Genomic DNA, 57,157 nt, shown 5'->3' on the forward strand with positions numbered 1-57,157 from the left:
TGCAGCGAGGTTTCCAGGGATGCGGAGGTGTAATGCATCACCACGAACTGAATACGATTGTCGTAATTGGCTGAACGGTGGCTGGTATCGATTCGGGGGCCGCTGGCACAACCGGCCAATAGAAGCAGCGAGGCAATAAGAGCAAGACATTTCATGGTGGGAGGCAGTACACGCAAGACAATAATGCAACAGTGTAACGGTATTGCCTTGCGCGCAGATGGCAAAAAATGCTGTTTTAAACAAAATGGAACAATTAGCTATCAGCCCGCTTCTACTCGATTCCGGCCATTGTTTTTCGCCCGATACAGCGCCTGATCGGCTCTTTTAAGTACCACATCGCTGTGTTCGCCCGGTCTGAAGGCGGTCAATCCCATGGAAATGGTGATGGTGACTCGCTCGCCCTTGAAGTGGAATGGGCAGGCTTCGATCGATGCACGCAAGGTTTCCAGCAGTTTCGCGCCGGCCATAGGCAGTGTGGCAGGCATCAATAGCACAAACTCCTCACCGCCAAATCGGGCAATGAAATCAGTGCCACGCAGACGCTTGCGCAGTACGTTGGCGATGATTTTCAGCACCTTGTCGCCCGCCAGATGGCCATAGTTATCGTTGATGCGTTTGAAGTGGTCGAGGTCGAGCATTGCCAGCAACAGGGTATTGCCCTGTTGTTGCCATTGACCGATTTCATGCTCCAGGCGTTCGCTCCAGGCTGCTCGATTCGGTAGACCCGTCAGTGGATCGATCAGCGCCTTCTGGCGCTGTTCTTCGAGATGCTCACGGTAGCCCAGGGCTTCCTGCTCCATGTGGGCAACCCTTTCAGCCAGGCTTTGCAGGCGGGCCGCTACTTCCTGCTCACGCTCATCGCGCTGCTTCTGGTGTTGGTCCATGGTACCGAGCAGGCCTTCGAGATGGTTTTCCAGCACGCGCTTGAGATCATCAAGGTCGGCCGCTTCCTGCATGCTGCTTTGCAAACCGTCGACTTGCTCGCGAATCTGCGTGTCCATATCCCGCGCGGCCGAGCGGTTGTCGGCGTGGCCTTCGCTCGCGGCTTGCAGGTTGCTCTGGAATGACTCGAGGCGTTCGTTGAGTTGCTTCAAATAGGCTTCGAATTCGTGCTGGCCGCTGTCGGTGATTGCCAGCATCAATGTGGCGAGGTCATCGAGGATGGGCAGCAGTTCGTACCAGTTCAAGCCATTTTGAAGACGATCGCGCATCGCTTCGGCTTGCGGACGATGACGCTCAGGCAGCGCCAGGTCATCGAGCAGGCCCAGCAGAGTGTCTTCGATATGCTTGGCGACAGAGCTATAGGACGGCTCCGGCGAGTCCGGCAGGGCGTACAGAATATCGTGCCCGGACGGCTCTGGATCGATGGCCACCGCACAGAGCTCATCGGGATTGATTGCCGACATAATCTGAATGGCCGGTAGGGCGGTCGCCGGAACCGGCTCCAGTGGTTGCTCGATATCGGGTCGGGTTTGTAGCTCCGGGACTTGGCTGCTCGTGGTTTCCGGCTCAAGGACGGGCGGCTCGAAGGCCACGACTTCAGCCACAGGTGCCATTGTGCCTGGCGCCTGAAGTTGCGCTGGCTCGGGGGGCACAGCGGCGGGTATCGTGGCTTCGACGGTGGGCAACACCCCTTGTGGTTTATCGGCGGCTGGTGCGGGATGGACCGTCGCTTGTGGGGGCTTGGCCGGCAAGGCCGCAACCGGTTCGACAGGTTTCGGTGCAAGTATGTGCGATGTGGAGGCGGCGAGCTGTGTCACGCTCTCTTCCGTTTCCCGACTGAATAACCGTTGCAGAAAACCCGGGCGATCAGGTTCGGCAGGGTTCTCCAGCAGGTTCAAGGCTTTGCCTTGCAAGCCGCTCAGCTCACTAAGCAATAACGGAATTTCGCGAGCCTGGCTTACGCGTCCATCCAGCTGCTTGGCGAAATGCTTCAGTGGCCGGCTCACTTCCCGGGGCAGCGGCAACGCTTGCAACTGCGAGACCAGCGCTGTCAGGGCAGCACCGACTTGATTGACCCGGGTTTCCCGACGCTGCTCGGAATCGAGCACGGCTTTTTCCAGGCGCGGCAGCAAGGCCGCCAGGCCGGCGTCCATGTCATCGGTGCGTACGACTTCACGCATTTCCTTCATGCATTGATCAACGGCGCGATCGGTTCCTTCTGCGGCAAGGGTGCTGCGCACCAGCCCGCGACGCAACAGATCAAGCCGGGCGTCCCATCGACGTTCCAGTTTTTCTTGTTGTTCGATGCTTTTGAGGTATTTCTCTTTCCAGCGCTGTGCTTCGTCGCTCATTCAGGCAGGACTCAACGCGGGCAATGCATCGGCCGTGAGCGAACCCGGCAGACGAATCTCTACCGCGACCGGCAGGTGATCGGAAATGGGCTGTGCCAGCACTTCGACCTTTTCAAGGGTCAGGGTGGGGCTGAGCAGAATATGGTCCAGGCAACGCTGCGGGCGCCAGCTGGGAAAGGTCGCTTCCAGTTGCGGCGCGAGCAGGCCCAGATCACGCAACGGGGAGTTTTGCAGCAAGTCACTGGCATGGGTATTCATGTCGCCCATCAGCACCTGGTGTTTATAACCGCCAATCAACTCGCGGATGTAGGCCAGTTGCAGGCTACGGGCTCGAGCGCCCAACGCCAGGTGCATCATCACCACCACGAGCGCCTCCGGACCTTCGCCGAAGCGCACCAGAATGGCCCCGCGACCCTTGGGGCCCGGCAGCGGATGATCTTCAATCGCCCACGGGCGCAATCGGCTGAGCACACCATTGCTGTGCTGACCGAGATGACCGAGGTTGCGATTGAGTTGTTGATACCAGTAGGGAAACGCGCCGAGCTGCGCCAGGTGTTCGACCTGATTGACGTAACCTGATCGCAGGCTGCCGCCATCGGCTTCCTGCAAGGCGACCAGATCGAAGTCGCCCAGCAGATTGCCGATTTTTTGCAGATTGTCGGCCCGCCCATTGTGCGGCAACAGATGCTGCCAGCCGCGGGTCAGATAGTGGTGATAGCGCTCGGTACTGATACCGACCTGGATATTGAAACTGAGCAAACGCAGACGGCTGTCCACGGGCAACCCCGTCGATTCCAGGTGATGCTCGTTGACCCGCGGATGATGCAGGCCAACGATGCGTTCAGTTCCCCAGCGGCGCATGGCAGGTGCCGCGCTTAGTTGGCGACGGCCTTGGTTGCCGCTCGCTCTTTGGCGACCAGTTGGTCGGCCAGTTTCAGCGCTTGTTCGGCACCGCCGGCAGAGCCTATGTCAAAGCGATACTTGCCGTTGACGACCATGGTTGGCACGCCGGAGATTTCATATTTCTTTGCAAGCTCTTTGGCTTTGTTGATCTGGCCCTTGATGGCGAAGGAGTCGAAGGTGGCCAGGAACTTGTCCTTGTCTACACCTTGGGTCGCCAGGAAGTCGGCCATGTCTTCTTTGTCGGTCAGTTTCTTGTGTTCTTTCTGAATCGCTTCGAAAACTGCCGCGTGTACCTTGCTTTCGACGCCCATGGCTTCAAGAGTCAGGAACATCTGGCCGTGTGCGTCCCAAGGACCGCCAAACATGGCCGGAATGCGTACGAAGTTCACGTCAGAAGGCAGTTTTTCAACCCACGGGTTAACAACGGGTTCGAAGGCATAGCAATGCGGGCAGCCGTACCAGAACAGCTCCACGACTTCGATCTTGCCAGGCACGGCCACCGGGACCGGGTTGCTCAGCTCGACATAGGGCGCTGCAGGTTTTTCGGCGGCTTGGGCAGTCATGCCGAACAGGCTGGCAGCGACGAGCGCGGCGCTGATGATCAGATTACGCATGCTTTACTCCTGGACAATTGGGTCGCCTCGCGCGACCTGTTTTCAGACAGATCCTGGCGGGCTTGAGTTTGTAGTGTAACGGCAGCGGCCACAAAAAAGGGCAGCCAAAGCCACCCTTTTTATGTTTGCATCGACGGATTAATCGAGTGTTAACGTTGCAAGAGGCATGCACCTCTCACAACGCTCGATCACAGGCCTTAGTGCAAGCCTTGAATATAGCTGGAGACTGCCGCGATTTCTTCGTCGCTCAGCTTTTTAGCGATGCTCTGCATCGGCTTGGTATCGCCGTCGTTGGTGCGGCCGCCTTCTTCCTTGCGAAAATCAGTCAGTTGCTTGGCAACGTACTGAGCATGCTGCCCGCCCAGATGCGGGAAGCCCGCAGCCGCGTTGCCCTTGCCGTCCGGAGAATGGCAACCGGTGCAGGCTGGCAGACCCTTGTCCAGGTTGCCACCTCGGAACAACGCTTCACCGCGCGCCACGACTTTCGGATCGGCGGCACCAACGCTGCCTTTCTGGCTGGCGAAGTAGGCGGAGATATCAGCCAGGTCCTGATCGCTCAGGTTGGTCAGCAGGCCGGTCATTTCCAGCACCGTGCGCTTGCCGGACTTGATGTCGTGTAGCTGTTTGTTCAGATAACGCTCGCCCTGGCCTGCCAGTTTCGGAAAGTTAGGCGCCATGCTATTGCCATCCGGGCCATGGCAGGCACCGCATACGGCGGCTTTCGCCTGGCCGGCGGCTGCATCACCTGCAGCATGGGCAATGCCGGAGATCCCCACGGTCAACAGCAGACTCACGATCAGTTTGTTCATCAGCTAATCCAACTACGGCTAAGGGTTAAAGAGTTATGGGCCGGGCTTACTCGCTCATCCAGTGGATGATGGCTCGGTAATCCTCGGCACTGCAGTCCATGCACAAACCACGCGGCGGCATCGCCTTGAAACCCTGGGTCACGTGTTGCACCAGCGTCTCCATACCTTTCGCCAACCTCGGCGTCCAAGCTTCCTGATCGCCCTTGCGGGGCGCCATGGGTAATTGGCCGGAATGACAGGCACCACAAACACGGTTGTACACAGCTTCCGGATCCTGTGTAGCCTGAGCGCTGTAAAGCGGCATCAAGACACCGGCAGCTAGCAGCCATTTCGTCATAAAACGACCTTTTCAGGGTTGAGAGCGTGCTGCGTTCTAATGCGCAATCAAGGTTAATCGCTCTCGTGAACTTCATCCTACGCTGGGACAAAGCGCACACAAAATCTGCGGCATTATATACTGGCGTCACTGAAACGGAAACGACACTGCTTGCCGCGTCCATTCCCGGCGCCGCCCACATCGGAAATCCCATGCAACTCAAGAACCCCATCCTCGGCCTGTGCCAACAGTCCACCTTCATGCTCAGCGCCGCCAAAGTCGATCAATGCCCCGACGATGAAGGCTTTGAAGTGGCCTTCGCCGGGCGTTCCAACGCCGGCAAGTCCAGCGCATTGAACACCCTGACACACGCCAGCCTGGCGCGGACCTCGAAAACTCCGGGCCGCACGCAGCTGTTGAACTTCTTCAAGCTAGACGATGAACGCCGTCTGGTCGACCTGCCGGGTTACGGTTACGCGAAAGTGCCGATCCCGTTGAAGTTGCACTGGCAGCGTCACCTGGAAGCCTATCTGGGCGGTCGCGAGAGTTTGAAAGGTTTGATTCTGATGATGGACATCCGTCATCCAATGACCGATTTCGACCTGCTGATGCTCGATTGGGCCGTCGCCAGCGGCATGCCGATGCATATTTTGCTGACCAAGGCAGACAAGCTGACCTATGGCGCGGCGAAAAATGCGTTGCTCAAGGTTCAGGCGCAAATCCGTAAGGGCTGGGGCGATACAATCACAATCCAGCTGTTTTCGGCACCCAAACGCATGGGGCTGGAAGACGCCTACACTGTACTGGCGGGCTGGATGGAATTGGCGGACAAGGGCAGCGAGGCTGCCGAGTAAGACTTAGAGGTGAAAAGCCAGGCAAAAAAAACCCCGGACTTCATATGGGGAGGGAGAAGTTCCGGGGTTCAAGTTCCGGACCGCTAGGGCGGGGTCCAGATATCTGCCAACACTTAACACAACATAGGAGCATCGAAGGGCTTCACCAGCCATTCAGTATCTCTGAGTGGCGGTTAACGGATTTAGTTCAGACTATTTTCAAAAACCATTGGAAATAATCGATGTCATTTTCCGCACTATAGCCCTTCGTTATTTTGTGCTGCGGCATAAGGCCGCAGCACAGGCGTCGTTCAGGCCGATCAGTGCGCTTCATCCCAGTTGTTGCCTACGCCCACCTCCACCAGAAGCGGTACATCCAATTGGGCGGCACTGCTCATGTGCACGCGAATCTCCTCACGCACCTGGTCGATCAGGTCCTCACGCACTTCAAGCACCAATTCATCGTGTACCTGCAAGATGACTTTGGCATCCAGGCCTGACGATGTCAGCCAGTTGTCCACCGCTACCATGGCTTTCTTGATGATGTCCGCCGCGGTGCCTTGCATCGGGGCGTTGATTGCCGTGCGCTCGGCCGCCTTGCGCAGGGCCTGGTTTTTCGAATTGATTTCCGGCAGGTACAGACGACGACCGAAAATGGTTTCGACGAAACCTTGCTCGGCGGCCTGAGCGCGCGTGCGCTCCATGTATCCCAGTACGCCGGGATAACGGGTGAAGTAGCGGTCGATGTAGGCCTGGGACTGTTTGCGGTCCACGCCGATCTGCTTGGCCAGGCCGAACGCGCTCATGCCGTAGATCAGACCGAAGTTAATGGCTTTCGCGCTACGACGCTGATCGTTGGTGACCGCGTCCAGTTCGACGCCAAACACCTCTGCAGCCGTGGCGCGGTGTACATCGAGGTTGTTGCGGAAGGCATGCAGCAAGCCTTCGTCCTTGGCCAGATGCGCCATGATCCGCAGTTCGATTTGCGAATAGTCCGCAGCCAGCAGCTTGTAGCCTTTCGGGGCGACGAATGCCTGACGAATGCGGCGACCTTCGGCGGTACGGATCGGAATGTTCTGCAAGTTCGGATCGATCGACGACAAGCGTCCGGTAGCGGCAACGGCTTGCTGGTAAGACGTATGGATGCGCCCGGTGCGAGTGTTGATCTGCTCTGGCAAACGGTCGGTGTAGGTGCTTTTGAGCTTACTCAGCGAGCGGTACTGCATCAGCACCTTGGGCAGCGGGTAGTCCTGTTCGGCCAGTTCGGCCAGCACCGCTTCGGCAGTCGAGGCCTGGCCTTTGGCGGTTTTGCTGATTACCGGCAAACCGAGCTTTTCGTAGAGGATCACGCCCAGTTGCTTGGGCGAACCCAGGTTGAATTCTTCACCGGCAATGGCGAACGCCTCACGCTCAAGGGCGATCAGTTTCTCGCCCAGCTCCACGCTCTGAACGCCCAGCAGGTTGGCATCCACGAGCGCGCCCTGGCGTTCGATTCGGGCCAGAACCGGCATCAACGGCATTTCAATCTCGTTGAGCACTTTGCCCAGGCTTGGCGTTGCTGCCAGTTTTTCCTGCAATGCCAGGTGCAAACGGAAGGTGACATCGGCATCTTCGGCAGCATAGGGGCCTGCCAGCTCAAGAGCGATCTGGTCGAAAGTCAGCTGTTTGACGCCTTTGCCCGCGATCCCTTGAATGTCGGTCTTGCTTTGGCCCAGGTACTTCAGCGCCAGGCTGTCCATGTCGTGGCGAGTGGCCGTCGAGTCCAGGATGTAAGACTCGAGCATGGTGTCGTAGGCAATGCCCTGGACGATAATCCCGTTGCTCTGATCGCCACCGATGGCGCAGTTGGCGAGAATGTTGGTTTCGAACTTGGCGTGTTGGCCGACTTTCAGCTTATTCGGGTTTTCCAGTAGCGGCTTCAACGCCAACAGTACGGTGTCGCGGTCCAGTTGCTCCGGCACGCCCATGTAGGAATGGGTCAGGGGAATGTAGGCCGCTTCGTTGGCCGCGACGGAAAACGACAGGCCCACCAATTGTGCATGTTGGGCATCGCTGCCATTGGTTTCGGTGACGAAGGCAATCAACGGCGCCTTGTCGAGCTTGTCCAGCCAGGCCTCGAAGTGCTTCTGGTCGAGGATGGTTTCGTACTTCGCTTCGACGGCCCCCGGCTGTTCCTGGACGACCTCGACAATGTCCTGGCCTGCGCGCTTGGCATCGCGCTGGTTCTCTTCGAACCAGCTCTTGAACTCCAGCAGGGAATACAGTTCGGCGAGTTTGTCGTGATCCGGTGGCCCCATATGCAGGTCATCGAGGCCGAAGTCCAGCGGTACGTCGATCTTGATGGTTGCCAGGCGATAAGACAGAAAGGCCATTTCCTTATGTTCTTCAAGCTTGGCCGGCAGGGTCTTGGCGCCACGAATCGGCAGGGTCGGGACAATGTCCAGTTGCGCATAGAGCTCGGCCAGGCCGCCGTTCACGCCGACCAGCAGGCCGGACGCGGTTTTTGGGCCAATACCCGGAACGCCCGGAATGTTGTCGGAAGAATCGCCCATCAGCGCCAGATAATCGATGATCTGCTCGGGAGCGACGCCGAATTTCTCCTTCACGCCCTCAACGTCCAACGTGCTACCGGTCATCGTATTGACCAAGGTAATGTGCCCGTCGACCAATTGCGCCATGTCCTTGTCGCCGGTGGAGATAATCACCGGACGGTCGGCGGCTGCACTGCTGCGGGCCAAGGTGCCGATCACATCATCCGCTTCGACGTTGTCCACGCACAGCAATGGAAAGCCCAAAGCCTTGACGCTGGCGTGCAATGGCTCGATCTGGACCCGCATGTCGTCGGGCATGCTTGGGCGATTGGCTTTGTATTCGGCGAACATTGCGTCGCGGAATGTTCCGCCCTTGGCGTCGAACACCACGGCGAACGGGCTGTCCGGGTACTGCTTGCGCAGACTCTTGAGCATGTTCAAGACGCCTTTGACCGCACCGGTCGGCAGGCCTTTGGACGTAGTCAGCGGTGGCAGCGCGTGAAAGGCACGGTACAGATAAGAAGAACCGTCCACCAGGACGAGGGGGGCTTGGCTCATGAGCAGGATCAACCTTTTCGGCGGGTCCGGCGCTAGAATAGCGGGACCGTTGACGACAAAGGGACAAGGTTATCATGCGCACACTAAATCGCTTGTTGCTGGCTGGCTTGTTTGCAATCACTCCATTGGCTGTCATGGCGGCGGACGACGCGCCTTCGGCAGACCCGGATGTAACAATCCGCACGGAAGGCGATAAAACCATTCAGGAGTATCGGCAAAATGGTTTTTTGTATGCCATCAAGGTGACCCCGAAAGTCGGCAAACCGTATTTCCTGGTGCGCGCTGATGGCTCCGACGGTAACTTCATCCGCTCGGACCAGCCGGATATGCTGATTCCGTCGTGGAAAATATTCGAGTGGTAAACCGCTCCTAACTTAAATCGGCGCCGGCAGTCGCGGCGCCCGTACTGGCAGTTTTAACCATGTCTGTATTCACCCCCCTGGCTCGGCCCGAGCTGGAAACTTTTCTCGCCCCTTACGGGCTCGGCCGCCTGCTTGATTTCCAGGGGATTGCCGCCGGTAGCGAAAACACCAATTTCTTTATCAGCCTGGAGCAGGGCGAGTTTGTTCTGACCCTGGTCGAGCGCGGTCCGGTGCAGGAGATGCCGTTCTTCATCGAACTGCTCGACGTGCTGCACGATGCCAACCTGCCGGTGCCTTATGCCCTGCGCACCACCGACGGCGTCGCGTTGCGCGAGCTGGCCGGCAAACCTGCGCTGTTGCAGCCACGTCTGGCGGGCAAGCACATCAAGGACGCCAACGCGCAGCATTGCGCTCAGGTCGGCGAGCTGCTGGCGCATCTGCACCTGGCGACCCAGGCCAACATGATCAAACGCAAAACCGATCGGGGCCTGGACTGGATGCTGGAAGAGGGCACGCAGTTGCTTTCGCACCTGAATGCCGAGCAAAGCGATTTGCTGCAACGGGCGCTGGATGAAATCACACAACAGAAGACGAAAATTCTGGCGCTGCCTCGGGCCAACATCCACGCCGACCTGTTCCGCGATAACGCGATGTTCGAAGGCACCCATCTGACTGGGTTGATCGACTTCTACAACGCCTGTTCCGGGCCGATGCTCTATGACGTGGCGATTGCCTTGAACGATTGGTGTTCGGACGAGCAAGGACAGCTCGATGGCGCTCGGGCGCGGGCATTGCTGGGCGCTTATGCTGCGCTAAGACCGTTTACCGCCGCCGAAGCGGAGCTATGGCCGACCATGCTGCGCGTGGCGTGCGTGCGGTTCTGGTTGTCGCGGTTGATCGCCGCCGAATCTTTCGCCGGGCAGGACGTGTTGATTCACGACCCGATGGAATTTCAGTTGCGGCTTTTGCAGCGGCAAAAGGTCAGCACACCGCTGCCTTTCGCGCTTTAAAGTCAGAAGCTCGCAGCCTTCAGCGCCTACATGGAAACGCATTCCTATGTAGGCGCTGCTGAAGGCTGCGATCTTTTTGCTGCTGGGACTTTACCGGCACTCCACCAACGTTTTCACCTGCCCCGACCCCGTCTGGTTTTCATCAGACAGCCACCGCTCGAACCCCGCGCCAATCGCCGGCCATTCCGAATCCAGAATCGAATACCACGCGGTGTCACGGTTCTGCCCCTTGACTACCATGTGCTGGCGGAACACCCCTTCAAAAGTGAACCCCAACCGCTGCGCCGCATACTTGGAGCGGGCATTGCCGTTGTTGCATTTCCATTCCAGACGCCGGTAACCCAAGGCAAAGGATTCCCTGGCCAGCAGGTAAACCGCCTCGGTACTTTTCGGTGAACGCTGCATCGCTGCGCCGAAGGTCACATGGCCGATCTCGATGCGGCCCTGAGCAGGGACAATGGACATCAGGCTGAGAATACCTTGCACGTCGCCGCTGGCGCGGTCGATCACCGTGAAGAAATACGGGTCGCTGTTGGCTGCGTGATTGTTCAGCCAATCGTTGAAAGCGCTGCGCTCCGGGAAAGGACCGTAAGGCAAATAATCCCAGAGCTTCGGATCCGCGCCCGGGCCTTCCAGGGCTTCCCACAAACCGTCTGCGTGACGCGCCGGGTCAAGTTTTTCCAGGCGGATGAAACGCCCTTCGATCAGTTGAACGGAGGGTGGTGGTACACCTTTCCAGTCGGCGAGTGAAATCGACATGCTGCTCTCCTTGAACCTTAAAGGGCTTTGCGAAACTGGATGAAGCCAGGGCGTTCGGCGATGCGCTCATAGAGCTGGATCGCGGTGGCGTTGGTTTCGTGGGTCAGCCAATGAACCTTGCAGCAGCCATCCGCCTTGGCCGTGGTGTAGACGAATTCGATCAGTTGCCGACCGACTCCGGTGCCGCGGGTTTCTGGCGTTACCAGCAAGTCTTGCAGGTAGCAGGAGTTTTCGATGCTCCAGTTCGAGCGGTGATAGATGAAATGCACCATGCCCACCGCTTTGCCATCAGCCCAGGCCAGCGCCCCATGGGTCGGCTCACTCGGATCGAGCAGGCGCTGCCAGGTGCTTTGGGTGACTGCGTCGGGCAATTCGGTGTTGTAGAAGCGCAAGTAGGCTTGCCACAGCGGCAGCCAGGCGGCGTGATCGTCGGCGGTAACCTGGCGGATGTCGATCTGACTCATGTTCGTTCCTTATCGCATCAAATGGGCGAGGGCCTGGTCGTGAGCATCAGGGTTGGCGGCCAGCCCCTCGCGCACACCGGCGATGTCTGCGGCACTACGGTTCTGGCTGAGCTTGCGTTTGCCCTCCAGCCGCTGGATCGGCAAGGCAAAACCGACGATGGCCTTGAGCATGCCGTCGATATAGTCGGCGGGAGCATCGGCGACCTTCCACGGCTGGGCGCGACCGGCTTCATGGCGCTCGGTCAATGCGCTGACCAGATCGCGCAGGCGATCGGTATCGGTGAACACTTCGCCAGTGCCATAAGCGTGTACGGCCACGTAGTTCCAGGTCGGTACCACTTTGCCGTGTTCGGCTTTGGTCGGATAAAACCCTGGGCTCACATAAGCGTCGGCGGCGGCAAATATCACCAGCGCTTCAGCGCCGTTCTGCAGTTCCTTCCATTGCGCATTGGCTTTGGCGAAGTGGCCGTAGAGGGTTCCATTCGGGCCTTGGTCGGCATTCAGCAGCAGAGGCAAATGACTGGCTTGCAGGCCTTGCTCACCGTGGGTGACCAAAACGCCAAGACGGGTGCCGAGGATGTGCTGATGCAGCTCATTCAAATCATTGATGGCGAAATTGCTGGGCGTATACATGGAAATATTCCTTGGCGAATGCCTGCATCCTAGGCAGGCTATTGGTCTGTTGTAAGAGCCATTAATGACCAATTTCATAGGTCCATTATCATGTCGAACACGCCGCTTCCCTCGTCGTTCAATCCGGCGGGTATCGAACTCGACCGCCGCCAGGGCCTGAGTCGTCAGCTTTATCAAGCGCTGCGGGTGCGAGTGCTCGACGGACGACTGGCCAGCGGCACACGACTGCCAGCCAGTCGCGATCTGGCGGCGGCGTTATCGATTTCCCGTAACAGCGTGGTCCGTGCCTACGATCAGCTTTACGCTGAGGGCTTCATCGAGGGGCGTGTTGGCGACGGGACTTATGTCGCGCAATTGCCTCGAGCCGCGGTGTCGGTGAAAAAATTATCCACAAAAGTATCCACAGGGTTTTCAACAGGGTTATCCACAGCCTTATCCACAAATTGGCTGGATCTACCTGTGGTTTCATCCAGTAAAGTTATCCACAGCGGTGCTTTGGGTCGGGTTGAAAAGAACCATTTGGCCTTGCCTCCCAGTGGTCCACCTCGGGCATTTCGGGTCGGCATTCCGGCCTTCGATCTGTTTCCTTTCGAGGTCTGGGCCAAGCTGAACGCGGCTTTCTGGCGTAAACCGGATTTACAGCAGCTGTGTTATGGCGATCCGGCAGGAGACGCGCGGTTGCGTGGCCTGATTGCCGCCTATTTGCGCAGTTCACGGGGTATGCAGTGCTCGGCTGAGCAAATTGTGATCACCAGTGGCGCACAACAGGGGATTAGCCTTTGTGCACAGCTGCTGGTAGAGCCTGGCGATGGGGTGGGTATTGAAAATCCGGGGTATCGAGCTGCGGGTCATGCGTTCGCGGTAGCCGGCGCGCGATTGCACGGAGTAGCGGTGGACAGTGAGGGCATCGACTGCACCGAATTGGCGAGACTCAGCGACTGTCGCCTGGCTTATGTCACTCCCTCGCATCAGTACCCGACCGGTGTGGTCATGAGTCTGGCGCGGCGACTTGAATTGTTGGCATGGGCCGAACGTACCCAAGGGTGGATCGTCGAGGATGACTACGATGGCGAATACCGTTACAGCGGCGCACCACTGGCGCCGTTGGCTGCACTGGATCGACAAGGGCGAGTGCTGTATGTCGGAACCTTCGGCAAGGTCGCATTCCCGGCATTAAGACTGGGTTACCTGGTGTTGCCGCCCGGATTGGTTGAGGCGTTTGCTCAGCGTCGAGCGGTGGATGTGCGGCATTCTGAGGTGAGCACCCAAGCGGTGATGGCAGAGTTCATGGCCGCCGGGCATTTCCAGCGGCATATCCGTCGCATGCGCCGCGCTGCCCTGAGTCGGCGCAATTGTCTTTTAGCCCATTGGCCGACGAATATCGAGGGTGTTGGACGTGTGCCAAGTGTGGCAGCGGGGCTGCATTTGACTGTTTCCGTGAGCAGCGTGGTCCGTGAACGGGAGTTGATCGAACAAGCCGAAAACGTCGGGATCGAGGTCAATGGGTTGAGCAGTTACTGGTTGCCCGACTCGCAGACGCCGCTGGATCAGCGAGCCGGGTTGGTGTTGGGTTTTGCAGCCGTACCAGAGCCGGCGATCGAAGCGGCTCTAGCCCGTTTGCGCAATGTCTGGTGCGGTTGACTACTCCTTCAGGTTCTCAGCCCCTGCCGGAGCTTGCGGTTCAAGTTTCAGAAACAGATCCAGAACCTGCGGTTTACCGATCCGGCGTAGCGCATTGTCCAACGCATCGAAGGTGTTCAGTTCCTGACGTGTCTTGGCTGGCAGCTCTTGCAGGTACCCTTCGGCGAATTTGAGATGAGCGGCGGTGAACTGATCATCCGGATCGGTCAGGTTGTCGTAATGAAAGTGCGCGACCCATAACGCTTTGTTCTGATGTGTCTTGTCGAGTATTCGGTATTCCTGGAAGTAGTCCTTGCGCTGCCTGGTTTTGATGCGGCCGCGTTCGTCTTTGACGATCGCTACCTGACCGTGTTCGTTCATCCATTCCAGATAGGTCTCCCGGGGTTTGCGTCCCATGAGAATGGCGCTGTAGACCTGGATGCCTTCACGTCGCAACCTTGCGGCCCCCGTGCGCAATTCTGTGCTCAAGCGGCCGACCGGGAAATCGGCCCTTCTGCGAGCCAATACCGCATCAACGTCATTGGCGGCTTGATCAAGTCGTGTTGCCTGTTGATCGAACAGGTCTTGCATGTCCGCCGGAATGCGCGAGGGACGCTGAGCGTCGGTGCGCAGACGCTTGATGAACCCATCGAGTTCCACGGATTGAGCGATCGCGTTGGCGATGATGTCTTCATCGTCCTGTACTGCCGGTTGTACCGGGCGTCTGGTCGCCGCCTTGATGATAGGGACTTCTTCGACAGACTCGGGTTTTTCGGTAGAAGGTGTCTTTTGCGTTTCACTCCCTCGTGGCCGGGATTTGTTCGCCTTGCCGATGGCTCGTGACGTGGAAGGTACCGGTTCGAGTCGGCTCATCGCCGCAATCGGTACTTCTTCAGACTCTGGAAGCGACTCGAGCAGACGGTCACGCGCCAGTTTATGTAACTGTGCGACCAACGTTTGAATGCGCTTGAATCGGACCGGTTCCAAATGATCGGGCCAAGTGACGGATAGCTCTTGCAGGCGCCGTTCGGCGTCTGCCAGGTGATCGACGAGGGTCGTGAGCTGATCGACATTCAGCGCGCCGGCTTCAGTAGAGCGCAAGGTATGACCTGCGTCAGCCGCGCTTTCGAAAATCTGCACGATAAGCTGACGTACCTGACTCATGTCGCTGTCGGGGACTTCATGCAGGCAAAGCTCGGTGGACAAGCCGATTTCATTGGCTTGAAGGTCGTAACGGGAGAAAGAAGGCAGCAATTTTTTCAGATCGCCGGCGATCTTGCGGGCAGTGCCGGTGTTGGTCATCAACCTGTCCAATGAGGTGTGCAGGCGATCGAGGCGATCGATTATTTCATCACTGATAACTATGGCTTTTTGCGCGGCCTCCATCTGCGTGGCGCGGGGCAGGGTGGTCGCAAGTTCCGACTGGCTGATCAGGGGCACGACGACTTTCGCGTACTCGCGCATCTTCATTCTCAGCCAGCTGCTGAGGCAACGATGCTGTTCAATGGTGAAGCGCATCAGCTGAGACTGATAAAACACGCCTGCGCCTCCTGCTTCTCGCCATTTTTCGAGGTTTTCCAGCGCCTGGGCGTATCCACTGGCCAGCTCATTGGCAGTTGTGGTGTAAGTGGTTATGGCTGCATCGGACTCCGTCGCTGATACGTCGTTGTTCTCCAGGTGTTGCAAGGCCTCGTCCAAACGGGCTTTGCCAGCAGCTTCCTGAGTAATGAACAAATGCAGGGCGGCCCATGCTTCGTCTTTTTTCCGGGCTTTTTCGCGCCGCAGGGCTTCGATCCGACCAGTCGGGCCGCCGCCACGCAACCGTAGCTTCAGGTCCCAGTGCCATCGATCTGTAGCTTCGTCAAATTTCACACTGAGACCGGATCGCTCGGGATCGTTCGGATCAACGATGAACACCGGTTCGTCCGTTTCGGCACTGACCTGAAACCAGCGTTCACCGACCTTGGCATACAGCTTTCCCATGAGTTCATGCAGATGGTTGGCATTGGCCTGTGCACCGTCTGGAAGATTCGGCGCCGGGACCTGGAATCGATTGATCTGCTGTAAAAATCGCGCTCCTGCATTGATACGGCCAAGCGTGGCGGGCGCGAGGGTGGAGAGGTGCGTTTCGGGCAGTTCGGCACTGAGCGGGGTCGCGTCATGTGTGACCGTCGGGGGCTGGGTGACGGTAGGGACCGTGAGTAGCTCGTCCATGTATGGCCGTTTCTGCGAGGCATTTTCGTTGAGGGGACTTGAGAAGCGAATGCGCCGCGTCGCGACCCGTTGCGTGAGCAGAATGCCCAGCGTCAACAGAACATCGCCAATTGAAGACCACTCGACGATCGTGTCGCCGCGCTCATGGGCATCCAGCGCCTGCTGGATCTGGGTGATGCTTTGCCAGACCCAGACCGCGGTGCCCGCCGAACCGCTGAGAAAATTGGCGGCCACGCTGAACATCGCCCAACCGCTGTCACCCAGCAGCGCCCAGCGACGTTCGGCGTTGGAGGTCGATTGGCGGTCGGCGAGCTCGGCCATGGCCTGGCTATTGCGGGTGAACAGGGTCGTCAGAATATCGCCGCTCAGCGGCGTGTTTGTCAGGTTGACGGAAGCGGTCAGGTCGAGGTGGATAAACGGTTCGAAAGCCAGTTCGGTAATGGTCCAGGGCGAGGGTATACCGCTGGAAAACACATACTGGGCGTATTCGAAACTCAACGTGCTGGTGGGCAGCCAGGCCAGAATCGAGTCGCGCAGTTCGCCCGGCTGATAAAACGCATACAGCATGTTCTGTTCGGAAGGGAACTGGCGCAACGGATGATCCAGCAACGGTTGATAAAGCAGGCAAGGGCCCCTCGAGCCCGCGCGCGGGGCGATGATGTACATGTTCGCGACGGTGTCTGGCGTGTTGCCAAGACGATAGTGGGGCATGAATGCCAACGGGCGAATCTGCACCGGCCACTCGGCGAGTGGCGCGTTGGTTTCGATCGACTCCATCAGTTGGCAGATCTGACGGTAACCCTGATCATCGACCCCGCCCTGTTGCTTGAGCTTGCATTCCAGGGCCAGCAACGACAGCAGCAATGGCCACTGATGACGGTAACGGGCCTTGTGGCGCCGAGCCTGCACCGGATCGTCGATGAGTGTGCGCTTGATCAGCTGAGGGTAGGTTTCGCCGATGTTGATCTCGTTGGCCATGCGCAACAGGAACGTCACTGTCATCCAGACGGGTGCGGCTGTGCCATCGGCATAGGCGACCGTTGCGCTGTACGGTCGAACATTTTGCAGCGCGAATTCACCCAGGGTTTCGACGCTACGGGTACGCGGGTCGGGGAGGGTGAAACCGCCGGCTTCAAAGCTGTGGGTGACGATGATCCGAATGTCATTCAGGCGCAGGTCCGCTGTATCTTCGTCGGTTTTGTCGGCGAGGATGGCATCGCACATTTTTTGCTGGGCGTAGGTATCGATGAGGGGTATGTCTTCGACATTGAAGACATCGCTGTCGGACTCGCCTCTGAGAGATCCCAGATTGGTCAGGTAGCCGCTGTAGGCCTGGATATCGTCGAGTGAGCCTGCCAATAGCCATTCGGGGATCGCGTTTTCCAGCTGTTCGACGCGCGCGTTGTCTCTGGCGTTGATCGTAGTGCTTTCATCCCGCAAGGAAGTAAATCTGGCCAATGGCGAACGACTGGCCGGATCGAGCGCCTCAATGGAATCAATCTGAGTGCCTATCAGCGCCCAGACCATGGCATCGAAGATGTTTTCCTCGGGTTCATAGAGTCGCCACTTCAGGCTCTGGCCGCTCAGATCGATGTCGATTCGCTGCGGAAGGACAATGCCCAGTTGCTCCAGGGAATCGAACGATTCGTAGCCATTGCTGATGGTATACATCACGATCAGTTCACGGGTGCCAATGGTTGCGCTCAGCACCAGCGCGCCCGGCAGCATCAAGTGCCGGGCGCTGTTGCCCTCTGCCATTTCGAAGCCGATGTCGAGATCGAGCAGGCAGGCGCGGACATTGGACAGTCCGCTGCCGGTGGTCGGACGCAGCGCCTTGTCAGGGTATTGTGAAACGAGTCGTCCGAGGCGGCATTCATCCGCGTCCCAGCCGGTGACAGACTGAACGTCGAGTGCCTCTTGCAAGGTGTTGGAAAGCGTTTGCCAGCGCGGCAGCTGGTCGACGGTTTCATTCCAGTAGTCCAGTTGACGCTGTTCGAAGGCCAGGAACAGCGATGGCGCGTGTTCATTCAGCAGGCTGGTGATTGCGTCCATACTGACCGGTAAGTGAATGGGGTCGCTGGCATGGGGCGTCAGGGTCAGGAAATGTTCGCCCTCGATGTAGTTGGCTGTGGTTTTTGTATAGGCCAAACGTGCCAGCGCATAAGTCAGTGATTCAAAGTGGTTGCCGTGGCTAACCAGATCTCCTCCATGCGAGCGCCATATCGGCGAGCCCAGCATGGCTTTGTCGGGGTCGATGTTTTGTTCGGGAAAGCGTTTCTTCAAGGCGCTTTGCAAAAATTGCGCAGCAGCATCATGAAGTGACGGACCGCCGCTGGTTTGATCCACCAGGCGGCTTTTATTCAACATGGGTGGCGAAGCGGTTGTTCGGGTGTTTTCAGTCATGGTCAGGAACCGGTTGGCGAATGGAGGCAGGTACTGCCGTTTCGAACCGACAGTACCCAGGCGCAAACCGGGGCAGGTGGTAGATAAATACCGCAGACAAAAAAAAAGACCCGCGATGGCGCGTCATGCTGTTCATTTAGGCGCGCTCTTGGATCGTGCGTCCCTTTGTGGCGAGCGAGCTTGCTCGCGCTGGGCTGCGTAGCGGCCCCAAAAATCTGACAATCATCGCCCATTTTTGTGAGTGCTACGCACTCAAGCGGGAGCAAGCTCCCTCGCCACAGGTTTCTCTGATTCAAGATTCCCTTAAATGAACAGCATTACGCGATGGCGCGGGTCTTGGTTTTCATAGTGCTTCAAGTACCAGACTTGATCTTGGTCCAGGCGCGGGTGCGTGCACGCTCGGCATCACGCGGCAGCGGTTGCAGGGTGTAGAGCGTGCTCATTGCCGCTTCGGTCGGGTACAGGTTCGGGTTTTTGCGGATCGCCGGGTCGACCATTTCCGTGGCGTCCTTGTTCGGGTTCGGGTAGCCGACAAAGTCGCTGACCGGTGCAATGACCTGGGGTTGCAGCAGGTAGTTGATGAAGGTGAAGGCGTCTTCCGGGTTCTTCGCGCCCTTGGGGATCGCCAGCATGTCGAACCAGATCGGTGCGCCTTCTTTAGGCAGGCGCATGTCGACGATCACACCATTCTTGGCTTCCTTGGCGCGGTTGGCGGCCTGGGAGAAACTGCCGGAGTAACCGACCGCGACGCAGATGTCACCATTGGCGATGTCGGCCATGTACTTGGATGAATGGAAGTAGGTGATGTAGGGGCGAATCTTCATCAGCAGCGCTTCAGCCTTGGCGTAGTCCGCCGGCTTCTTGCTGTTGGGGTCCAGCCCCAGGTGTTGCAGGGCCAGCGGCAGAATCTCCGACGGTGAATCGAGCAGGGCCACGCCGCACTGCTTGAGCTTGCTGATGTTCTCTTCCTTGAAGATCAGGTCCCAGCTGTCCACCGGTGCGTTGTCGCCCAAAGCCGCCTTGACCTTGTCCGGGTTGAAGCCGATCAAAATGGTCCCGTACATGTACGGCACGGCAAATTTATTGCCCGGGTCGTTGGCTTCGATCAGCTTCATCAGCTTGGGGTCGAGGTCGTTCCAGTTCGGCAGTTTGCTGCGGTCCAGCGGCTGGAATACGCCGGCCTCGATCTGCTTGGCGAGGAATACGTTGGACGGCACCACCACATCGTAGCCGGAGTTGCCGGTCAGCAACTTGGCCTCCAGTGCTTCGTTGGTATCGAAGATGTCGTAGACCAGTTTGGTCTGAGGGTTCTGGGTCTTGAAATCTTCCAGCGCTTTGGGAGTGATGTAGTCGAACCAGTTGTAAACCCGCAACGTGCGCTCTTCGGCGTGAACGGCACCACTGAATACGGTGGCGCATAGCACTGGAGCGATAAAACGCTTGAGTCGATTCATTTGTTCTGATTCCTCATTTGGGCGCTTTCAAAACCTTCGAGAACGTTCACGGCATTGATGCCGATTTCTTCCACTGCATAACCGCCTTCCATCACGAACAGCGTCGGCTTGCCGAGGCCCGCGATGCGCGCGCCCATCGCCAGGTAATCCGGGCTGTCGAGTTTGAATTGGGAAATCGGGTCGTCCTTGAACGTATCGACGCCCAGGGACACGACGACGATGTCGGCGCCGTACTTTTCAATCTCTTTGCAGGCCTGCTCCAGCGCCGCGCTCCAACGGTCCCAGCCTGAACCGGCGGGCAATGGGTAGTTGAAGTTGAACCCTTCGCCCGGGCCTTCACCGTGTTCGTCTTCGTAACCGAGGAAGAATGGAAACTCGGCTTCCGGATGACCGTGGATCGAGGTAAACAGCACGTCACTGCGCTCATAGAAAATCGATTGGGTGCCGTTGCCGTGGTGGTAATCGACGTCGAGGATCGCGACCTTTTTGTGGCCTTGATCAAGGAATGCCTGAGCGGCGATGGCGGCGTTGTTGAGGTAGCAATAACCGCCCATCAAATCGCTGGCGGCATGGTGTCCCGGTGGACGGCACAAGGCGAAGGCACTGCGGGCACCGCGCTGGATTTCTGCCTGCGCGGTCAACGCCACTTGCGCCGCGCTATACGCCGCTTGCCAGGTGCCGGCGGTAATCGGTGCGCCGCCGTCGAAGCTGTAATAGCCGAGCTGACCGTGCAGGCTGGTGGGCATGATCCGGCGCAGGGTGCGGGCGGGCCAAGTGTAGGGCAGCAAGTCACCGTCGGTATTGAACTCGGTCCAGCGCGCCCAGGCCCCTTTGAAGAAATCGAGGTAGTCGCGGCTGTGGATGCGCGCGATCGGCCCCAGACCGAAATCCTGCGGTGCCTCGACCGGGCCCAGATGGCGGGACTGTACGCGTGCCAGCACATGGTCGGCCCGCGAGGGCATTTCGAAGCAGGGCATCAATTGCCCGTCCATCAATTCACAACGGCCGTGGTGCAGGTGGTGATCGTGCGAGTAGATCGTCAGCATTCTTGTTCTCCGCAGGCTGATTCGGTTGCACACAGTCTTGCGGCGGGCGGCGTTTGGGAGAATGGCAGGAAAGGCCAAAAGGGGATCGATATGGCCAAAAGATTTGACCGAAATTCGCCCCTTAAAGGAACACAGGCGCCCTCGAATGACGCACCTGACCCCTGTAGGAGCGAGGCTTGCCCGCGAAGCTTTTGGCGTATTTGAAGACGCCTTCGCGAGCAAGCCCGCTCCCACAGTGGATTTGCGTCGTGCGTCGATACAGTGTTCGCTGAAGGTCAAATGTGGGAGCGGGCTTGCTCGCGAAGACGGCCTGAAGAACGCCGCCATTCCTCAAGGCCTGAACTGGCTGGGCGCCACGCCACTCCAGCGCACAAACGCATGGCGGAAGCTTGCGGTCTCGCTGAACCCCAGCGCCTCGGCTATCCGATAGATTGGCAGTTGATCTTCGCAGAGCATTCGCTTGGCCTGCTCGAAGCGCAATTCATCGAGCAGTTCCTGATAGCTGCAGCCCAGGTCTTTCAGATGTCGGCGCAGAGTGCGCGCCGAACAGTTCAGCTGTTCGGCCAGCCCATCCAGGCCCGGCGCCGCGTTGAGCTGCGAAGCGAGGAGTTGGCGGATGCGCCCGAGCCAGGCCTGACGCCCGGTGAACTCAGTGTTTTGTTTGCGACAACGCTCGGCCATGGCCTGATGGGTAATGGCGTCGGCCAGGGGCAGGGGTTGTTCGAGCCAGCGTTTGTCGAAGGCAAAGCCATTGGACACAGCATCGAACTGCAAAGGGCAGTCGAAACGCTCGGCGTAGCGCGCCTGATAATCCGGCGCCGGATATTCGAAGCGGGCGCCGAGCAGCGGCAGAGGGTAGCCGAGCAAATCTTCGCAAGTGACTTTCATCGAGACCAGGCAAAACTCGACATTGAACGGCGCCAGCGCCGGATTTTCCCGATAGTCGCCGGCGGTGAGCCAGATGCGCTCGTCATCTTCCACCAAGCTCAACTCGAACAGTGTTCCCAATAGCGCCGGATAGTGCAGCGCCAACCGCAAGGCGTCACCTAAAGTGGCGCTGGTGAGTAAGGCATACCCGAGCATGCCGTAGGACGAAACATGCATCCGCCGGCCCAGTTCCAGGCCGATATCGCGGCGTAACGCGACGGCGTTGGCGCAAACCAGCATCTCCTGGTTGGTGGTGATGCGCGTGTCCGCCCGGCTCAGATCCGTCGCGCTGATACCGCTGCCGGCCAGTAATGCTTCGCTGGGCAGGCCTTCGGCCTTGAAGGTGTTGAGCACCAGAGAGACGGCATTGAGGGTAGTGAGATGGGAGTGGAGCATGGGGTGTTCCAGCCGTTAAGTAGCTGGAAGCGAGCAAGTTATATGCCCAACGACGATCCTGTGGGAGCGGGCTTGCCCGCGAAGAGGCCAGTACATTCGACGCATTTCCATTGACTGGACCACCGCATTCGCGGGCAAGCCCGCTCCCACAAGGTTTTGTGTTGTGTCAGCTCAGTTCGCCGCACAGGTCGAGCTCGACCAGCCGTCGAACTTCAGCGGATTCAAGCCCTGCACCCAGCAGCCCATGCAATTTGCCGAATGCCGCCTCGCGGGTCATGCCGCCACCGGACAACACACCGGCGTCACGCAAGCGGCTGCCCGCCTCGTACACGTCGAGCTGCACGCCGCCTTCATGACATTGCGTCACCGCGACCACCACCACACCTTTATCCCGCGCCCGTTCCAGGCTGGCGAGAAACTCCGGGTTGTCGCTTGACCCGGTACCGCTGCCATAACATTCCAGCACCAGACCCTGAATACCGCTGTTGAGCAAGCCATCCAGTTGATCGGCGCCGATGCCGGGGAACAGCGGCAGCACCGCGACCTTCGCCAGCTGTTTAGGCTGGTTGTAGTTCAGCTGCGCCGGTACGCAAGTCGCTTTCACGCCGCCGCCCTGACGCTCCAGCCGTTTGAACGGATGACGGCCGAAACTGCGAACCTTGGCGCAACGGGTCGGGTCGAGCAGTTCGCCGTGGAAGTACAGATGAACGCCCGGCGCCAGGCCTTGGCCAAGAGCAACCAGCGCGCCGCTGAGGTTTTCCCAGGCATCGCTGTCGGTCACGCCGGCCGGCAACATGGAGCCGGTGAACACTACGCGGGCATGCAGGCCGAGCAGCTGGAAGCTCATGGCTGCGGCGCTGTAGGCCAGGGTGTCGGTACCGTGCAGGATCAACACACTGTCGCAGCCCTGGACATCAACAGCATCGACCACCGCTTCTCGCAGTTGCTGCCAGTAAGCGGGCGTCATGTTGGCGCTGTCGATCAGCGGCGCCATCTCGCGAAAGCGCCACTGCGGCACCACCAGTTCAGGCTGGCTGTGCAGATACTCGCGCATCCGCGCTTCGAAACCGGACGCCGGGGCCAGGCCGTGGGCACTGGCTTGCATGCCGATGGTGCCGCCGGTGTAGAGCACCATGACGTGCTGGGCCGCAGGGAAAGTCGAGGCATTCATGGAGGTTCTCCGAAAACGATGAGCCCTTGTGGGAGCGGGCTTGCTCGCGAATGCGGTTGATCATTCAACATTGATGTCAACTGACACACCGCTTTCGCGAGCAAGCCCGCTCCCACATGGGATGGCGCACTTTAACCGATCAGCGTTGCGCTGCGGTCACGCCTTGCGGCTGGGTTGTGGCCGAAGGCGCGGCGGCTGTCGGATTGGCCGGCCAGGCTTTCAGGTCCAGGTCCAGATCCGGGAATTTGCTCGAATCGAACACCGGGGTCTTGATGCCGGCAGCGCGCTGGTCATCGTAGTCACGCAGGATGCGCATGCCGACCTTGAACAGCAGGAACAGCGCGATCAGGTTCACGAACGCCAGCATCGTCATGGTGATGTCGGCGAAGGCGAACACGGTGCCCAGGTTTTCGATGGCACCCCAGAAGATCAATACCAGTACCAGTGCGCGGTAGCCGATCAGCGCCTTGCGGTTTTCACCCATCATGAAGCGCAGGTTGTTCTCGCCCAGGTAGTAGTTGTAGAGGATCGAGGTGAACACGAACAACGACAGGGCCACCGAAATGAAGACCCGGCCCCAGTCACCGACCACGGCGGCCAGGGAGTTCTGGGTCAGGGCAATGCCGTCGCCTTCGAAGCCTGGGGTGTAGAAGCCCGACAGCAGGATCAGCAACGCGGTGCAGGTGCAGATCACGAAGGTGTCGAGGAACACGCTGAACGCCTGAACCACGCCTTGGGACACCGGGTGCTCGACCGAGGCCACAGCGGCCACGTTCGGCGCACTGCCCAGGCCCGCTTCGTTGGCGAACACGCCGCGCTTCACGCCCATGACGATGGCGCTGCCGATCAGGCCGCCGAACGCCTGGTCCAGACCGAAGGCGCTTTTGACGATGGTCATCAACATGCCCGGCACGTGGTCGAACTGCAGCACGATCACGTAGAGGGTTACGCCGATGTACGCCAGGGTTTTCACCGGTACCAGCAGGTCAGCGACCTTGGCGATCCGCTTGATACCGCCGATGAACACCAGACCCAGCAACACCGCCAGTGCCAGCCCGGTGTAAGTAGTGTTGAAGCCGAACGCGTTATTCAGCGAGTGGGTCACGGCATGGGCTTGCAGGCCGTTGAAGGCAAAGCCGAAGGTGATCAGCAGCAGGAACGCCATGATCATGCCCAGCCAGCGTTTCTGCAGGCCGTGCTGGATGTAAAAGGACGGGCCGCCACGATACTGGCCTTCGGAGTCGCAGCGCTTGTAGAGCTGGCCGAGGGAGCATTCGAAGAAGCTGCTGGACATGCCGACCAGCGCGGTCACCCACATCCAGAACACTGCACCGGGGCCACCAAGGGTCACGGCGATACCGACACCGGCGATGTTGCCCGCACCGACACGGCCGGCGAGGCTGAGCATCAGGGCCTGGAAGGAACTGAGCTGGCCAGCGCTGCTTTTGAGGCTGTCGCGGAACACCGCGAACATGTGGAAGAAATGGCGGAACTGAACGAAACGCGAGCGGATCGTGAAGTAGCTACCGAGCCCGACAATGAGCACGATCAGTACTTTCCCTGAGAGGAAGTCGTTGATGACTTCGAGCATGGATTATTCCTCGCTATTTTTTGTGTGTGCGATTACTGGATGGTCCGACACATCGAGTTACACCGGCTTTCGCGTGGCATAACAGGTGGATCGAGGCTCGTTCCGGTTCCATATCGCGGGTTGTTATTAGTTCGGGTTTCGCATGGGTTTGGGCCTCGTTACCGACGACCGCTCACGCGAAGAGGGCCGGCACTATACCTAGGAGTGTGCCGTCCGTCTGCACGATTGTGGTGCAAGCGACGAAACGAAGCTTTGAAACACCCGACGTTACCGGCGTCGGGCTTATGTAGAAGCTGCTTTTTTGTGAGAGCGGGCTTGCTCGCGAATGCGCTCTGATATCCACCATTCAGGGTGACTGACACACCGCCTTCGCGAGCAAGCCCGCTCCCACATTTTTCAGCTTCCAGACATTCTGTTGTGGCTGCCAAAGAGTTAAAAAAAAGGGCTTGAGGGAGTAAATCCCCAAGCCCTCAAAAGGTGAGAGGTGTCTAGTCCCTCGACCTGGTGAGCGTGCTCTTCAAAAGAGCCTGCGTTCGGTTAAGCCTTCAAAGGCACCAGACGCGGAGCAATCATGTTTTCCGGGCGCAGAATGTCGGCGAGCATTTCTTCGTCGAGCAAACCTTCTTCGCGGACCAGTTCCAGCACGCCGCGGCCGCTTTCAAGGGCGATACGGGCAATGCGAGTGGCGTTTTCATAGCCGATGTACGGGTTCAGTGCGGTGACCAGGCCGATCGAGTGTTCGACCAGTTCACGGCAGCGCTCTTCGTTGGCGGTGATGCCGACGATGCAGTGCTCGCGCAGCATGTCCATGGCGCGTTGCAGCAGGCGGATCGAGTCGAAGATCTTGAAGGCGATCAGCGGCTCCATCACGTTCAGTTGCAGCTGGCCGCCTTCGGCCGCGATGGTCAGGGCCAGGTCGTTGCCGATGATCTGGAACGCCACCTGGTTCACGGCTTCCGGGATAACCGGGTTGACCTTGCCTGGCATGATCGAGCTGCCTGGCTGACGCGCTGGCAGGTTGATTTCGTTGATGCCGGTGCGTGGGCCGCTGGACAGCAGGCGCAGGTCGTTGCAGATCTTCGACAGCTTGACTGCGGTGCGCTTGAGCATGCCGGAGAACAGCACGAAGGCGCCCATGTCGGAAGTGGCTTCGATCAGGTCGGCGGCTGGCACCAGTGGGTGACCGCTGATGGTCGCCAGGCGTTGCACGGCCAGGTGCTGGTAGCGCGGGTCGGCGTTGATGCCGGTGCCGATCGCGGTGCCGCCCAGGTTCACTTCAGTCAGCAGCTCTGGCGCCAGTGTCTTCAGGCGTGCCAGGTCTTCACCCAATGTGGTGGCGAAGGCACGGAATTCCTGGCCCAGGGTCATCGGCACGGCGTCTTGCAGCTGGGTACGACCCATTTTCAGAACGTGGCTGAATTCTTCACCTTTGGCGGCGAACGACTGGATCAGGCTGTCGAGGCTGGCCAGCAGCGCGTCGTGACCCAGCAGCAGACCCAGGCGGATTGCGGTCGGGTAAGCGTCGTTGGTCGATTGCGCCATGTTGACGTCGTTGTTCGGGTGCAGGTACTGGTATTCGCCCTTGCTGTGGCCCATGGCCTCCAGCGCGATGTTGGCGATGACTTCGTTGGCATTCATGTTGGTCGAAGTGCCAGCGCCGCCTTGAATCATGTCCACCACGAACTCTTCGTGGAAGTCGCCGCGGATCAATCGGGCACAGGCTTCGCTGATGGCAGCGTGCTTGGCTTCGCTCAGGTGACCCAGCTCGCGGTTGGCGTCAGCGGCGGCCTGCTTGACCATTGCCAGACCGACAACCAATTTCGGGTAATGCGAAATCGGAACACCGGAGAGGCGGAAGTTGTTCACCGCTCGCAGGGTCTGGATGCCGTAATACGCTTGAGCAGGTACTTCGAGTACGCCAAGCAGGTCTTTTTCTGTGCGGAAAGATGCAGCGGAGGACATGATAGAAATCATCTCGATATGGACCCGGTCTGTGCCGGAACACTGCAAATGCTAGGCTTGTGAAGAATTTTGGGCCAATGCTGTTAAACACTAGCCTATGCACATTCGGCATAATGCCCGTGTGACGCCGCGTGCACGGCGAGCGTGTGACCTAATTTGGTGCGTGTCCGGGAGGGCGTGATGAATCTGGAAAGTAAATGGCTCGAGGACTTCAGTGCTCTGGCCGCCACCCGCAGCTTCTCCCAAGCAGCTGAACGACGCTTCGTGACTCAGCCGGCATTCAGCCGACGGATCCGCAGCCTCGAAGCTGCGCTGGGGCTGACCCTGGTGAATCGCTCCCGCACGCCGGTCGAGCTGACAGCGGCGGGGCAGCTGTTTCTCGTTACCGCGCGAACCGTGGTCGAACAGCTGGGTGAAGTGCTGCGCCACCTGCATCACCTGGAAGGCGGGCAAGGCGAGGTGATGCAGGTTGCTGCCGCTCACTCTCTGGCACTGGGTTTCTTTCCGCGCTGGATCGCGCAGTTGCGCAACGAAGGGCTGAACATCGCCACGCGACTGGTGGCCACTAACGTTGGCGATGCGGTGCATGCCTTGCGCGAAGGCGGCTGCGATTTGATGCTGGCGTTCTATGACCCGGACTCCGCGATGCAAATGGACCCGGAGATTTTCCCGTCGCTGCATCTGGGAGACACCGAAATGCTCCCGGTCTGCGCCGCCGATGCCGACGGCAAGCCGCTGTTCGACCTGGAAGGCGAAACCAGCGTGCCGCTGCTCGCCTATAGCGCCGGTGCGTTTCTCGGGCGCTCGGTCAACATGCTGTTACGCCAGCGCGCCCTCAGGTTTACCACCATCTACGAAACAGCCATGGCCGACAGCCTGAAAAGCATGGCGCTGGAAGGCCTTGGCATCGCTTGGGTACCGCAGTTGAGCGTGCGCGCCGAACTGGCTCGCGGTGAGTTAGTCGTCTGTGGTGGCCCGCAATGGCATGTGCCACTGGAGATCCGTCTGTACCGCTGCGCATTAGTGCGCAAGGCCAATGTGCGGTTGTTGTGGCGCAAGCTTGAAGGTGGCGCGGCCCAAACCACAACGGGGTCCTGAGACCAATGAAGATCCAATGTGGGAGCGGGCTTGCTCGCGAATGCGGTGTGTCAGTCGAGATCAATGTTGCCTGACCCAGCGCTTTCGCGAGCAAGCCCGCTCCCACAGGGGATTTGTGTCGATCTTTCGCTGACCTTTGAGTCAATAAAACCGGCACCTTGCGCCGTATGACAGATGGTCGTATCGGGGGCTGTTTATCTGCTTCATTGAGGTATACTGCGCGGCCTTCGGCCGGTTCGTCCGGCCATTTTTCGTACAATCAAGCCACGCATTTCTGCGTGGCTTGTTGTTTTTTGACGCGCCTGCGGGCGCCCAGAGAGAAGAGGCACGACGATGAGTGCACTGGTTGGCGTGATCATGGGCTCCAAGTCCGATTGGTCCACCCTTAGCCACACCGCCGATATGCTGGAAAAGCTCGGCATTCCTTACGAGGTGAAAGTGGTCTCTGCCCACCGCACCCCGGACCTGCTGTTCCAGTATGCCGAAGAGGCCGAGGCCCGTGGCATCGAGGTGATCATCGCCGGTGCCGGTGGCGCGGCCCACCTGCCAGGCATGTGTGCGGCCAAGACCCACCTGCCGGTGCTGGGCGTACCCGTACAATCGTCGATGCTCTCGGGCGTCGATTCGCTGCTGTCTATCGTGCAAATGCCAGCAGGTATTCCGGTTGCCACCCTGGCCATCGGCAAAGCCGGCGCGATCAACGCAGCACTGCTCTCGGCGAGCATCCTGGGCGCCAAGCATCCGCAATTTCATACTGTGTTGAAGAAATTCCGCGCTGAGCAGACAGACAGCGTCCTGGACAATCCAGACCCACGCATCGCCTGAGGTTGTTGACGATGAAAATCGGTGTAATCGGTGGCGGCCAGTTAGGCCGCATGTTGGCGCTGGCGGGCACTCCGCTGGGCATGAATTTCGCTTTCCTCGACCCGGCGCCAGATGCTTGCGCAGCCGCGTTGGGCGAACACCTGCGGGCCGATTACGGCGATCAGGATCACCTGCGTCAACTGGCCGATGAAGTCGACCTGGTGACCTTCGAGTTCGAAAGCGTCCCGGCTGAAACCGTGGCATTCCTGTCGCAATTCGTTCCGGTGTACCCAAGCGCCGAAGCCCTGCGCATCGCACGTGACCGCTGGTTCGAAAAGAGCATGTTCAAGGACCTGGGGATTCCGACCCCTGCGTTCGCCGATATCCAGTCGCAAGCCGATCTGGATGCCGCCGTGGCTTCGATCGGTCTGCCGGCCGTGCTGAAAACCCGCACCCTGGGTTACGACGGCAAGGGCCAGAAAGTCCTGCGCAAGCCTGAAGACGTGGTCGGCACTTTCGCTGAGCTGGGTAGCGTTGCCTGCCTGCTGGAAGGCTTCGTGCCGTTCACTGGCGAAGTCTCGCTGATCGCCGTGCGCGCTCGCGATGGCGAAACCAGGTTCTATCCACTGGTTCACAACACCCACGACAGCGGCATTCTCAAGCTGTCCGTGGCCAGCACCGATCACCCGCTGCAAGCGTTGGCTGAAGATTACTCCAGCCGGGTGCTCAAGCAGCTGGAGTACGTCGGCGTGATGGCGTTCGAGTTCTTCGAAGTCGACGGTGGCCTCAAAGCCAACGAAATCGCCCCGCGCGTACACAACTCCGGGCACTGGACCACCGAAGGCGCCGAGTGCAGCCAGTTCGAAAACCACCTGCGGGCCGTTGCCGGTCTGCCGCTGGGTTCGACGGCCAAGGTGGGTGAGAGCGCGATGCTCAACTTCATCGGTGTCGTGCCGCCAATAGAAAAAGTGATCGCGATCGACGACTGCCATTTGCATCACTATGGCAAGGCTTTCAAGGTCGGTCGCAAGGTCGGTCATGCCAGTCTGCGCTGTGCAGACCGTGAGACATTGGCTGCGCAGATCCTCAAGGTCGAAGCGCTGATCGCCGAATAGTTTCATGTGGCAACGGCGGAACCTTCAGGGGCCGCCGTTCTCTGATGGCAGGATGCCAAAGTCTGTCTAGGCTATAGCCAATTAATCAGAGGGAAATGCCATGGGAATTATCGGAACCATCTTTATTGGCTTGATCGTCGGTCTGCTGGCTCGGTTTTTGAAACCGGGCGATGACAGCATGGGCTGGATCATGACCATCCTGCTCGGTATCGGCGGTTCGCTGGCAGCCACTTACGGCGGCCAGGCCCTGGGCATTTACCGCGCTGGCGAAGGCGCAGGTTTCATCGGTGCGCTGGTGGGCGCGGTGGTATTGCTGGTGATCTACGGCCTGATCAAAAAAAGAACTGATTGAAGTGACAAAGCCCTCTCCGCGCCATCGCCGGAGAGGGCTAGAATGTTCGGCGTTAAACCGTCCTTTCTTTTGCCGAGCACTTTCATGCGTCGTCTTCTGTTGACTCTTCTCTTCCTGGGCAGTGGTTTGGCCCATGCCGGCGAGCTGCCGGAAACCGACTGGCTTGATCTGATGCCTAAGTCGGACCAGAAGGCCCTCGAGGCCATGCCCGAAATCGACCACGACTCACCGGAAGCCAACGGCACCTTTACCCAAAAGGGTGGCATGAAGCAGAGCAAGGGCTTGCCGGCGGTGATGTACTCGACCAAAACTGTGCCATCGATGAACGACAAGCACATCCGCATTGGCGGTTATCCGGTGCCGCTGGAATCCGACGCCAAGGGCCACAGCACGCTGTTCTTCCTTGTGCCGTATCCGGGCGCTTGCATCCACGTGCCACCACCGCCGCCTAACCAACTGGTGCTGGTGCGTTATCCCAAAGGCTTGAAGCTGAACGATATCTACACACCGCTATGGGTGACCGGCACGCTGAAAATCGAAACGGTCAACAACGACTTGGCGGATGCGGCGTATGCACTGGATGCGGCGCAGGTGCGGGTGGTCAAAGAGTCGGATTTGTAAAAACGCCAGTCAATCTGGCGCAGATCAAAATGTGGGAGCGGGCTTGCTCGCGAAGACGGTGTGTCAGGCAACGTTAATGTCGACTGATACGCCGCCTTCGCGAGCAAGCCCGCTCCCACATTTGTTTTGTGGTGTTAAAGGGATTTGCTGCCGATGCTGACGCCCAGGGTATGACTTGCCCCCGATGCCAGCGTCACCACATCACCCATCACATTCGCCGTTTCAATGCACAGCATACGCTGCCAGCCATCGTCGGCCATGTCGCTGAATGCTGCCGCGCGGTCGATCCAGGGGTTCCAGATCACTGCAGAGCGCGAACCGTTGCTGGTCAGTTCGATGCGTCGTTCCCAGTGCGGGTCAACGATGCTCAGCGTCGGCGGGGTATTGAGATAAATGCGGTCGGTCTCGCCGGTAAAACGCAGATCGCCGGTCTGGGTGACGGTTTTCCAGTCGTCCAGGGTTTCGATATAGCTCAAGCCATCCAGCCCTTCAACGTGTACGTTGCGCACATCGCTGACCGCGAAATAGCTATGCAATGCCTGGCTGATGGTGACGTGTTCAGCGCCCTTGTTCTCGCTCGTCAGGCTGATATGCAACTGCTCATCCAGACGAATGCTCAGCTTCAAGTCCACCTGATGCGGCCACCCAGGCAGGCCGCCTTCGGGGTAGGGCAGATTGAATTCCACCTTCAGGCTTTCGCCCTCGGTTTCGATGCCGAGCAACTCCCAGTCCATCGCCCGCACCAGGCCATGGGCCGGCGGCGGTTCATTGCCGACGCGCATCGCCTGGACACTCTGCGGATTGCGTGCCAGGTTACCGAACCACGGCCAGCACACCGGCACGCCGGCGCGGATGCTTTTGCCGGTCTTGAACACCGCTTCGTCGTTGAGCCAGATCAACGGCGGCTCGCCCGCCAGTTGATAACTGAGGATGTGCGCACCTTGTTGGGCCACCAGTAATTCGGCCTGACCGTGGCGGATGCGCCAGCAGTTCAGTTCATCCAGTTTCACGGCTTCAACGTTGGGCGTGCTCATGGGACAACTCTCAATCAGGAACAATGACTCAATGGACCGCAAAACGGTCGCGGGGTTTAACGCGCCGTTTTTACAAGCTCCGGTTTAACGAGCCCGAGGTGGAACCGAGCGAGTGCGGCCGCTGCCGTCGATGGCGACGAACACGAAGACGGCTTCGGTCACTTTACGCCATTCGCTGGACAGTGGATCGTCGCTCCAGACTTCAACCATCATCTGAATCGAGCTACGGCCGATTTCCAGGGCCTGGGTATAAAAGGACAGTTGCGCGCCCACCGCTACCGGCACCAGAAACGCCATGCGATCGATTGCCACGGTGGCCACGCGACCACCCGCCACCTTGCTGGCCATTGCAGTGCCAGCCAAGTCCATCTGCGCCACCAGCCAGCCGCCGAAAATATCGCCAAAGCCGTTGGTTTCACGCGGGAGCGCGGTGATTTGCAGGGCCAGGTCGCCTTGCGGGATTGGATCTTCTTGTTCGAGCTCTATCATGCCGGGGGTGCCTCTGACCCGTGACTCTTCATGTGTGTAGCGGGTGAATAGCCGTCTTACGGCTCCGCGCGCAAAGTGCCTGCGCTCGGTCATGCTGCGTTAAAAACAGGCTCGGACGCTCATTTACAGCAGCAAACTCCGCGTCCTCGCCTGTTTTTGCCTTGCCTGACCTTCGCTCGGCGACTTTGCGCACCGGAGCCTTGGAAAAACGATTCAGCCCCGAACATACTACGTTCGTCACGTTTTTCGTAAGGCGCCTAAAGGGAAACTCTGCGAAATCGGCTGACAGGTGCCAACGACGGTTTCGCACAGCAACCCCTTACAAGCCGTTGCAATGTTGTGAGTATATCGATCGGTAGACTCCGAGACGACCGTCCGGTTCTCATTTTGACCGTCAAATACGCGCCTCTATGTGCTTTTTCGAACTATTTGCTATCGTGCCGAACCTGCCCAAGCCTCCGCCAGCGTTGTTGAGGTTGCAGATCCAACTATAAGAGAAGCCCTTGCCATGACCTCAGCGCCCTCGAGCATCGCGCAGCCCAGCCAATCCGCACGCCCGTTGACCCGCAACGACTATAAGACGTTATCGCTGTCTGCCCTGGGCGGCGCGTTGGAATTTTACGACTTCATCATCTTTGTGTTCTTTGCCACGGTGGTCGGCAAACTGTTCTTTCCCGCCGACATGCCCGAGTGGCTGCGCCTGATGCAGACGTTCGGCATCTTCGCCGCCGGCTACCTGGCACGGCCATTGGGCGGCATCGTCATGGCGCACTTCGGTGATCTGCTGGGGCGCAAGAAAATGTTCACCTTGAGCATTTTCATGATGGCAGTCCCGACCCTGATCATGGGTCTGCTGCCGACTTACGCGCAGATAGGTATGTGGGCGCCGATCCTGTTGCTGCTGATGCGGGTCATCCAGGGCGCGGCGATTGGCGGGGAAGTGCCGGGAGCCTGGGTATTCGTTTCCGAACACGTGCCGCAGCGTCACATTGGTTATGCCTGCGGCACGCTGACCAGCGGTCTGACGGCCGGCATTCTTTTGGGCTCGTTGGTCGCGACCGCAATCAACAGCATTTACACGCCGGTGGAAGTGTCGGATTACGCCTGGCGAATCCCGTTCCTGCTGGGCGGCGTGTTTGGCCTGTTCTCGGTCTACCTGCGCCGTTGGCTCCACGAAACGCCGGTGTTCGCCGAGCTGCAATTGCGCAAGGCCCTGGCCGAAGAAGTGCCGCTGCGCGCCGTGTTGCGCGACCATCGCGGCGCGATTCTGATTTCAATGCTGCTGACCTGGTTGCTGTCCGCCGGCATCATCGTGGTCATCCTCATGACTCCGACCGTGCTGCAGACCGTCTACCATTTCCCGCCGACTACCGCATTGCAGGCCAACAGCCTGGCCATCGTATTCCTGAGCCTGGGCTGTGTGGCCTCCGGCGCATTGGCTGACCGCTTCGGCGCCGGTCGGGTGTTCGTACTCGGTAGCGCCGCGCTGCTGATCAGTTCGTGGACGTTCTATCACAGCTTGTTCAACCATCCCGACTGGCTGTTCCCGATGTATGCCCTGACCGGTCTGCTGGTCGGGACCATCGGTGCGGTGCCGTATGTGATGGTCAAAGCCTTCCCGGCTGTGGTGCGGTTTAGCGGGTTGTCGTTTTCCTATAACCTGGCCTACGCCATTTTCGGCGGCCTGACCCCGATGGTCGTCACCCTGCTGCTCAAGGAAAGCCCGATGGGGCCGGCCTATTACGTAGCGATTATTTGTGGGGTCGGGATTCTGGTGGGTGGGTATCTCTGGAAGAAAGGACGGTAACAACGGTTGGATGTTAAGGCTTACGCCAGTGCGAAAGCCTTGCATCACATTCTCCAGGCGGTAAACGTGCTCCATGTTCGAGCATGTTATCCAAAGCATCCGCAGCGTGTGCTGGTGGAACAACTTGGTGCTCGACCATTAGGTCGAGTAGCCAGAGCGCCCCATGGACCTGCAAGCCATCTCGTTGAGCCTGGCGTCTGAGCTTGCCGTCTCCGGTCAGTAACGGTCGGCCTGTCTCCTGCGCGAGCAAATAACAGGAGACATCCGCCAGTGAGCTGTTGTTGTGCTCTACCTTGAGGCTGAAAAGTCGAGCCACTCCGGGGCCATCGAAAGATTCGACAATCAACCCATGGGTGAGCAATTCGTCATGGGGAAAGTCCTCCAGTTCATTCATCACGAAATCGGTGCAGCAAAGTGTGAACGGAAGTCTGAACATCTGTTCCAGCAATCCAGCGTTTCTAAAATCGATCCAGATATTTGTATCGCTGATATAGATCAGACTCATGCACTCTCCAATGAGCCTAGGAAGTTTGGGTCAAGGGCGCTCACTGGCTTACGTAAAAGTTCGGCTGCGCGGGATTTGGTTATCAGCCCCTCTGCCAATCCCCAAAACACCAACGATTCAAAACGTTGTGGTGGCTTACAGGGCATGGGTTCTGGCTCAGCCTTGCGCCAGCCGTTCGCGCTGAATTGGATGGTTAGAGATTTGTAACCCGCATCGCTAAGCAGGTTCAGATCCTTGAGGCGCCGTAGTGCTGCGTGCATCGAAATCCCGTATTGGCGCTTGGCGATGAGTAACTCGCGCGGATGAACCCGTGAACGTGGATGGCTGCCGAAGTCGCTGGTGACGCCTTTTGCCGGGTAGAGGAATGCACCTGCAAATCGATGACAGCAGTTTTCCTTGTCTCTTTCAGGCATGTCGTCGGGTAACTGCATGACCCAATGGCCAAGCTCGTGGGCAGCGGTGAAGCGTATACGTTCACCTGGACGCTCGGCGTTTAACGCGATCAAGACATGGCGCCCGTCTCCGGTAGCGGCGCATGCCCCATCGAAATCATCCGGCCCCATGAGCATCGCTACCTTGATGCTGTGCTCTTCTAACTGCTCGGTCAGATTAGCGATAGGGTCGCTACCAATTCCCCAGAAATCCCGAAGTAATTCGGCGGCGTGCTCGGCCTCTTCAATAGAGGAAACGGGCAGCATTTGAGCAGGAGTACTTGGAGTCTGGATGTCCGCTGGGTTGAAACATCCCTCCAGAGCCATGTAACGCTCAAACTGTTCACGAATCTGTTCTTCGACTTGCACCTGACGGTATTTTGGCATTTTCGCAAGCTTGCGAAACTCCAACGGCGCAAGCGGGATGGCGTCCGCACGGAAAAAGTACTCAGGATTGACCTCCAATACTTTTGCCATTTGCAGCAGGCGCGAGGAGTTCGGGGTGCTTAACCCTTTTTCGTATTTGCTGAGGGCTTGCTTGGTAATGTCGCCAAGCTGGAGCGCCAGCGCCTCCAAGGATATGCCACGCAGAAGGCGAGCGCGGCGGATTCGGTCATTAATCATGGGTTCCTCTCGTGGTTGACAAGACTATATTTTAGTTCTTATTTGTCAACCTTGCGCTGAGGGTCAGGATGTGTCCGGCAATTGAATACTGGCCTTTCATCCAATTGTCATATTTCAGCCATAGAGTGTTCACACGGCCTGCTGATACTTGGCCCCGACTAACACACCTATCTGCTAGGAGTAAGGCATGAAACTGAAGCGTTTGATGGCGGCAATGACTTTTGTCGCTGCTGGCGTTGCGACTGCCAACGCGGTTGCCGCTGTTGACCCTGCTATCCCGAGCTACACCAAGACCACTGGTGTGTCGGGCAACCTGTCCAGCGTCGGCTCCGATACCCTGGCCAATCTCATGACCCTGTGGGCTGAGAACTACAAAAAAGAATACCCGAACGTAAACATCCAGATTCAGGCTGCCGGTTCCTCCACCGCGCCACCTGCGTTGACTGAAGGCACCGCTAACCTGGGCCCGATGAGCCGCAAGATGAAGGACAACGAGCTGCAAGCCTTCGAAACCAAGTACGGCTACAAGCCAACCGCTATCCCGGTTGCCGTGGATGCCTTGGCGGTGTTCGTACACAAAGACAACCCGATCCAGCACCTGACCATGGAACAGGTCGATGCGATCTTCTCCTCGACGCGTCTGTGCGGCGGTAAAACCGATGTGAAAACCTGGGGCGATCTGGGTGTGACCGGCGATCTGGCCAACAAGCCGGTGCAACTGTTCGGTCGTAACTCGGTATCCGGCACTTATGGCTACTTCAAGGAAGAAGCCCTGTGCAAAGGCGACTTCAAGCCAAACGTCAACGAACAACCAGGCTCGGCTTCGGTCGTGCAATCGATCAGCTCTTCGCTGAACGGCGTGGGCTACTCGGGCATCGGCTACAAGACCGCCAGCGTGAAAACCGTGGCCCTGGCCAAGAAAGGCAGCACCGAGTTCGTTGAAGACACTGAAGAAAACGCCCTGAACGGCAAGTATCCGCTGTCGCGTTTCCTCTACGTTTACGTCAACAAGGCCCCGAACAAGCCTCTGGCCCCGCTGGAAGCCGAGTTCGTGAAACTGATTCTGTCCAAACAGGGTCAGGAAGTGGTTGTGAAAGACGGCTACATCCCGCTGCCAGCCAAGGTTGCTGCAAAAGCACTGGCTGACTTGGGTCTGCAAGAAGGCGGTAACGTCGCAAAAAAGTAAAACCCTAGGTCCGGGCTAAACCCGGACCAGTGTAGGAGCTGTCGAAAAACCGAGGCTGCGATCTTTTGATCTGGCTTTCCAATTGCAAGATCAAAAGATCGCAGCCTCGGTTTTTCGACAGTTCCTACACCCCCAAATTTTCACTCCGCTGCCGGTTTCTCCCGGCGGCGGATTTGTTGCGTCACTGCATTGTCATCTTTCTGTCATACAGGATCGCTAGGGTGTGCGCATGAATGATCTGGCCAATTCCACCATGACTACAAATCCCCCCAAGCGAATTGACTTCAATACGCCTGAGCTGCAACGCAAGCGCCGTATTCGTGCGCTGAAAGATCGCCTGACCCGTTGGTACGTCCTCGTCGGCGGCCTCGCCGTTCTTGCCGCGATCACCCTGATCTTTTTCTTCCTCGGTTACGTCGTCGCGCCGCTGTTCCAGGGTGCCGACCTGACCGCCAAAGACGCCATCACGCCCGCCTGGATGCAAGACGCCGGCAAGCCGCTGATGATTTCCCTCGAAGAACAGAACCAGGTCGCCATGCGGGTTTCCGACAAGGGCCAGGCATTGTTCTTTGATATCGACACGGGCACTGAGCTGCGCCGCGTCGATCTGCCGATTCCGGCCGGCACCAGCGTGACCTCCATAGGTGAGGATCAACCTGGCCAGCCATTAGTGGCCGTGGGCTTGTCCAACGGTCAGGCGCTGGTATTCCGTCACACCTATAAAGTCAGCTACCCGGAAGGCAAGAAAACCATCTCGCCGGCCATTGAATACCCGTACGGTGAAACGCCAATCGTGCTGAACGAGGCGGGCGGCGTTCTGGAGCACGTCAGCCTCAACGCTGCCGATTCGACCCTGCTGCTGGCCGGCTCCACGGCCGCGCAACTGCACGTCCTGTCGCTGACCAGCGAAGAAAACATGATGACCGGCGAAGTCACCAACGAGCAGACGCGCGTTGAGCTGCCGCAAATGACCGAGCCGGTGAAGAACATCTTCATTGACCCGCGTCAGCAGTGGTTGTACGTGGTCAACGGTCGCGCTCAGGCCGACGTTTTCAGTCTGCGCGACAAAAGCCTTAACGGGCGCTACAAATTGCTTGAAGACGGCAATACCGAAGTCACCGCTATTACCCAATTGCTGGGCGGCATCTCGCTGATCGTCGGTGACTCCAAGGGTGGTCTGGCCCAATGGTTCATGGCTCGCGACCCGGATGGCGAGCAGCGTCTGAAGCAGATTCGTACTTTCCAGATGGGCATTGCGCCGATCGTTGAAATCACCGCTGAAGAACGTCGTAAAGGCTTCGTTGCCCTCGATGCGTCCGGCAAACTGGGCGTGTTCCACAGCACCGCTCACCGCACTTTGCTGGTGGATCAGGTGGTCGACGGCCAAGGCCTTTTCGGCATGTCGCCACGGGCCAACCGCGTGATCGTGGAGCAGGGCGGCAAGCTGCAACCGTTGCTGCTCGACAACCCGCACCCGGAAGTCTCGTGGAGCGCGTTGTGGAGCAAGGTCTGGTACGAGAACTACGACGAGCCTAAATACGTCTGGCAATCGACCGCGGCCAACACCGACTTCGAACCCAAGCTGAGCCTCTCGCCGCTGACCTTCGGTACCCTGAAAGCTGCGTTCTACGCCATGCTGCTGGCAGCGCCACTGGCCGTTGCCGCCGCGATCTACACCGCGTACTTCATGGCCCCGGGCATGCGTCGCAAGGTCAAACCGGTGATCGAGCTGATGGAAGCGATGCCGACGGTGATCCTCGGCTTCTTCGCCGGCCTGTTCCTGGCGCCGTATGTGGAAGGGCATTTGCCCGGCATCTTCAGCCTGCTGATGCTGCTACCGATCGGCATTCTGGTGGCCGGTTTCGCCTTCAGTCGCCTGCCTGAGTCCATCCGCCTGAAAGTGCCGGACGGCTGGGAAAGTGCGATCCTGATCCCGGTGATTCTGTTGGTGGGCTGGTTGTCGCTGTACATGAGCCCGTACATGGAAACCTGGTTCTTCGGCGGCGACATGCGCATGTGGATCTCCCACGACCTGGGCATCACCTACGATCAGCGCAACGCTCTGGTGGTCGGCCTGGCCATGGGCTTCGCGGTGATTCCGAACATCTACTCCATCGCCGAAGACGCCGTATTCAGTGTGCCTCGGGGCCTGACCCTGGGCTCTCTGGCCCTCGGTGCCACGCCGTGGCAGACCATGACGCGCGTGGTGATCCTCACCGCCAGCCCGGGCATTTTCTCGGCACTGATGATCGGCATGGGCCGCGCGGTGGGTGAAACCATGATCGTGCTGATGGCCACCGGTAACACCCCGGTCATGGAAATGAACCTGTTCGAAGGCCTGCGCACCCTGGCGGCCAACGTTGCGGTGGAAATGCCTGAGTCGGAAGTCGGCGGCAGCCACTACCGCGTGCTGTTCCTCTCGGCGCTGGTACTGCTGTTGTTCACCTTCGTCATGAACACCCTCGCGGAACTGATTCGTCAGCGTCTGCGCAAGAAATACTCGTCGCTTTAAGAAAGGTAGAAGTCTGTGAAACAGAACTCCCTGAATGGATGGTTCAAGAGCGGCGCCCCCGGCGTCTGGATCAGCGGTGGCGCGGTGTCCATTGCGGTCATCATGACCATTGGCCTGCTGGCGGTGATTGCCGTGCGCGGCCTGGGTCACTTCTGGCCGGCGGACCTGATACACGCCAGTTACGACGTGCCGGGCCAAGCCAATCACCTCGTCATCGGCGAAGTGGTGCAGAAAGAAGAAGTGCCACGCGAGCGCCTGAAAAGCGCTGGCCTACCGGTGCCCGATCAGGGCCCGGAGTTCATGACCCGCGAGCTGATCAAGGTCGGCAACCGTGATCTGAACGGCACCGACTTCACCTGGATTGTCGGCGAGTGGCTGACCAACCAGAAGACGCCGCCTGAGCTGATGGCCATCGAGCGTCGTGAGTGGGGCAACTTCTACGGCTACCTGGTCAACGTCAAGCAGGATGGCAAGGTCATCGCTGAAGGCGAGGCCGCATGGCCTGAGTTGCAGGCGCGCGTGGATCGCGTCAACCAGCTCGCCGCACAGCTCAAGACTTTGGAAAAGGTCGACATCGGTGCGATCAACGCCGGTCTCGAACGTGTGCGTCTGCACGGTCGCAAACTGGAATTGGCCGGCCGTCTCGACGCTGCCGCGCAAGCGGACCTGGAGTCCGAGCGCGCCGAGCTCAATGCACGTTATCAGGACATCGAAGCACGCCTGAATGATCTGCACGCGCAGTTCAACCGCGACAGCCTGACCGCTCGCGATGCCAACGGTAAAGAAGTCGAAATCGGCATTGGCAAAGTGGTTCACGCCTACCAGCCGAACGCCATGGACACCTTCACCAAGATCGGCTTCTACTTCAGCAAGGTCTGGGAATTCCTCAGCGATGATCCGCGTGAAGCCAACACCGAAGGCGGGATTTTCCCGGCGATTTTCGGCACCGTGATGATGACCCTGATCATGGCGATGATCGTGACGCCGTTCGGTGTGCTGGCGGCGGTCTACCTGCGTGAATATGCACGTCAGGGGCCGATGACCCGGCTGATCCGCATCGCGGTAAATAACCTGGCAGGTGTTCCGGCCATCGTTTATGGCGTATTCGGTCTGGGCTTCTTCGTCTACGTGCTCGGCGGTTCGGTCGACCGGTTGTTCTTCCCTGAAGCCCTGCCGGCGCCGACCTTCGGTACGCCGGGCCTGCTCTGGGCCTCGCTGACCCTGGCCCTGCTGGCCGTGCCGGTGGTGATCGTGGCCACCGAAGAAGGCCTGGCGCGGATTCCTCGCACCGTGCGTGAAGGCTCGTTGGCCCTCGGCGCGACCAAGGCCGAGACTTTGTGGAAGATCGTGCTGCCGATGGCCAGCCCGGCGATGATGACCGGGATGATCCTCGCGGTGGCCCGTGCCGCCGGTGAAGTGGCGCCGCTGATGCTGGTGGGTGTGGTGAAACTGGCGCCATCGCTGCCGCTGGATGGCAACTACCCGTACTTGCACCTGGACCAGAAGATCATGCACTTGGGCTTCCATATTTATGACGTCGGCTTCCAGAGCCCGAACGTCGAAGCCGCGCGGCCACTGGTGTACGCCACCGCCTTGCTGCTGGTGCTGGTGATCGCCACGCTCAACTTGTCGGCGGTTTATATCCGTAACCATCTGCGCGAAAAATACAAAGCGCTGGATAGCTGATTTCCATGTGGGAGCGGGCTTGCTCGCGAAAGCGGTGGGTCAGGCAGCATTGATGTTGAATGTGCTGACCTCTTCGCGAGCAAGCCCGCTCCCACACTGGATCGCGTCCAACCGAACATTTATTGGGCATGCCACAAGTGGCGTCCCGAACCGAATTTGTTAGCACAGGGGAGCCTCCCATGCAGCACGAAGCACATACTCACGGCATCAACATGTCGGCCCTGGGCCGCGACAAACAGAGCCTGAGCCTCGAGCAGGAAACCGTGGCCATCGAAGTACCGGGCCTGAGCCTGTTCTATGGCGACAAACAGGCGCTGTTCGACGTCAGCATGAATATCCCGAAACAGCGCGTGACCGCCTTCATCGGCCCATCCGGCTGCGGCAAGTCCACGCTTCTGCGCACCTTCAACCGCATGAACGACCTGGTGGATGGCTGCCGCGTCGACGGCGCAATTAACCTCTACGGCAATAACATCTACCGCAAGGGCGAGGATGTGGCCGAGTTGCGTCGCCGGGTCGGCATGGTTTTTCAGAAGCCTAATCCGTTCCCGAAAACCATCTACGAAAACGTGGTTTACGGTCTGCGCATCCAGGGCATCAACAAGAAACGCATCCTCGACGAAGCCGTCGAGTGGGCGTTGAAAGGCGCGGCGCTGTGGGATGAGGTCAAAGACCGTCTGCACGAATCGGCACTCGGCCTGTCCGGTGGTCAGCAGCAACGTCTGGTGATTGCCCGCACCATTGCCGTGGAGCCGGAAGTACTGCTGCTCGACGAACCCTGCTCGGCACTTGATCCGATCTCCACGCTGAAAGTCGAAGAGCTGATCTACGAACTGAAATCCAAGTTCACTATTGTTATCGTGACCCACAACATGCAACAGGCCGCGCGGGTTTCCGACTACACGGCGTTCATGTACATGGGCAAACTGGTGGAATTCGGCGATACCGATACTCTGTTCACCAATCCGGCGAAGAAGCAGACCGAAGACTACATTACCGGTCGTTACGGCTAGCCGTACAGCCGCAAGCGTCAAGCTGCAAGCGGCCAGAAAGAAGCGGTGCGATTTCAGGACTTATACATAACTGCTTGAAGCTTGCGGCTTGAAGCTTGCAACTTTCGCGGAGCGAACAAGATGATTAGTAAAGAAGGCCTTACTCACCACATTTCCGCACAGTTCAACGCCGAGCTGGAAGAGGTGCGCAGCCACCTCCTGGCCATGGGCGGGCTGGTGGAAAAGCAGGTTAACGACGCGGTCACCGCGCTGATCGAGGCCGACTCCGGCCTGGCCCAGCAAGTGCGTGAGATCGACGACCAGATCAATCAGATGGAACGCAACATCGACGAAGAATGCCTGCGCATTCTGGCCCGTCGCCAACCGGCGGCGTCGGACTTGCGCCTGATCATCAGCATCTCCAAGTCGGTGATCGATTTGGAGCGCATCGGCGACGAAGCCACCAAGATCGCCCGCCGTGCCATCCAGTTGTGCGAAGAAGGTGAAGCGCCGCGCGGTTACGTCGAGGTTCGCCACATCGGCGACCAGGTGCGCAACATGGTCCGCGATGCGCTGGACGCGTTTGCCCGCTTCGACGCCGACCTGGCGTTGTCAGTGGCGCAGTACGACAAGATTATCGACCGCGAATACAAGACCGCGCTGCGCGAGCTGGCCACTTACATGATGGAAGACCCGCGCTCTATCTCGCGGGTGTTGAGCATTATCTGGGTGCTGCGTTCGCTGGAGCGAATCGGCGACCACGCGCGCAATATCTCGGAACTGGTGATTTACCTGGTGCGCGGCACCGACGTGCGTCACTTGGGCCTCAAGCGCATGAAGGAAGAAGTTGAAGGCACAAGTGCCGAAACCGCTAATGTTCCGGGCAAAGCTGACGATAAGTAAGATTGCCCAAGAAAAGCGCCCGGCCTTTTGGCCGGGCGTTTTTGTTTGTGTGGCTTTTGAATTGAAAAGCAGCACCCGCGAACGAAAAGTCCCGGCGTGACTGAAGAGTTTTGGCAAAGTGCCATCAGCCAGCGTTATGCTTGCCGGGATTTTTAAAGGGGTGTTGGATGAGCAAGATCAGTGTGTTGGTCGTGGACGATGCGTCGTTCATTCGTGACCTGGTGAAGAAGTGCCTGCGCAACTACTTCCCAGGGATCCGGACCGAAGATGCCGTCAACGGCAAAAAGGCCCAGGCCATGCTGGCCAAAGAAGCATTCGACCTGGTTCTGTGCGACTGGGAAATGCCGGAAATGTCCGGTCTGGAACTGCTGACCTGGTGCCGTGAGCAGGACAACCTCAAGACCATGCCGTTCGTGATGGTCACCAGCCGTGGCGACAAAGAGAACGTCGTCCAGGCGATTCAGGCCGGGGTTTCGGGTTACGTCAGCAAGCCGTTCACCAACGAGCAACTGCTGACCAAGGTCAAGCAGGCACTGAACAAGGTCGGCAAACTCGACACCTTGATGAACAGCGCGCCGACCAAAATGAACTCGGCGTTCGGCAACGATTCCCTCAGCGCACTCACTGGCGGCAAGGCTGCGATCACCGCGCCATCGGCGGCACCGGTCAATCCGTTCGCCAAACCTGTCGCCGCCGCGCCAGCCCCGGCCGCTGCGCCGTCTCGCGGCCTGCTCAACAGCCCGCCGGTCAAGGCGCCGGCTGCCTCCGCAGCATCGGCCGGCGGTCGTGGCCAAGGCCAACTGCGCTTGCCGAGCGGCACTCAGCAATGCGTGATCAAGGCTTTGAGTATCAAGGAAGCGCTGTTGGTGGTGAAACGCACCGACACGCTGCCGCAAGTCCTCGACAGCGCCGTGCTCGACCTGGAGCAGGGCGACAACGCTGAAATCGCCCGGCTCAACGGCTACCTGCACGCCATCGTCGCCTTCGAGCCGAAACCCGACAGCGAGTGGCTGCAACTGACCTTCCGCTTTGTCGATCAGGATGCGCAGAAACTCGACTACATCTCCCGCCTGATCGCCCGTGGCACCGCGCAGAAACATTTCGTACCGGGCGCGTAAGCGTCGCCCCCAAAAGATCGCAGCCTTCGGCAGCTCCTACAGGTGATCGCATTGCCTTTGTAGGAGCTGCCGAAGGCTGCGATCTTTTGATCTTGCTTCTTTCCCCGATTTGAAACATCTGTCGACTACGCTGGTCCATTTCAGCTGCTAGGCTCCTTCCCAGGCCTTACTCGACAGAATCTTGCCCATGCTCGCGCGCCTGCTGTTTTTCTGTGGTCTGCTCATGGCCTCCACCTCGGCTGTGGCCATGACGATTTACCGCTCCACCGATGCCAGTGGCGTGGTCTCCTACAGCGACCGCCCCAGCAAAGGTGCGAAGGTGTTCGTTTTTCGCGACCGGATGGTCGAGCGCCTGGAGCGGCAGGTGTACCTCGATATCAAGAAGCAGAGGGGCATGGACAGTGTGTTCGTGCGCAACGATCTGTATGCGCCGGTCGAGATCGAGCTGAGTTTTTCCGGGCTGAGCAATGTCAGCGGCGCGCCGAGCCGACCGATTCGGCGGGTTATGCCGGCACGCAGCAGCATTCGTCTGGCGCTGCTCAAGGCGACGAAGGCCGGAAGGCCGCTGGCGTATACCCCGAAGTTCGAATATTCCCTGGGCGACCCTGCAGGGGCCACCATGGCCTATCGATATCCATTGCCCTGGCGCGGTGGGCCGTTTCGGCTCAGTCAGGGCGCCAATGGCCAATACAGCCACTATGGGCCGAAGAACCGTTATGCGATGGACATCGCCATGCCCGAAGGCACGCCGATCATCGCGGCGCGCGGCGGCATGGTGGTGAAAACCGAGAATGGCCAGACCGGGCGCGGCAACGATCCGTCGGGCAACTTCGTGCGGGTATTGCACGATGACGGGACCATGGGCGTGTACCTGCACCTAAAGAAAGGCTCGGTCAGCGTACGGGAAGGTCAGCGCGTGGTGGTGGGCAGTGCGCTGGCGCTGTCGGGCAATACCGGCAACAGTAGCGGCCCGCACCTGCACTTCGTGGTGCAGCGCAATACCGGCTTGGGGTTGGTATCGATTCCGTACCAGTTCAATCAACCGGTAGGGGCGTTGCCCAACTTTGCGTTGGGCAAGAAGTGATGGGTTGTCTGGTCTGACGCATTCGCGAGCAAGCCCGCTCCCACATTTGATCGGCGTCGAACCCGATTTATGTGATCGACGCATAACAAGTGTGGGAGCGGGCTTGCTCGCGAAGGGATCAACACGGATCCGGTCAGGGATCGCTTAGTCCAGCATCAATACTTTCGCCAAAATGATCTTCGGCCCTTTCATTTTCTTGATGATGATCCGCAAGCCTTCGACTTCCAGCACTTCTTCCTCTTCCGGCACCCGTTTCAGGGTTTCGTAGACCAGCCCGGCGAGGGTTTCCGCTTCGATGTGATCCAGATCGATGCCCAACAGGCGTTCGACCTTGAACAGCGGCGTATCGCCCCGCACCAGCAGTTTGCCCGGTTGATACGCGAGGATCCCGCGTTCAGCCTTGCGGTGTTCGTCCTGAATGTCGCCCACCAACACTTCCAGCACGTCTTCCATGGTCAGGTAGCCGATGATGTTGCCGTCGGCTTCCTCGACCACCGCGAAATGCGAGCCGCCCTTGCGGAATTGTTCCAGCAGTTGCGACAGCGGCATGTGGCGAGACACGCGCTCCAGCGGGCGGGTCAATTCGGCCAGGTTGAACGACTCGGGAATGTGATCCAGCGCGGCCAGTTCCAGCAGCAAATCCTTGATGTGCAGCAGGCCGACGAACTCCTGGCGCTCGCTGTCATACACCGGGTAGCGGCTGAACTTGTGGCGACGGAACATCGCCAGAATTTCCTTGAGCGGCGCGTTGAACTCCAGCGTCACCAGGTCTTCCCGGGAGTTGGCCCAGTCGACCACTTCCAGCTCGCCCATTTCCACCGCCGAGGCCAATACGCGCATGCCTTGGTCGCTCGGGTCCTGGCCACGGCTGGAGTGCAGGATCAGTTTCAGTTCTTCACGGCTGTAATGGTGCTCATGGTGCGGGCCAGGTTCACCTTGCCCGGCAATGCGCAGGATCTGGTTGGCGCTGGCGTTGAGCAGGTAGATGGCCGGGTACATGGCCCAGTAGAACAAGTACAGCGGCACCGCCGTCCACAACGACAGCAACTCGGGTTTGCGGATGGCCCAGGATTTCGGGGCCAGTTCGCCGACCACGATGTGCAGGTACGAAATGATGAAGAACGCGGTGAAGAACGAAACGGCCTTCACCACCTCAGCGGAATCTACCCCCACGGCACTCAGCACGGGTGCCAGAAGGTGCGCGAACGCGGGTTCGCCGACCCAGCCCAGGCCCAGCGAGGCGAGGGTGATACCCAACTGGCAGGCCGAAAGATAAGCATCGAGCTGACTGTGCACGGTACGCAGGATATGCCCGCGCCAACCGTGCTTTTCAGCGATGGCTTCGACGCGGGTCGAGCGCAATTTGACCATGGCGAACTCTGCCGCAACGAAAAAGCCGTTGAGCAAAACCAGGATCAGAGCAAAAAGAATCATGCCGAAATCGGCGAATATTGTTGCGAGGGTCAAGCCAGGGGAAGGGTCCATGATGGAGTTTTGCGGGTTCCGTGTATTCGAAAGGAAAGAAAAAAGTGCGCCTGAAAGGCAGGCACAAGTCAGCCAATGTAGCGGCTGACTCTTGGCTTGCCTAGTGGCGAGTGCTGGCCGGTATCAATCGGCGGCACTGATGACCCGGGATTTTGTCACTTGGGCGGGCGCAAAATGGCAGGTAAACGTGCTGCCATGGCCCGGCACACTGCTGATCTCCATACGTGCCCGGTGACGCAGCAATACATGCTTGACGATGGCCAGCCCCAGCCCGGTGCCGCCGGTGTTGGAGTTGCGGCTGGAATCGACGCGATAGAAGCGTTCAGTCAGTCGCGGCAAGTGTTTGCTGTCGATGCCGATCCCCGAATCCTGCACGCTCAGGTGTGCGCCTTGATCGTCACCCCACCAGCGAATGCGGATATTGCCCTCGGCCGGTGTGTACTTCACTGCGTTGAACACCAGATTGGAAAACGCGCTACGCAATTCCGCTTCGCTACCCTTGAGCAGAATCGTCGGATCGGCTTCCAGGGTGATGTGCTGATTGCGTTGGCCGGACAGTTGCTGAGCGTCGCTCTTGATCGATTGCAGCAGGCTGTCGACGGCCACCGGTTGGTTGTCCGACGGGTAATCGGTGGCCTCGAGTTTGGCCAGCAGCAACAAATCGTTGAGCAAGGTCTGCATGCGCCCGCCTTGCTGTTGCATCTGCTGCAGGGCACGGGTCCAGCGCGGGTTCACTTCCTCGACGTTGTCGAGCAGGGTTTCCAGGTAGCCGCAGATCACCGTCAGCGGTGTGCGCAGCTCATGGGACACGTTGGCGATGAAGTCTTTGCGCATCTGCTCCAGCTGATGGATACGCGTCACGTCGCGCACCAGCATCAAGTGTTCGTTGTTGCCGTAGCGAGTGATGTACAGCTGAATGCGCAGGCGATCATTAATCGGCGAAGGGATTTCCAGCGGCTCGGCGTAGCTGTCCTGCTCAAAGTACTCCTTGAAGCGCGGATGGCGCACCAGGTTGGTCACGGGCTGACCGCTGTCCTGTGGGGTCTTGAGGCCCAGCAGGGTTTCGGCGGCGCGGTTCCACCATTCCAGGTTGCCATCGCTGTCGAGCATGATTACCGCATCTTTCAGCGCCGCGGTGGATTCCTGGACCCGGTCGATCACCGCTTGCAAGCGCCCGCGCACCCGTTGGTCGCGGCGTTGCAGGTGGTAAATGCTGTCGAACACTTCGCCCCACAGGCCATAACCATCGGGCGGTGCTTCATCGGGTTTGTGCAGGCGTAGCCATTCATGCAAACGCAGCAGTTGCTTGAGGGTCCAGGCCAGATAAAGGCCCAGGCCCACGGCGAGGCTCCAGCCGTAGTAGCCGGAAATCAGGCCGATCACCAGACAGGCGGTGACCAGCAAAAGCATGTGGCGGATCAGGGTGCCATGCCAGTTTTGGTTCACGGAGCGTCCTAACGCAGCTTCAAGTTTCAAGCTGCAAGCTTCAAGTAAGAGCGACGGGCTCGGCTGCGCCTTGCTTGCCGCTTATAGCTTGAAGCTTGCCGCTGTTTTTATGCCTTGGTGGAAAACCGGTAGCCTGTGCCGCGCACGGTTTGTACCAGATTTTCATAGGCATCGCCGAGGGCTTTGCGCAGGCGACGGATGTGTACGTCGACGGTGCGTTCTTCGACATAGACGTTGCCGCCCCAGACCTGATCCAGCAACTGCCCGCGGGTGTAGGCACGTTCCTGGTGGGTCATGAAAAATTGCAGCAAACGGTATTCGGTCGGGCCCATCTCGGCGGGTTTGCCGTCGATGGTCACGCGGTGGCTGATCGGGTCCAGCAGCAGGCCGCCAACTTCGATCGGCGCTTCGCCATCGGTCGGGCCGGCGCGGCGCAGTACGGCTTTCAGGCGGGCCACCAGTTCACGCGGGGAAAATGGCTTGGTGATGTAATCATCGGCGCCGACTTCCAGACCCTGGATCTTGTTGTCCTCTTCGCCCTTGGCGGTGAGCATGATGATCGGGATATCCCCGGTCAGTTCATCACGCTTGAGGCGGCGGGCCAGTTCGATGCCGGAAGTGCCGGGCAGCATCCAGTCGAGCAAAATAAGGTCCGGCTTGCGGTCGACGATAATGGCATGGGCCTGCTGCGAGTTCTCCGCCTCCAGGCAGTCGTAGCCGGCCATTTCCAACGCAACGGCGATCATTTCGCGAATGGGCGCTTCGTCGTCGACGATCAGAATGCTCCTGCCAACCATGCGTTAATCCTCTTGTCATTTAACTGTCTTGCGCCGCATTAGATAACGGAATTATTGCAGTCGTGTGACAGTATTTTAGCCGCCCTGCGATTGTCGTGATCATGAACTAAGCTCTAAGTCCGAATCCTGACAACCACAAGAGGAAGGTTTCATGAATTACATTGCGCAATCCTGGAAGGCCCTGCTGGTCACGGCTGCGCTAACGCTGCCGTCCCTGGCCTTCGCGGCAGACCCGGCCATGATGAAAGACGGCATGATGGTCGACCACAAGGGCATGACCTTGTACACGTTTGACAAAGACAAGGAGGGCAAGTCGATGTGCACGGGTGAGTGTGCGACGAATTGGCCGCCTTTGATGGCGCCGATGGATGCCAAGCCCACAGGTGACTGGACGCCGATCAAGCGTGACGACGGCACGATGCAATGGGCTTATAAAGGCAAGCCAATGTATGGCTACAAAATGGACAAAAAACCCGGGGATACAGAGGGTGAGGGTAAAGGCGGCTTCTGGCACATGTATCGACACTGAGTGATTGCCAAAAAGATCGCAGCCTTCGGCAGCTCCTACAGATGTCATCCGGTGTAGGAGCTGCCGAAGGCTGCGATCTTTTCCAGGCGTCAGCGCAATGCGTAATCCAGCACAATCCCCACGAAAATCGCCAACCCGGCCCAGTGATTGTGCAAAAACGCCTGAAAGCAGCGCATCCGGTCCTTGCTGCGGGTATACCAGAACTCCCACGCAAAACAACCCGCCGCCGCCAGCAATCCAAGGTGGAACCAGCCGCCGAGCTGGAATTTTGAACCCGCCAGCAGCAAACACCCCAGTGTCAATCCTTGCAGGGTCAGAATGATCACCCTGTCGGCGTCGCCAAACAGAATCGCCGTGGATTTCACCCCGATCTTCAGGTCGTCGTCGCGGTCGGTCATGGCGTAATAGGTGTCGTAGCCAACGGTCCACAACAAGTTGGCGATCCACAATAACCAGGCCGCCGCCGGCAGTTCACCGGTTTGGGCGGTGAACGCCATCGGCATGCCCCAAGAGAACGCTGCACCCAGCACTACTTGCGGATAATAGGTATAGCGCTTCATGAACGGATACGTGAACGCCAGAGCCAAACCGCCCAGCGAAAGCCACACGGTCTTCGCGTTAGTACACAGCACCAGCAAGAAACTCACGCCCATCAGCACCGCGAAGAACACCAGGGCTTCTTTCGAGCTGATCTTGCCGCTCACCAGTGGCCGCTGTTCGGTGCGTTTCACGTGGCCATCGACCTTACGGTCCGCCCAATCGTTGATCACACAACCGCCGGCGCGGGTCAGTACCACGCCGAGCACGAAAATCACGATATTGGCCAATGACGGCGAACCTTCACCGGCAATCCAGAGTGCCCACAACGTCGGCCATAGCAGCAAGTAAATGCCGATCGGCTTATCCATGCGGGTCAACTGAATGAAATCCCAAGCCCGAGGATTCACGCGGTTCAGGGATTTGAGCAGGCTTTGGTACATCAGCAATTCTCCGGATGGGCGCGGGTGGCGTTCCACAAGGTCGGCAGGAAGATCTCGGCCACCAGCACGCTCAAGGCGCCGCGGTCGAAACGTGAGCGCCGGCCCCACAGTTCAGGCGCCTGAGCATCCATTGGTAGCCATGCCTGAGGATAGTGACAAACCTCAATGGCCCGGCGCTGAAATGCCTGATCACAAAACAGCAATTCGCCCAGCGAACGGCTACCCAATTCATCCATATGCAATCCATCGCCCTGCAACGCGCTACGCGCCGCCACACTGCGTGCAAACACCCAGGCTTCACCGTGCCCGCGCAGATACACCTCGCGCACCCAGCCTTCACTGCCTTCGGCCAGCTCCAGCGCAGCACATTCATCGGCGCGCAGCGGTTGCCAGCCTTCGAACAGCGGCGTGACGCTGAAACCGTCATTCGACAGGCGGATCAAGCGCCGGGTCAGCGACCCTTCATCGAACAGCCAATCGAGCGTAGACGTATCGGGAAGGGGTGTCAGTTGGCTTCGAAGGAGCCAGACCGGTATCGCGGAGGGGGATTTTGAGTGCGGCACAGTGAGTCATTATTGGCAGCAAATGAGGCGGCGAGCTTACCATGTCAGGCGGCGAATTTGATTGGCCCCGCCTGCCGTTGCGCCGAACAGGCTTGCATCTGCCGGGCGCGATCAGTACAAAACGCCCTGAGCCGGACGGCAGCGCTCCACCTATCGACCGTTCGCGCCGGCAAAAGCCTGAATCCTGAGGAAGTACCTGAATGAAAAAGTGGCAATGTGTGGTCTGCGGCCTGATCTATAACGAAGCCGAGGGCTGGCCGGACGACGGTATTGCGGCCGGCACGCCGTGGCAGGATGTGCCGGAAGACTGGCTGTGCCCGGACTGCGGCGTGGGCAAGATGGATTTCGAAATGATTGAAATCAACTAAGACAAGCAAGGAGCAAGGAATGAACGCACCGGTCGTGATCGTCGGCACTGGGCTGGCTGGCTACAACCTGGCCCGGGAGTTTCGCAAACTCGATGGCGAAACCCCGCTGCTGCTGATTACCGCAGATGATGGGCGCTCCTACTCCAAGCCGATGCTCTCCACCGGCTTCGGCAAGAATAAAGACGCCGACGGCCTGAGCATGGCCGAACCAGGTGCCATGGCCGAGCAACTGAAAGCCGAAGTGCGCACACACACGCGCATCAGCGGCATCGATCCGGGCCACAAGCGTCTGTGGATCGGCGAAGAAGCGGTGATCTACCGTGACCTGATCCTGGCGTGGGGCGCGGAAACCGTGCGGGTGCCGATCGAAGGCGACGCGGCCGATGCCGTTTTCCCGATCAACGATCTTGAAGACTACGCACGTTTTCGCGCGGCGGTGGCCGGCAAGCGCCGGGTGTTGCTGCTGGGCGCGGGTCTGATCGGCTGCGAATTCGCCAACGACCTGATGCTTGGTGGCTACGAGGTGCAACTGGTTGCACCGTGCGAACAGGTCATGCCGACCTTGCTGCACCCGGCAGCGGCTGCTGCGGTCCAGGCCGGCCTGGAAAGCCTGGGCGCACGCTTCCATCTCGGGCCGGTGCTCAATCGCTTGCAGCGAGTGGCTGACGGCCTGGAGGCCCATCTGTCCGATGGTCAGGTCATTCCTTGCGATGTGGTGGTGTCGGCCATCGGCCTGCGTCCGCGCATCGACCTGGCAGCCGCTGCCGGGCTGCAAGTCAACCGTGGCGTGGTAGTCGACCGTCATCTGAAAACCTCTCACGCCAATATCTACGCCTTGGGCGACTGCGCCGAGGTCGACGGGCTGAATCTGTTGTACGTCATGCCCCTCATGAGCTGTGCGAGAGCGCTGGCTCAAACCCTCGCCGGAAACCCTACCGCGGTGAGTTATGGCCCGATGCCGATCACCGTGAAAACCCCGATCTGCCCATTGGTGGTTTCGCCGCCGCCACGGGGGGCGGAAGGCGTCTGGACGGTCGAAGGGCAGGGCGCAGACATCAAGGTGCTGTGCCGCGACAGCGCCGGCCAATTACTGGGCTATGCCCTGACAGGCGCGGCTGTGATGGAAAAACTCGCCCTGAACAAAGAGCTTCCGCCCTTGCTGGCGTAAATAGCGGTCGTTCTGTCGGAATCACCCCGCTTTTGCCCCCACAAAGGTCGCGGGGAGACTGGCGCCGCTCTTAAGCGCGTGCCATCCTCACTCCCGTCTGCCGCAGAGTAGAGCACTGCGGCGCCTTAGGCGCTGTTCCAACGAGAACAGCACGGACATAACAACAAAAAACCGTCAAAGGGGCTTCACTAATGCGTAAACCAGAACTCGCCGCTGCAATTGCGGAAAAAGCAGACCTCACCAAAGAACAGGCCAACCGCGTCCTCAACGCCGTTCTCGAAGAAATCACCGGCGCTCTGCACCGCAAAGACAGCGTCACGCTGGTGGGCTTCGGGACTTTCCTGCAACGCCATCGCGGTGCACGTACAGGCAAAAACCCGCAGACCGGTGAGCCAGTCAAAATCAAGGCCAGTAATACTGTTGCGTTCAAGCCGGGAAAATCGTTGAAAGACAGCGTTAATCCGTAACACGCACCGACTTCCCGCACAGCGGGCGAGCGGGATAAAAAATGGGCACGCTAACGAGGTTGGGTGCCCATTTTTTCTGTCTGGCGGATTAGCCGACTCGGCTTTGTTTCCTGGCGAGAATCGCTGCTATTTCCGGCTCATTCAGGTGATCCAGCGCTCGCTCCACCGCTTCTAGCCAAGCCTGCTACTTTTTGCGGCGTTGGCTCATTCACTCCTCGTCGAATTCTTCGCTGACCCAATAGGTCCGCTCCGGTACGCCGCCGTTGTACTTGAGGTAATGGTTTCTAAAGGGCGTCGGTAGCTTCTTACCAATGGCGGATTCCAGATGATCCATATCCGGGGCCGCAAGGACTGACTCAATGCTCTCGTGTTTTTCATATTGAGCGACAGAACCAACGGTGCGGGAGCGTAGCCTCATGCGCAGCTGTTTTGACAAGTTGAATCGTGGTTTTCCCTTCGCTCCACTTTTCTACTGCGTTATCTCTGGATCCGGAGCCGGAGTGACCAAACTCGCCCAACTGGCCGTACGTTTGCGTTGTGTCAGAGCACGCAATGCTACTGCGTCAGGCTCGCCCAAATTCTGCTCTTCAATGTAATACGGCTCGCGCACCTCTTCTAACGTGTTGCCCCACACCCGATAAGTCGCCTGCCAGACGTTGTGGCCGTCCGCTTCGGTGAGCTGTTCCGGCAGGCCGTTGAGGTCGTTGTGGTAGTAGCGGATTTTTTGCAGCGGGCCGGTGCCATCGACGCGGGCCAGGGGTTCGTAGCCTTCGTCTTCGTAGAGGTAAAGGCTGGTCAGCAAGATTGCGTGATCGTATGAAACGTTCTCTTGTTTTCATCAAAAAACAAATAAGCCTGAGAGTTGTCATGGCTTAAATCACTAATATCGAGTTGCCCCAAAAAAATCATTGGCTTTCCATCCTGTATAGGCCATTCGGGGTTTTGGAGCCATTTAGGTGGTGTCTTCAGAGAGCGAAAATCACTTTTTATTTTTTCCTTTAACCATAGCTGCAGCTCTTTGGCGCTAAGTGATTTTTTGTCTTCAATGAGGCTGGATAGATAGTCTGATGGTAGGGACAACCATTTGGGCTGAATTTTCAGCGTTAGGTTAAATAGCTCTTCGTATTTTTTTTCGACCTTGTGGGGTATGTTTTTCTTGTTTAGAAAGTCAGATAAAAGAATTTGGGTGTTATATATGGATTCGAGGTTTTCATAGTTTTGACTAATGGCGTATGTGTATAGGTCTGGTTCCGCCACGTAAGCTGGTAAGTTTTTCTCGCTTTTTAGTAGCTCTTCAATTGATGAGTTGGCATAAATTTTCCCTTCGAATTCTTTTGGCGAAATGGATGCTTCGACAAATTGCTTCACAATTTCTATAGCAGTCATTACTTGGTTCCTAGATGTCTGAAGTCATCAAGTTCGGCATGTTGTTCTCGTGTGACTTCTCGTAAGTTTCGGGGGTTGTTCACACCGACTCCGCCATTGCGTTGAGGGTTGTGATGATGCAACTCCATCGAGTTTCCGTTTGCGTCCAAGGGGGCCGAGCCACGTTTCATTCGGCTCATATTGGCTGGACTGAACTCACCTGAAGCTTTCGAGGCTTCGTGTCGATTCTTCCAATACCTTGACCTCACTACGTCCCATGCAGGAGCTTTGCCGTTAGGCAGAGGTTTATCAATAGCGTCGCCTCTTTTCCAGCGTTTGAACTGGACACAACTCCAACCCCATGGGTCCACCCATCCAACGGGGTTATGTCCATATTGATAGAGGTTTAATCCTCCCTTCAACCCAATCGGATCGGGCGTCGTAAACCGCCCCACATCCGGATCATAAAACCTGAACGTATTGAAATGCAGCCCCGTCTCCCGGTCCAGGTACTGCCCCTGGAACCGCAGGTTCTGCTCTTCAATGTAATACGGCTCACGCACCTCTTCTAACGTGTTGCCCCACACACGATAAGTCGCCTGCCAGACATTGTGGCCGTCCGCTTCGGTGAGCTGTTCCGGCAGGCCGTTGAGGTCGTTGTGGTAGTAGCGGATTTTTTGCAGCGGGCCGGTGCCGTCGACGCGGGCCAAGGGTTCGTAGCCTTCGTCTTCGTAGAGGTAGAGGCTGGTCTGCTGATGGCGATGTTCCTGCAGCAGGCGCAGGCCGTCCCAGGTGAAGCGGGTTTCTCCCAGTGGATAACCGTTGCTGTCGTGCCCGGTTTTTTCGATGCGTCGGCCCAGCGGGTCGTAGGTCATCCTGACCACACTGCCGTTGTCATTGCGCACTTCGATCAACCGGCTTTCGGCGTCGTAACCGAAGCGCTGCACGCCCCGTTTAGCGCTGCGTTTTTCGATCATCCGGCCGAAGGCGTCGTAGCGGTAACGTTTGTCCTGATAGGTCAGCAGTTTGTTGTGCACCACCAGCCCGGCGCCGGGGTGTGGGCCGTCCAGCAGGTTGGCGGCGGCGTCGTAGGCGAAGGTTTCGCGCTGGCCGTGCAGGCTGTCCTGGCTGGCGATGATGCGGCCGGTGGCGTCGTAGTGCAGCAGTTGGCGGTGTTGCGCGGCGGGTTGCTGATCGAGTTTGCCGATCAGGTTGTCGGCGGGGTCGTACTCGAAATGTTTCTGCACGGCGGCCGGCATCAGCGATGGCTGGCTGCTGTGTCGGCGTTGGCGTGAGCGTAAACGTCCGCTGCGGTCGTATTCGCTGCGGGTGCTGATCTGGCCTTGGGTGCGCAGCACTTCGCGGTGCAGGCGATCGCGTTCGAAGTCGCTGATGACCTGGCCGTCGAGGTTTATCTGGTGCAGGTGGCCGCTGCCGTAATACAGGCGATTGAGCCAGCGGCCGTCGGGCAGTTGGGTCTGGATCAGGTTGCCGAGTTCGTCGTAGTGGTGGTGCAGGCTGCCAGCCGCGCTCTGTTCTGCGAGCAACTGGCCGAGAGCATCGTAGGCGAAGCTCAGGGTTTGTGCGTTGCCATGGTGGTCGGTGAAGGTGACGGCGGTGAGTTGGTCCAGCGGATCATAGGTGTAGTCGGTGCGGCCATCGTCGGTGATTTTGGCGATCAGCCGGCCGATGGCGTCGCGTTTCAGTCGATGAACGATGGAGGCCGGGGGCGTCTCGGGGACGATGGCCAAGCCATTGCCGTAAGGCGCCGGAACAGCCGTCACCGCCGCGACGTTATCCAACAGGTCATAGGCGTAGCGCTTGGCGCTGCCATCCAGATCCTGTTGTTCGGTCAGCCGATCGCCGGCATCCCAGGCAAACCGATAACTTTCGCCGTTCTCGTTGGTCAGCGCTTGCAGCCGCCCGTAGCTGTCATACCCGAATTGCACCTGCCGGCCATGGGCGTCGGTGCGCTGACGGACCTGGCCGCGACGGTTGTGTTGATAGAGCGTGGTGTGCCCAGCCGGGTCGGTATAACCGGTCAACTGGCCGCTGACGTCGCGCTGATACTGCTCGGTGCGGCCGTCCGGCAATTGGCTGCTGAGCAGGCGCCCTTGGGCGTCATAGCTGAATTGGGTGCGTTCGCCGAGGGCATCGGTGATGGTTTGCAGATAGCCCCGGTTGTCATAGTTGAACCGCGTCGGATAACCCGAGCAATCGATGTGCTCGACCAGTTGGCCGAACGGGTTCCAGCGCAGTTTCTTGCTTTTGCCAGTGGCGTCGATGATCTCGACGACCTGGCCGTGGGTGTCGTAGCGGTAGCGGGTGATGTGGCCCAGCGGATCGGTTTCGGCGATGCAGTTGCCGCGCTGATCGTAGTGGTACCGCCAGCTGTTTCCGGCGGCATCGGTGTCCACCAATGGCAAGGCCCAGTGCTCGAGCCATAGGGTCGAATCGCTGCGGCCCAGCGGGTCGGTTTCGCCGATCAGGTTGCCGGCGTCGTCGTAGCTGTAGGCATAGCGACCGCCCTGTGGGTCGGCGGCGCCGAGCAATTGGCGTTCGTCGTTCCATTCGAACTGCCAGGTCTGGCCGAGGTTGTCAGCGTATTCGGTGATCTGGTGCTGGTTGTTCCACCGTCGTGTACTGACGCGCTGCAAGCTATCGGTGATGCGCGTGACACCGGCGTCGAGATCATAGTCGAACTGGTAAGCGTCGCCCTCGTCGGTCCAGTGCCGGACCACGCGCCATTCTTTTTCCT

At 58.8% G+C, this 57,157-nt stretch carries 50 protein-coding genes and 1 pseudogene (2 of these 51 only partly in view); 21 read left to right on the forward strand and 30 right to left on the reverse strand.

Going from position 1 to position 57,157, the window contains the following annotated elements:
- From ABH909_RS03845 to ABH909_RS03870, 6 genes are all read right to left on the reverse strand, one after another.
- Positions 1–155 carry the start of an N-acetylmuramoyl-L-alanine amidase gene (locus ABH909_RS03845; RefSeq protein WP_429430637.1) on the reverse strand. It extends 625 nt beyond the left edge of the window, so 155 of the gene's 780 nt are visible here — the first part of the coding sequence; the start codon lies at positions 153–155; its stop codon lies off the left edge, out of view.
- Positions 156–260: 105 nt separating this feature from the next.
- Positions 261–2,294: a diguanylate cyclase gene (locus ABH909_RS03850; protein WP_429430639.1), complete on the reverse strand. Its 2,034-nt coding sequence runs from the start codon at positions 2,292–2,294 to the stop codon at positions 261–263.
- Positions 2,295–3,155 (reverse strand): endonuclease/exonuclease/phosphatase family protein, encoded by an 861-nt coding sequence (locus ABH909_RS03855; protein WP_429430641.1) that lies wholly within the window; start codon positions 3,153–3,155, stop codon positions 2,295–2,297. It lies immediately after the preceding gene.
- A gap of 14 nt (positions 3,156–3,169) precedes the next feature.
- Positions 3,170–3,811, reverse strand: coding sequence for a thiol:disulfide interchange protein DsbA/DsbL (locus ABH909_RS03860; protein ID WP_429430643.1), 642 nt, complete (start codon positions 3,809–3,811; stop codon positions 3,170–3,172).
- A 197-nt stretch (positions 3,812–4,008) separates the two neighbouring features.
- Complete coding sequence (locus tag ABH909_RS03865; RefSeq protein WP_429430645.1) at positions 4,009–4,620, reverse strand: c-type cytochrome; 612 nt, start codon at positions 4,618–4,620, stop codon at positions 4,009–4,011.
- A gap of 46 nt (positions 4,621–4,666) precedes the next feature.
- Positions 4,667–4,957 (reverse strand): c-type cytochrome, encoded by a 291-nt coding sequence (locus tag ABH909_RS03870; RefSeq protein ID WP_038980343.1) that lies wholly within the window; start codon positions 4,955–4,957, stop codon positions 4,667–4,669.
- A gap of 191 nt (positions 4,958–5,148) precedes the next feature.
- Here ABH909_RS03870 and yihA point away from each other — a divergent pair, with 191 nt between their 5' ends.
- Positions 5,149–5,790: a ribosome biogenesis GTP-binding protein YihA/YsxC gene (yihA, locus tag ABH909_RS03875; RefSeq protein ID WP_123500515.1), complete on the forward strand. Its 642-nt coding sequence runs from the start codon at positions 5,149–5,151 to the stop codon at positions 5,788–5,790.
- A gap of 299 nt (positions 5,791–6,089) precedes the next feature.
- Here yihA and polA read toward each other — a convergent pair whose 3' ends face one another.
- A complete protein-coding gene (gene polA / locus ABH909_RS03880; protein WP_429430647.1) occupies positions 6,090–8,858 on the reverse strand; it encodes a DNA polymerase I in 2,769 nt (922 codons plus the stop codon).
- 74 nt (positions 8,859–8,932) lie between these two features.
- On the opposite strand from polA, the gene ABH909_RS03885 reads away from it, so the two are divergent.
- Positions 8,933–9,220 carry a DUF2782 domain-containing protein gene (locus ABH909_RS03885; protein WP_008076254.1) on the forward strand — a complete coding sequence of 96 codons (288 nt, stop codon included), beginning with the start codon at positions 8,933–8,935 and terminating at the stop codon, positions 9,218–9,220.
- 59 nt (positions 9,221–9,279) lie between these two features.
- The gene (locus ABH909_RS03890; protein ID WP_429430650.1) at positions 9,280–10,230 is read left to right on the forward strand and encodes a homoserine kinase; all 951 of its coding nucleotides are present in this window, start codon (positions 9,280–9,282) and stop codon (positions 10,228–10,230) included.
- 90 nt (positions 10,231–10,320) lie between these two features.
- On the opposite strand, the gene ABH909_RS03895 is transcribed toward ABH909_RS03890, so the two are convergent.
- From ABH909_RS03895 to ABH909_RS03905, 3 genes are read right to left on the reverse strand one after another with little or no spacing between them, the layout of a single operon-like run.
- Positions 10,321–10,989 carry a GNAT family N-acetyltransferase gene (locus ABH909_RS03895; RefSeq protein WP_429430652.1) on the reverse strand — a complete coding sequence of 223 codons (669 nt, stop codon included), beginning with the start codon at positions 10,987–10,989 and terminating at the stop codon, positions 10,321–10,323.
- Between the two features lie 17 nt (positions 10,990–11,006).
- Complete coding sequence (locus ABH909_RS03900) at positions 11,007–11,453, reverse strand: GNAT family N-acetyltransferase (protein WP_253545906.1); 447 nt, start codon at positions 11,451–11,453, stop codon at positions 11,007–11,009.
- Between the two features lie 9 nt (positions 11,454–11,462).
- Positions 11,463–12,086: an FMN-binding negative transcriptional regulator gene (locus ABH909_RS03905; RefSeq protein WP_429430654.1), complete on the reverse strand. Its 624-nt coding sequence runs from the start codon at positions 12,084–12,086 to the stop codon at positions 11,463–11,465.
- 90 nt (positions 12,087–12,176) lie between these two features.
- Here ABH909_RS03905 and ABH909_RS03910 point away from each other — a divergent pair, with 90 nt between their 5' ends.
- Entirely contained in the window at positions 12,177–13,727 is a 1,551-nt protein-coding gene (locus tag ABH909_RS03910; protein WP_429430656.1) for a PLP-dependent aminotransferase family protein, read from the forward strand.
- Here the strand turns inward: ABH909_RS03910 and ABH909_RS03915 are convergent, their stop codons facing one another.
- The 7 genes from ABH909_RS03915 to aspA form a co-directional block, all read right to left on the reverse strand.
- A complete protein-coding gene (locus ABH909_RS03915; RefSeq protein ID WP_429430658.1) occupies positions 13,728–18,323 on the reverse strand; it encodes a dermonecrotic toxin domain-containing protein in 4,596 nt (1,531 codons plus the stop codon).
- A 353-nt stretch (positions 18,324–18,676) separates the two neighbouring features.
- On the reverse strand, positions 18,677–19,777 hold the full coding sequence (locus ABH909_RS03920; RefSeq protein WP_429430660.1) for a polyamine ABC transporter substrate-binding protein: 1,101 nt from the start codon (positions 19,775–19,777) through the stop codon (positions 18,677–18,679).
- Complete coding sequence (locus tag ABH909_RS03925; RefSeq protein WP_429430661.1) at positions 19,774–20,823, reverse strand: histone deacetylase family protein; 1,050 nt, start codon at positions 20,821–20,823, stop codon at positions 19,774–19,776. Before ABH909_RS03925 ends, ABH909_RS03920 begins: the two co-directional genes overlap by 4 nt.
- Positions 20,824–21,153: 330 nt before the next feature.
- The gene (locus ABH909_RS03930) at positions 21,154–22,146 is read right to left on the reverse strand and encodes an AraC family transcriptional regulator (RefSeq protein ID WP_429430663.1); all 993 of its coding nucleotides are present in this window, start codon (positions 22,144–22,146) and stop codon (positions 21,154–21,156) included.
- Positions 22,147–22,312: 166 nt separating this feature from the next.
- Entirely contained in the window at positions 22,313–23,317 is a 1,005-nt protein-coding gene (locus ABH909_RS03935) for an asparaginase (RefSeq protein WP_429430665.1), read from the reverse strand.
- A 139-nt stretch (positions 23,318–23,456) separates the two neighbouring features.
- Positions 23,457–24,908: an alanine/glycine:cation symporter family protein gene (locus ABH909_RS03940; protein ID WP_429430667.1), complete on the reverse strand. Its 1,452-nt coding sequence runs from the start codon at positions 24,906–24,908 to the stop codon at positions 23,457–23,459.
- A gap of 537 nt (positions 24,909–25,445) precedes the next feature.
- Entirely contained in the window at positions 25,446–26,870 is a 1,425-nt protein-coding gene (gene aspA, locus ABH909_RS03945; RefSeq protein ID WP_095632848.1) for an aspartate ammonia-lyase, read from the reverse strand.
- Between the two features lie 180 nt (positions 26,871–27,050).
- On the opposite strand from aspA, the gene ABH909_RS03950 reads away from it, so the two are divergent.
- The 5 genes from ABH909_RS03950 (at position 27,051) to ABH909_RS03970 (ending at position 30,860) form a co-directional block, all read left to right on the forward strand.
- The gene (locus ABH909_RS03950; protein ID WP_095632849.1) at positions 27,051–27,968 is read left to right on the forward strand and encodes a LysR substrate-binding domain-containing protein; all 918 of its coding nucleotides are present in this window, start codon (positions 27,051–27,053) and stop codon (positions 27,966–27,968) included.
- Positions 27,969–28,301: 333 nt separating this feature from the next.
- Positions 28,302–28,793: a 5-(carboxyamino)imidazole ribonucleotide mutase gene (gene purE, locus ABH909_RS03955; RefSeq protein WP_003196369.1), complete on the forward strand. Its 492-nt coding sequence runs from the start codon at positions 28,302–28,304 to the stop codon at positions 28,791–28,793.
- An 11-nt stretch (positions 28,794–28,804) separates the two neighbouring features.
- Positions 28,805–29,887 (forward strand): 5-(carboxyamino)imidazole ribonucleotide synthase, encoded by a 1,083-nt coding sequence (locus ABH909_RS03960; protein ID WP_429430669.1) that lies wholly within the window; start codon positions 28,805–28,807, stop codon positions 29,885–29,887.
- Between the two features lie 100 nt (positions 29,888–29,987).
- Positions 29,988–30,239: a GlsB/YeaQ/YmgE family stress response membrane protein gene (locus tag ABH909_RS03965; RefSeq protein WP_192345121.1), complete on the forward strand. Its 252-nt coding sequence runs from the start codon at positions 29,988–29,990 to the stop codon at positions 30,237–30,239.
- Positions 30,240–30,323: 84 nt separating this feature from the next.
- The gene (locus ABH909_RS03970) at positions 30,324–30,860 is read left to right on the forward strand and encodes a DUF3299 domain-containing protein (RefSeq protein WP_429430671.1); all 537 of its coding nucleotides are present in this window, start codon (positions 30,324–30,326) and stop codon (positions 30,858–30,860) included.
- Positions 30,861–30,994: 134 nt separating this feature from the next.
- Here the strand turns inward: ABH909_RS03970 and ABH909_RS03975 are convergent, their stop codons facing one another.
- Positions 30,995–31,894: a D-hexose-6-phosphate mutarotase gene (locus ABH909_RS03975; protein ID WP_429430672.1), complete on the reverse strand. Its 900-nt coding sequence runs from the start codon at positions 31,892–31,894 to the stop codon at positions 30,995–30,997.
- 84 nt (positions 31,895–31,978) lie between these two features.
- A complete protein-coding gene (locus ABH909_RS03980; protein WP_007896491.1) occupies positions 31,979–32,383 on the reverse strand; it encodes an acyl-CoA thioesterase in 405 nt (134 codons plus the stop codon).
- Between the two features lie 508 nt (positions 32,384–32,891).
- On the opposite strand from ABH909_RS03980, the gene ABH909_RS03985 reads away from it, so the two are divergent.
- Positions 32,892–34,190 (forward strand): MFS transporter, encoded by a 1,299-nt coding sequence (locus ABH909_RS03985; RefSeq protein ID WP_429430673.1) that lies wholly within the window; start codon positions 32,892–32,894, stop codon positions 34,188–34,190.
- Positions 34,191–34,203: 13 nt separating this feature from the next.
- Here ABH909_RS03985 and ABH909_RS03990 read toward each other — a convergent pair whose 3' ends face one another.
- Entirely contained in the window at positions 34,204–34,695 is a 492-nt protein-coding gene (locus ABH909_RS03990) for a type II toxin-antitoxin system VapC family toxin (RefSeq protein WP_429430675.1), read from the reverse strand.
- Entirely contained in the window at positions 34,692–35,750 is a 1,059-nt protein-coding gene (locus ABH909_RS03995; RefSeq protein WP_429430677.1) for a helix-turn-helix domain-containing protein, read from the reverse strand. Before ABH909_RS03995 ends, ABH909_RS03990 begins: the two co-directional genes overlap by 4 nt.
- Before the next feature lie 187 nt (positions 35,751–35,937).
- On the opposite strand from ABH909_RS03995, the gene ABH909_RS04000 reads away from it, so the two are divergent.
- The 7 genes from ABH909_RS04000 to ABH909_RS04030 all read left to right on the forward strand — a co-directional run bounded on the left by ABH909_RS04000 (position 35,938) and on the right by ABH909_RS04030 (position 45,231).
- Positions 35,938–36,936, forward strand: a complete 999-nt coding sequence (locus ABH909_RS04000) for a phosphate ABC transporter substrate-binding protein PstS (protein WP_429430679.1) — start codon at positions 35,938–35,940, stop codon at positions 36,934–36,936.
- A gap of 478 nt (positions 36,937–37,414) precedes the next feature.
- Complete coding sequence (locus tag ABH909_RS04005; protein WP_429439738.1) at positions 37,415–39,448, forward strand: ABC transporter permease subunit; 2,034 nt, start codon at positions 37,415–37,417, stop codon at positions 39,446–39,448.
- Positions 39,449–39,463: 15 nt separating this feature from the next.
- Complete coding sequence (gene pstA, locus ABH909_RS04010) at positions 39,464–41,134, forward strand: phosphate ABC transporter permease PstA (protein ID WP_429430680.1); 1,671 nt, start codon at positions 39,464–39,466, stop codon at positions 41,132–41,134.
- 179 nt (positions 41,135–41,313) lie between these two features.
- A complete protein-coding gene (gene pstB / locus ABH909_RS04015; protein ID WP_095052363.1) occupies positions 41,314–42,147 on the forward strand; it encodes a phosphate ABC transporter ATP-binding protein PstB in 834 nt (277 codons plus the stop codon).
- A 120-nt stretch (positions 42,148–42,267) separates the two neighbouring features.
- A complete protein-coding gene (gene phoU / locus ABH909_RS04020) occupies positions 42,268–43,029 on the forward strand; it encodes a phosphate signaling complex protein PhoU (RefSeq protein WP_007896483.1) in 762 nt (253 codons plus the stop codon).
- Positions 43,030–43,196: 167 nt separating this feature from the next.
- A complete protein-coding gene (locus ABH909_RS04025) occupies positions 43,197–44,147 on the forward strand; it encodes a response regulator (RefSeq protein WP_429430682.1) in 951 nt (316 codons plus the stop codon).
- Positions 44,148–44,334: 187 nt separating this feature from the next.
- Positions 44,335–45,231: a peptidoglycan DD-metalloendopeptidase family protein gene (locus ABH909_RS04030; RefSeq protein WP_429430684.1), complete on the forward strand. Its 897-nt coding sequence runs from the start codon at positions 44,335–44,337 to the stop codon at positions 45,229–45,231.
- Positions 45,232–45,375: 144 nt separating this feature from the next.
- Here ABH909_RS04030 and ABH909_RS04035 read toward each other — a convergent pair whose 3' ends face one another.
- The 3 genes from ABH909_RS04035 to phoB form a co-directional block, all read right to left on the reverse strand.
- A complete protein-coding gene (locus ABH909_RS04035) occupies positions 45,376–46,716 on the reverse strand; it encodes a hemolysin family protein (RefSeq protein WP_429430686.1) in 1,341 nt (446 codons plus the stop codon).
- Between the two features lie 123 nt (positions 46,717–46,839).
- Positions 46,840–48,126, reverse strand: coding sequence for a phosphate regulon sensor histidine kinase PhoR (phoR, locus tag ABH909_RS04040; RefSeq protein ID WP_429439740.1), 1,287 nt, complete (start codon positions 48,124–48,126; stop codon positions 46,840–46,842).
- Between the two features lie 143 nt (positions 48,127–48,269).
- Positions 48,270–48,959, reverse strand: a complete 690-nt coding sequence (gene phoB, locus ABH909_RS04045) for a phosphate regulon transcriptional regulator PhoB (protein ID WP_007896474.1) — start codon at positions 48,957–48,959, stop codon at positions 48,270–48,272.
- A gap of 151 nt (positions 48,960–49,110) precedes the next feature.
- Here phoB and ABH909_RS04050 point away from each other — a divergent pair, with 151 nt between their 5' ends.
- Positions 49,111–49,488, forward strand: a complete 378-nt coding sequence (locus ABH909_RS04050; protein WP_429430687.1) for a COG4315 family predicted lipoprotein — start codon at positions 49,111–49,113, stop codon at positions 49,486–49,488.
- An 89-nt stretch (positions 49,489–49,577) separates the two neighbouring features.
- Here ABH909_RS04050 and ubiA read toward each other — a convergent pair whose 3' ends face one another.
- Together ubiA and ABH909_RS04060 are read right to left on the reverse strand one after the other, a co-directional pair.
- Positions 49,578–50,468 (reverse strand): 4-hydroxybenzoate octaprenyltransferase, encoded by an 891-nt coding sequence (gene ubiA, locus ABH909_RS04055; protein ID WP_429430689.1) that lies wholly within the window; start codon positions 50,466–50,468, stop codon positions 49,578–49,580.
- Positions 50,468–51,031, reverse strand: a complete 564-nt coding sequence (locus ABH909_RS04060; protein WP_429430691.1) for a chorismate--pyruvate lyase family protein — start codon at positions 51,029–51,031, stop codon at positions 50,468–50,470. Before ABH909_RS04060 ends, ubiA begins: the two co-directional genes overlap by 1 nt.
- Before the next feature lie 200 nt (positions 51,032–51,231).
- On the opposite strand from ABH909_RS04060, the gene ABH909_RS04065 reads away from it, so the two are divergent.
- The 3 genes from ABH909_RS04065 to ABH909_RS04075 all read left to right on the forward strand — a co-directional run bounded on the left by ABH909_RS04065 (position 51,232) and on the right by ABH909_RS04075 (position 53,034).
- On the forward strand, positions 51,232–51,399 hold the full coding sequence (locus tag ABH909_RS04065; protein ID WP_007896465.1) for a rubredoxin: 168 nt from the start codon (positions 51,232–51,234) through the stop codon (positions 51,397–51,399).
- Between the two features lie 19 nt (positions 51,400–51,418).
- Positions 51,419–52,567: an NAD(P)/FAD-dependent oxidoreductase gene (locus ABH909_RS04070; protein ID WP_429430693.1), complete on the forward strand. Its 1,149-nt coding sequence runs from the start codon at positions 51,419–51,421 to the stop codon at positions 52,565–52,567.
- Between the two features lie 191 nt (positions 52,568–52,758).
- Positions 52,759–53,034, forward strand: a complete 276-nt coding sequence (locus tag ABH909_RS04075) for an HU family DNA-binding protein (protein WP_003213368.1) — start codon at positions 52,759–52,761, stop codon at positions 53,032–53,034.
- Positions 53,035–53,242: 208 nt separating this feature from the next.
- Here ABH909_RS04075 and ABH909_RS04080 read toward each other — a convergent pair whose 3' ends face one another.
- The 4 genes and pseudogenes from ABH909_RS04080 to ABH909_RS04095 all read right to left on the reverse strand — a co-directional run.
- The gene (locus ABH909_RS04080) at positions 53,243–53,470 is read right to left on the reverse strand and encodes a hypothetical protein (RefSeq protein WP_429430695.1); all 228 of its coding nucleotides are present in this window, start codon (positions 53,468–53,470) and stop codon (positions 53,243–53,245) included.
- A gap of 138 nt (positions 53,471–53,608) precedes the next feature.
- Positions 53,609–53,836, reverse strand: a pseudogene (locus tag ABH909_RS04085) (RHS domain-containing protein); the annotation flags it as partial.
- A complete protein-coding gene (locus ABH909_RS04090; RefSeq protein WP_429430697.1) occupies positions 53,830–54,420 on the reverse strand; it encodes a hypothetical protein in 591 nt (196 codons plus the stop codon). The gene ABH909_RS04090 and the pseudogene ABH909_RS04085, both read right to left, overlap by 7 nt.
- Positions 54,420–57,157 carry the 3' portion of an RHS repeat-associated core domain-containing protein gene (locus ABH909_RS04095; protein ID WP_429430699.1) on the reverse strand. It continues 1,606 nt past the right edge of the window, so 2,738 of the gene's 4,344 nt are visible here — the last part of the coding sequence; its start codon lies off the right edge, out of view — the gene reads right to left on this strand; the stop codon is at positions 54,420–54,422. Before ABH909_RS04095 ends, ABH909_RS04090 begins: the two co-directional genes overlap by 1 nt.

Source organism: Pseudomonas sp. BS3782 TE3695, assembly GCF_050435305.1.
GTDB lineage: Bacteria > Pseudomonadota > Gammaproteobacteria > Pseudomonadales > Pseudomonadaceae > Aquipseudomonas.

Excerpts from the sequence above, each read along its gene's own strand:
- ABH909_RS04090 (WP_429430697.1), bottom strand. The coding sequence starts at position 54,420 with ATGACTGCTATAGAAATTGTGAAGCAATTTGTCGAAGCATCCATTTCG.
- ABH909_RS03950 (WP_095632849.1), top strand. The coding sequence starts at position 27,051 with ATGAATCTGGAAAGTAAATGGCTCGAGGACTTCAGTGCTCTGGCCGCC.
- phoR (WP_429439740.1), bottom strand. The coding sequence starts at position 48,126 with ATGCTTTTGCTGGTCACCGCCTGTCTGGTGATCGGCCTGATTTCCGGC.
- polA (WP_429430647.1), bottom strand. The coding sequence starts at position 8,858 with ATGAGCCAAGCCCCCCTCGTCCTGGTGGACGGTTCTTCTTATCTGTAC.
- ABH909_RS03915 (WP_429430658.1), bottom strand. The coding sequence starts at position 18,323 with ATGACTGAAAACACCCGAACAACCGCTTCGCCACCCATGTTGAATAAA.
- ABH909_RS03970 (WP_429430671.1), top strand. The coding sequence starts at position 30,324 with ATGCGTCGTCTTCTGTTGACTCTTCTCTTCCTGGGCAGTGGTTTGGCC.
- ABH909_RS03850 (WP_429430639.1), bottom strand. The coding sequence starts at position 2,294 with ATGAGCGACGAAGCACAGCGCTGGAAAGAGAAATACCTCAAAAGCATC.
- pstB (WP_095052363.1), top strand. The coding sequence starts at position 41,314 with ATGCAGCACGAAGCACATACTCACGGCATCAACATGTCGGCCCTGGGC.
- ABH909_RS04005 (WP_429439738.1), top strand. The coding sequence starts at position 37,415 with ATGCAAGACGCCGGCAAGCCGCTGATGATTTCCCTCGAAGAACAGAAC.
- ABH909_RS04050 (WP_429430687.1), top strand. The coding sequence starts at position 49,111 with ATGAATTACATTGCGCAATCCTGGAAGGCCCTGCTGGTCACGGCTGCG.
- ABH909_RS03935 (WP_429430665.1), bottom strand. The coding sequence starts at position 23,317 with ATGAATGCCTCGACTTTCCCTGCGGCCCAGCACGTCATGGTGCTCTAC.
- ABH909_RS04035 (WP_429430686.1), bottom strand. The coding sequence starts at position 46,716 with ATGGACCCTTCCCCTGGCTTGACCCTCGCAACAATATTCGCCGATTTC.
- ABH909_RS03985 (WP_429430673.1), top strand. The coding sequence starts at position 32,892 with ATGACCTCAGCGCCCTCGAGCATCGCGCAGCCCAGCCAATCCGCACGC.
- purE (WP_003196369.1), top strand. The coding sequence starts at position 28,302 with ATGAGTGCACTGGTTGGCGTGATCATGGGCTCCAAGTCCGATTGGTCC.
- ABH909_RS03925 (WP_429430661.1), bottom strand. The coding sequence starts at position 20,823 with ATGCTGACGATCTACTCGCACGATCACCACCTGCACCACGGCCGTTGT.
- ABH909_RS03960 (WP_429430669.1), top strand. The coding sequence starts at position 28,805 with ATGAAAATCGGTGTAATCGGTGGCGGCCAGTTAGGCCGCATGTTGGCG.
- ABH909_RS03860 (WP_429430643.1), bottom strand. The coding sequence starts at position 3,811 with ATGCGTAATCTGATCATCAGCGCCGCGCTCGTCGCTGCCAGCCTGTTC.
- ABH909_RS03865 (WP_429430645.1), bottom strand. The coding sequence starts at position 4,620 with ATGAACAAACTGATCGTGAGTCTGCTGTTGACCGTGGGGATCTCCGGC.
- ABH909_RS03890 (WP_429430650.1), top strand. The coding sequence starts at position 9,280 with ATGTCTGTATTCACCCCCCTGGCTCGGCCCGAGCTGGAAACTTTTCTC.
- ABH909_RS03990 (WP_429430675.1), bottom strand. The coding sequence starts at position 34,695 with ATGAGTCTGATCTATATCAGCGATACAAATATCTGGATCGATTTTAGA.
- ABH909_RS04070 (WP_429430693.1), top strand. The coding sequence starts at position 51,419 with ATGAACGCACCGGTCGTGATCGTCGGCACTGGGCTGGCTGGCTACAAC.
- ABH909_RS04065 (WP_007896465.1), top strand. The coding sequence starts at position 51,232 with ATGAAAAAGTGGCAATGTGTGGTCTGCGGCCTGATCTATAACGAAGCC.
- ABH909_RS03975 (WP_429430672.1), bottom strand. The coding sequence starts at position 31,894 with ATGAGCACGCCCAACGTTGAAGCCGTGAAACTGGATGAACTGAACTGC.
- ABH909_RS03930 (WP_429430663.1), bottom strand. The coding sequence starts at position 22,146 with ATGCTCCACTCCCATCTCACTACCCTCAATGCCGTCTCTCTGGTGCTC.
- ABH909_RS04075 (WP_003213368.1), top strand. The coding sequence starts at position 52,759 with ATGCGTAAACCAGAACTCGCCGCTGCAATTGCGGAAAAAGCAGACCTC.
- ABH909_RS03905 (WP_429430654.1), bottom strand. The coding sequence starts at position 12,086 with ATGTATACGCCCAGCAATTTCGCCATCAATGATTTGAATGAGCTGCAT.
- ABH909_RS03900 (WP_253545906.1), bottom strand. The coding sequence starts at position 11,453 with ATGAGTCAGATCGACATCCGCCAGGTTACCGCCGACGATCACGCCGCC.
- ABH909_RS03965 (WP_192345121.1), top strand. The coding sequence starts at position 29,988 with ATGGGAATTATCGGAACCATCTTTATTGGCTTGATCGTCGGTCTGCTG.
- phoB (WP_007896474.1), bottom strand. The coding sequence starts at position 48,959 with ATGGTTGGCAGGAGCATTCTGATCGTCGACGACGAAGCGCCCATTCGC.
- ubiA (WP_429430689.1), bottom strand. The coding sequence starts at position 50,468 with ATGTACCAAAGCCTGCTCAAATCCCTGAACCGCGTGAATCCTCGGGCT.
- ABH909_RS03855 (WP_429430641.1), bottom strand. The coding sequence starts at position 3,155 with ATGCGCCGCTGGGGAACTGAACGCATCGTTGGCCTGCATCATCCGCGG.
- ABH909_RS04000 (WP_429430679.1), top strand. The coding sequence starts at position 35,938 with ATGAAACTGAAGCGTTTGATGGCGGCAATGACTTTTGTCGCTGCTGGC.
- ABH909_RS03980 (WP_007896491.1), bottom strand. The coding sequence starts at position 32,383 with ATGATAGAGCTCGAACAAGAAGATCCAATCCCGCAAGGCGACCTGGCC.
- ABH909_RS03895 (WP_429430652.1), bottom strand. The coding sequence starts at position 10,989 with ATGTCGATTTCACTCGCCGACTGGAAAGGTGTACCACCACCCTCCGTT.
- ABH909_RS03940 (WP_429430667.1), bottom strand. The coding sequence starts at position 24,908 with ATGCTCGAAGTCATCAACGACTTCCTCTCAGGGAAAGTACTGATCGTG.
- aspA (WP_095632848.1), bottom strand. The coding sequence starts at position 26,870 with ATGTCCTCCGCTGCATCTTTCCGCACAGAAAAAGACCTGCTTGGCGTA.
- ABH909_RS03920 (WP_429430660.1), bottom strand. The coding sequence starts at position 19,777 with ATGAATCGACTCAAGCGTTTTATCGCTCCAGTGCTATGCGCCACCGTA.
- ABH909_RS03885 (WP_008076254.1), top strand. The coding sequence starts at position 8,933 with ATGCGCACACTAAATCGCTTGTTGCTGGCTGGCTTGTTTGCAATCACT.
- yihA (WP_123500515.1), top strand. The coding sequence starts at position 5,149 with ATGCAACTCAAGAACCCCATCCTCGGCCTGTGCCAACAGTCCACCTTC.
- ABH909_RS04030 (WP_429430684.1), top strand. The coding sequence starts at position 44,335 with ATGCTCGCGCGCCTGCTGTTTTTCTGTGGTCTGCTCATGGCCTCCACC.
- ABH909_RS03870 (WP_038980343.1), bottom strand. The coding sequence starts at position 4,957 with ATGACGAAATGGCTGCTAGCTGCCGGTGTCTTGATGCCGCTTTACAGC.
- ABH909_RS03995 (WP_429430677.1), bottom strand. The coding sequence starts at position 35,750 with ATGATTAATGACCGAATCCGCCGCGCTCGCCTTCTGCGTGGCATATCC.
- ABH909_RS03910 (WP_429430656.1), top strand. The coding sequence starts at position 12,177 with ATGTCGAACACGCCGCTTCCCTCGTCGTTCAATCCGGCGGGTATCGAA.
- ABH909_RS04025 (WP_429430682.1), top strand. The coding sequence starts at position 43,197 with ATGAGCAAGATCAGTGTGTTGGTCGTGGACGATGCGTCGTTCATTCGT.
- phoU (WP_007896483.1), top strand. The coding sequence starts at position 42,268 with ATGATTAGTAAAGAAGGCCTTACTCACCACATTTCCGCACAGTTCAAC.